The organism is Thorsellia anophelis DSM 18579, assembly GCF_900111395.1.
GTDB classification, from domain to species: domain Bacteria; phylum Pseudomonadota; class Gammaproteobacteria; order Enterobacterales; family Thorselliaceae; genus Thorsellia; species Thorsellia anophelis.
On the sequence record NZ_FOHV01000009.1, the window covers coordinates 1 to 57671 of the forward strand.

At 34.9% G+C, this 57671-nt stretch carries 51 protein-coding genes and 1 pseudogene (1 of these 52 running past the window's edge); 20 read left to right on the plus strand and 32 right to left on the minus strand.

What is annotated here, in order from left to right; all coding sequences use genetic code 11:
- From BMW37_RS06955 to BMW37_RS07045, 19 genes and pseudogenes are all read right to left on the minus strand, one after another.
- On the minus strand, positions 1-259 hold a 259-nt coding region (locus BMW37_RS06955; protein WP_143047608.1), incomplete at its 3' end, for a transposase.
- 750 nt (positions 260-1009) lie between these two features.
- On the minus strand, positions 1010-1729 hold the full coding sequence (locus tag BMW37_RS06960) for a bactofilin family protein (RefSeq protein ID WP_093318984.1): 720 nt from the start codon (positions 1727-1729) through the stop codon (positions 1010-1012).
- Between the two features lie 442 nt (positions 1730-2171).
- The gene (flhA, locus tag BMW37_RS06965) at positions 2172-4259 is read right to left on the minus strand and encodes a flagellar biosynthesis protein FlhA (protein WP_093318987.1); all 2088 of its coding nucleotides are present in this window, start codon (positions 4257-4259) and stop codon (positions 2172-2174) included.
- Positions 4240-5400: a flagellar biosynthesis protein FlhB gene (flhB, locus tag BMW37_RS06970; RefSeq protein WP_093318991.1), complete on the minus strand. Its 1161-nt coding sequence runs from the start codon at positions 5398-5400 to the stop codon at positions 4240-4242. The genes flhA and flhB overlap by 20 nt, the downstream gene beginning before the upstream one ends.
- A 45-nt stretch (positions 5401-5445) precedes the next feature.
- Positions 5446-6090 (minus strand): protein phosphatase CheZ, encoded by a 645-nt coding sequence (gene cheZ / locus BMW37_RS06975; protein WP_093318993.1) that lies wholly within the window; start codon positions 6088-6090, stop codon positions 5446-5448.
- A gap of 8 nt (positions 6091-6098) precedes the next feature.
- The gene (cheY, locus tag BMW37_RS06980) at positions 6099-6488 is read right to left on the minus strand and encodes a chemotaxis response regulator CheY (RefSeq protein WP_093318996.1); all 390 of its coding nucleotides are present in this window, start codon (positions 6486-6488) and stop codon (positions 6099-6101) included.
- A gap of 109 nt (positions 6489-6597) precedes the next feature.
- A complete protein-coding gene (locus tag BMW37_RS06985) occupies positions 6598-7635 on the minus strand; it encodes a protein-glutamate methylesterase/protein-glutamine glutaminase (protein WP_093318998.1) in 1038 nt (345 codons plus the stop codon).
- Positions 7632-8450 (minus strand): protein-glutamate O-methyltransferase CheR, encoded by an 819-nt coding sequence (cheR, locus tag BMW37_RS06990; RefSeq protein ID WP_093319001.1) that lies wholly within the window; start codon positions 8448-8450, stop codon positions 7632-7634. Before cheR ends, BMW37_RS06985 begins: the two co-directional genes overlap by 4 nt.
- A gap of 13 nt (positions 8451-8463) precedes the next feature.
- The gene (gene cheW / locus BMW37_RS06995) at positions 8464-8976 is read right to left on the minus strand and encodes a chemotaxis protein CheW (protein WP_245711038.1); all 513 of its coding nucleotides are present in this window, start codon (positions 8974-8976) and stop codon (positions 8464-8466) included.
- A 76-nt stretch (positions 8977-9052) separates the two neighbouring features.
- A complete protein-coding gene (gene cheA, locus BMW37_RS07000; RefSeq protein WP_093319003.1) occupies positions 9053-11125 on the minus strand; it encodes a chemotaxis protein CheA in 2073 nt (690 codons plus the stop codon).
- 144 nt (positions 11126-11269) lie between these two features.
- Positions 11270-12190 (minus strand): annotated as a pseudogene (motB, locus tag BMW37_RS07005) (flagellar motor protein MotB); the annotation flags it as partial.
- A 12-nt stretch (positions 12191-12202) separates the two neighbouring features.
- Entirely contained in the window at positions 12203-13078 is an 876-nt protein-coding gene (motA, locus tag BMW37_RS07010; RefSeq protein WP_093319008.1) for a flagellar motor stator protein MotA, read from the minus strand.
- Between the two features lie 378 nt (positions 13079-13456).
- Complete coding sequence (gene gmhB, locus BMW37_RS07015; protein WP_093319011.1) at positions 13457-14038, minus strand: D-glycero-beta-D-manno-heptose 1,7-bisphosphate 7-phosphatase; 582 nt, start codon at positions 14036-14038, stop codon at positions 13457-13459.
- Positions 14039-14072: 34 nt separating this feature from the next.
- Positions 14073-14834: a tRNA pseudouridine(65) synthase TruC gene (truC, locus tag BMW37_RS07020; RefSeq protein WP_093319014.1), complete on the minus strand. Its 762-nt coding sequence runs from the start codon at positions 14832-14834 to the stop codon at positions 14073-14075.
- Entirely contained in the window at positions 14821-15147 is a 327-nt protein-coding gene (locus BMW37_RS07025; RefSeq protein WP_093319017.1) for a YqcC family protein, read from the minus strand. The genes truC and BMW37_RS07025 overlap by 14 nt, the downstream gene beginning before the upstream one ends.
- Before the next feature lie 8 nt (positions 15148-15155).
- Positions 15156-15716, minus strand: coding sequence for a SecY-interacting protein (gene syd, locus BMW37_RS07030; protein ID WP_093319019.1), 561 nt, complete (start codon positions 15714-15716; stop codon positions 15156-15158).
- Positions 15717-15753: 37 nt separating this feature from the next.
- Positions 15754-17262, minus strand: a complete 1509-nt coding sequence (gene tldD / locus BMW37_RS07035) for a metalloprotease TldD (protein ID WP_093319022.1) — start codon at positions 17260-17262, stop codon at positions 15754-15756.
- Positions 17263-17383: 121 nt separating this feature from the next.
- Complete coding sequence (gene tkt, locus BMW37_RS07040) at positions 17384-19390, minus strand: transketolase (RefSeq protein WP_093319025.1); 2007 nt, start codon at positions 19388-19390, stop codon at positions 17384-17386.
- Between the two features lie 24 nt (positions 19391-19414).
- Positions 19415-20278 (minus strand): L,D-transpeptidase family protein, encoded by an 864-nt coding sequence (locus BMW37_RS07045; RefSeq protein WP_093319027.1) that lies wholly within the window; start codon positions 20276-20278, stop codon positions 19415-19417.
- 551 nt (positions 20279-20829) lie between these two features.
- Here BMW37_RS07045 and BMW37_RS07050 point away from each other — a divergent pair.
- Positions 20830-22026, plus strand: coding sequence for a patatin-like phospholipase family protein (locus tag BMW37_RS07050; protein ID WP_177168609.1), 1197 nt, complete (start codon positions 20830-20832; stop codon positions 22024-22026).
- Between the two features lie 74 nt (positions 22027-22100).
- Here the strand turns inward: BMW37_RS07050 and BMW37_RS07055 are convergent, their stop codons facing one another.
- Entirely contained in the window at positions 22101-23165 is a 1065-nt protein-coding gene (locus BMW37_RS07055) for an MBL fold metallo-hydrolase (protein WP_093319032.1), read from the minus strand.
- A 2-nt stretch (positions 23166-23167) separates the two neighbouring features.
- The gene (locus BMW37_RS07060) at positions 23168-23488 is read right to left on the minus strand and encodes a YebO family protein (RefSeq protein ID WP_093319035.1); all 321 of its coding nucleotides are present in this window, start codon (positions 23486-23488) and stop codon (positions 23168-23170) included.
- A gap of 436 nt (positions 23489-23924) precedes the next feature.
- On the opposite strand from BMW37_RS07060, the gene sthA reads away from it, so the two are divergent.
- The 9 genes from sthA (at position 23925) to secF (ending at position 33825) form a co-directional block, all read left to right on the plus strand.
- Positions 23925-25325 carry a Si-specific NAD(P)(+) transhydrogenase gene (gene sthA / locus BMW37_RS07065; RefSeq protein ID WP_093319037.1) on the plus strand — a complete coding sequence of 467 codons (1401 nt, stop codon included), beginning with the start codon at positions 23925-23927 and terminating at the stop codon, positions 25323-25325.
- Positions 25326-25380: 55 nt separating this feature from the next.
- The gene (locus BMW37_RS07070) at positions 25381-25743 is read left to right on the plus strand and encodes a LapA family protein (protein ID WP_177168610.1); all 363 of its coding nucleotides are present in this window, start codon (positions 25381-25383) and stop codon (positions 25741-25743) included.
- A 28-nt stretch (positions 25744-25771) separates the two neighbouring features.
- On the plus strand, positions 25772-27037 hold the full coding sequence (locus BMW37_RS07075) for a lipopolysaccharide assembly protein LapB (protein WP_093319042.1): 1266 nt from the start codon (positions 25772-25774) through the stop codon (positions 27035-27037).
- Between the two features lie 58 nt (positions 27038-27095).
- Positions 27096-27791, plus strand: a complete 696-nt coding sequence (pyrF, locus tag BMW37_RS07080; protein ID WP_093319044.1) for an orotidine-5'-phosphate decarboxylase — start codon at positions 27096-27098, stop codon at positions 27789-27791.
- Positions 27792-28066: 275 nt separating this feature from the next.
- Entirely contained in the window at positions 28067-29209 is a 1143-nt protein-coding gene (queA, locus tag BMW37_RS07085) for a tRNA preQ1(34) S-adenosylmethionine ribosyltransferase-isomerase QueA (RefSeq protein ID WP_093319047.1), read from the plus strand.
- Positions 29210-29293: 84 nt separating this feature from the next.
- Positions 29294-30415 carry a tRNA guanosine(34) transglycosylase Tgt gene (gene tgt, locus BMW37_RS07090; RefSeq protein ID WP_093319228.1) on the plus strand — a complete coding sequence of 374 codons (1122 nt, stop codon included), beginning with the start codon at positions 29294-29296 and terminating at the stop codon, positions 30413-30415.
- Positions 30416-30502: 87 nt separating this feature from the next.
- Positions 30503-30847 carry a preprotein translocase subunit YajC gene (yajC, locus tag BMW37_RS07095; RefSeq protein WP_093319049.1) on the plus strand — a complete coding sequence of 115 codons (345 nt, stop codon included), beginning with the start codon at positions 30503-30505 and terminating at the stop codon, positions 30845-30847.
- 114 nt (positions 30848-30961) lie between these two features.
- A complete protein-coding gene (gene secD / locus BMW37_RS07100; RefSeq protein WP_093319053.1) occupies positions 30962-32815 on the plus strand; it encodes a protein translocase subunit SecD in 1854 nt (617 codons plus the stop codon).
- 38 nt (positions 32816-32853) lie between these two features.
- Positions 32854-33825, plus strand: a complete 972-nt coding sequence (gene secF, locus BMW37_RS07105; protein ID WP_093319056.1) for a protein translocase subunit SecF — start codon at positions 32854-32856, stop codon at positions 33823-33825.
- 277 nt (positions 33826-34102) lie between these two features.
- Here the strand turns inward: secF and BMW37_RS15930 are convergent, their stop codons facing one another.
- From BMW37_RS15930 to BMW37_RS07130, 6 genes are all read right to left on the minus strand, one after another.
- Positions 34103-34201, minus strand: coding sequence for a hypothetical protein (locus BMW37_RS15930; protein WP_425441773.1), 99 nt, complete (start codon positions 34199-34201; stop codon positions 34103-34105).
- Positions 34202-34303: 102 nt separating this feature from the next.
- Positions 34304-34657, minus strand: a complete 354-nt coding sequence (locus tag BMW37_RS07110) for a hypothetical protein (protein ID WP_093319059.1) — start codon at positions 34655-34657, stop codon at positions 34304-34306.
- Between the two features lie 32 nt (positions 34658-34689).
- Positions 34690-36090, minus strand: a complete 1401-nt coding sequence (gene astB / locus BMW37_RS07115) for an N-succinylarginine dihydrolase (RefSeq protein ID WP_093319061.1) — start codon at positions 36088-36090, stop codon at positions 34690-34692.
- A gap of 10 nt (positions 36091-36100) precedes the next feature.
- Positions 36101-37630, minus strand: a complete 1530-nt coding sequence (astD, locus tag BMW37_RS07120) for a succinylglutamate-semialdehyde dehydrogenase (protein WP_093319064.1) — start codon at positions 37628-37630, stop codon at positions 36101-36103.
- A 49-nt stretch (positions 37631-37679) separates the two neighbouring features.
- Complete coding sequence (gene astA / locus BMW37_RS07125) at positions 37680-38750, minus strand: arginine N-succinyltransferase (protein WP_093319067.1); 1071 nt, start codon at positions 38748-38750, stop codon at positions 37680-37682.
- A gap of 92 nt (positions 38751-38842) precedes the next feature.
- A complete protein-coding gene (locus BMW37_RS07130) occupies positions 38843-40099 on the minus strand; it encodes a bifunctional succinylornithine transaminase/acetylornithine transaminase (RefSeq protein ID WP_093319070.1) in 1257 nt (418 codons plus the stop codon).
- 334 nt (positions 40100-40433) lie between these two features.
- On the opposite strand from BMW37_RS07130, the gene apbC reads away from it, so the two are divergent.
- From apbC to recO, 3 genes are read left to right on the plus strand one after another with little or no spacing between them, the layout of a single operon-like run.
- Positions 40434-41588, plus strand: a complete 1155-nt coding sequence (gene apbC, locus BMW37_RS07135) for an iron-sulfur cluster carrier protein ApbC (RefSeq protein WP_093319072.1) — start codon at positions 40434-40436, stop codon at positions 41586-41588.
- A 57-nt stretch (positions 41589-41645) separates the two neighbouring features.
- Positions 41646-42506: a 3-deoxy-8-phosphooctulonate synthase gene (gene kdsA, locus BMW37_RS07140; protein ID WP_093319074.1), complete on the plus strand. Its 861-nt coding sequence runs from the start codon at positions 41646-41648 to the stop codon at positions 42504-42506.
- Positions 42507-42523: 17 nt separating this feature from the next.
- Positions 42524-43246 carry a DNA repair protein RecO gene (gene recO / locus BMW37_RS07145; protein ID WP_093319076.1) on the plus strand — a complete coding sequence of 241 codons (723 nt, stop codon included), beginning with the start codon at positions 42524-42526 and terminating at the stop codon, positions 43244-43246.
- 219 nt (positions 43247-43465) lie between these two features.
- Here the strand turns inward: recO and rplY are convergent, their stop codons facing one another.
- Positions 43466-43747, minus strand: coding sequence for a 50S ribosomal protein L25 (gene rplY / locus BMW37_RS07150; protein ID WP_093319079.1), 282 nt, complete (start codon positions 43745-43747; stop codon positions 43466-43468).
- Positions 43748-44632: 885 nt separating this feature from the next.
- On the opposite strand from rplY, the gene galU reads away from it, so the two are divergent.
- The 6 genes from galU to BMW37_RS07180 all read left to right on the plus strand — a co-directional run bounded on the left by galU (position 44633) and on the right by BMW37_RS07180 (position 51454).
- On the plus strand, positions 44633-45544 hold the full coding sequence (galU, locus tag BMW37_RS07155) for a UTP--glucose-1-phosphate uridylyltransferase GalU (RefSeq protein WP_093319082.1): 912 nt from the start codon (positions 44633-44635) through the stop codon (positions 45542-45544).
- A gap of 33 nt (positions 45545-45577) precedes the next feature.
- The gene (gene prmB, locus BMW37_RS07160) at positions 45578-46516 is read left to right on the plus strand and encodes a 50S ribosomal protein L3 N(5)-glutamine methyltransferase (RefSeq protein WP_281241265.1); all 939 of its coding nucleotides are present in this window, start codon (positions 45578-45580) and stop codon (positions 46514-46516) included.
- Between the two features lie 271 nt (positions 46517-46787).
- Positions 46788-48296, plus strand: a complete 1509-nt coding sequence (gene dnaA, locus BMW37_RS07165) for a chromosomal replication initiator protein DnaA (RefSeq protein WP_093319085.1) — start codon at positions 46788-46790, stop codon at positions 48294-48296.
- 38 nt (positions 48297-48334) lie between these two features.
- A complete protein-coding gene (gene dnaN, locus BMW37_RS07170; protein WP_093319087.1) occupies positions 48335-49435 on the plus strand; it encodes a DNA polymerase III subunit beta in 1101 nt (366 codons plus the stop codon).
- 27 nt (positions 49436-49462) lie between these two features.
- Positions 49463-50407, plus strand: a complete 945-nt coding sequence (uspE, locus tag BMW37_RS07175; protein WP_093319090.1) for a universal stress protein UspE — start codon at positions 49463-49465, stop codon at positions 50405-50407.
- An 81-nt stretch (positions 50408-50488) separates the two neighbouring features.
- Positions 50489-51454, plus strand: a complete 966-nt coding sequence (locus BMW37_RS07180; RefSeq protein WP_093319092.1) for a YdgH/BhsA/McbA-like domain containing protein — start codon at positions 50489-50491, stop codon at positions 51452-51454.
- An 85-nt stretch (positions 51455-51539) separates the two neighbouring features.
- On the opposite strand, the gene kdsB is transcribed toward BMW37_RS07180, so the two are convergent.
- The 3 genes from kdsB to BMW37_RS07195 form a co-directional block, all read right to left on the minus strand.
- Positions 51540-52355, minus strand: a complete 816-nt coding sequence (kdsB, locus tag BMW37_RS07185; protein ID WP_093319095.1) for a 3-deoxy-manno-octulosonate cytidylyltransferase — start codon at positions 52353-52355, stop codon at positions 51540-51542.
- A gap of 90 nt (positions 52356-52445) precedes the next feature.
- Entirely contained in the window at positions 52446-52622 is a 177-nt protein-coding gene (locus tag BMW37_RS07190) for a Trm112 family protein (protein ID WP_093319098.1), read from the minus strand.
- A 67-nt stretch (positions 52623-52689) separates the two neighbouring features.
- Positions 52690-53232, minus strand: a complete 543-nt coding sequence (locus BMW37_RS07195; protein ID WP_093319101.1) for an NAD(P)H nitroreductase — start codon at positions 53230-53232, stop codon at positions 52690-52692.
- A gap of 512 nt (positions 53233-53744) precedes the next feature.
- Between BMW37_RS07195 and sppA the strand changes: the two genes are divergently transcribed.
- Positions 53745-55538 carry a signal peptide peptidase SppA gene (gene sppA / locus BMW37_RS07200; protein WP_281241266.1) on the plus strand — a complete coding sequence of 598 codons (1794 nt, stop codon included), beginning with the start codon at positions 53745-53747 and terminating at the stop codon, positions 55536-55538.
- A 385-nt stretch (positions 55539-55923) separates the two neighbouring features.
- On the opposite strand, the gene rep is transcribed toward sppA, so the two are convergent.
- Positions 55924-57671, minus strand: the 3' portion of a protein-coding gene (gene rep, locus BMW37_RS07205; RefSeq protein ID WP_093319106.1) for a DNA helicase Rep. The gene runs 277 nt beyond the window's last position; only the last 1748 of its 2025 coding nucleotides appear in the window; the start codon falls outside the window, past its right edge — the gene reads right to left on this strand; the stop codon is at positions 55924-55926.

Genomic DNA, 57671 nt, shown 5'->3' on the forward strand with positions numbered 1-57671 from the left:
CCTCGCGGGCTTCAGCTAACTGGCGTTTGAGCTCATAAATTTCTCTTTTGTCTTCATTCAGGGGAACTTTACCCTCAGCTAAATTACCGGCTGTCTCATTTAAATACTGACTTTTCCAGCGCGTAACAGCTGAGTGAGATGCACCAGAAATTTCCATAACGTGTTTAATTGAATGATTATCTTCAACGATGAGTTTAGCGAATTCATTCTTTTGTTTTGGGGTAAAAGATTGGCGCACTTTTCTGTTTTTATCTGTCATGTAATGTCTCCAGTTTGATTGTCATTGTAGGCTATAATTGCCTACAAGAAAACTATACCAGTACAAGCTTACGGAATATTTATGAAGCTAAAGATCTTAATATTGCTTTAATAGATTCTAAATTCAAAAAAAAGAAACATTATGGTGCACCATTTTCATCATCAAATTCTAGTATAAATTGATTATTTAGAAATGTCTTATAATCTAAAATAGGATTAAAATCTTATTTTAAGTATCTATCTATTTTAGATTAATTTCATATCCAACTTTGATTACTTGCTGGTAAGGTAACTCTAGATCTTTAGTTAAACACAAAGAAATATAGGCATAACTATAGACATATTTTGACTTAGTGACCTATTAAAAATAAGAGCATGCACAGCATCTGCTAGCAAATTATCCCCTCCCTTTTATCTGTCTAGCTAGCATAATTTTTAACTATATCTGAAAATGTAACTTTTTGAAAAACATGATTCTGATTTTGGGTATTAAAAAGAGATAGCTCATTTTCTTTAATACCCACTCCAAATGTATATATTCCCATATCCTGCCCAATTTAAGCTTATAATGTCATTCAAATGTTTACTACACATTACTATGATTATTGGATAAGTAGAAACATATAACAAAATTAAGTCGAATATAAAAATCTTAATGCGTTTTGCCAAACTGATGTTCGAAAATCATCTCATATAAAAAAAATAATTTAGTATTAACACTAGTTTTTGATCATTTGACTTAGCTAATAGATCAGCTTATCTGTTGTTTAAGCTTTGGTAAATCATCTATTTGTGGATGATTATGTTGCTTATTAGCTTGTGATGATATTTTTTCTTTTGTATTTAATATACGATTATTTCCAGATACCATTTCCGGGGTCAAATTATTTCTGACATTTATCCTTCCCTTAATAACCCCACCTTTAACAACTGAAATAGAAGAATATTCTATTACCCCATCAATAACACCATTTGAAAGTACCTCAATTGCATCAGCAACACACTCTCCTGTAATAATGCCATCAACAACTAATTTTTTGCAAATGATATTTCCAGTTACAATGCCTCCTCGCATTAAATTAACTTGTCCATTTTTTGCATCTATATTACCGGTATGTTCACCATAAATATTTGCCGTACCTTCTGTGTGTAGATTACCTTCAAATTTAACATGGCTGGCAATGACAGTTTGGCTTTTATGCTCCTGAATATCAATTATCTCCGTATCATTAATTACATTTGTTTGAGTAGTTGTTTCAAGTTCAGTTTTAATAGGTAACTTTACTGATTTATTTTTATTAAACATTGTATATACCAAAAATTTTACGACAATATAGCAGCTAACCAGCACTATAACATTACGTATTGCTTGATTTAAATTACCAGCCAAGATATATAAAATTATTGAACACCAACTAATCAAGATCAATTCAGCCCATAATTTAGATTTGGAATGTTTTTTTTCTTTCATGAGGTATTTTATCTGCCTGGAATGATTATTGTATGAAAAAGTAACTATAGCTAATGCATTATCAAGTTATTAATCAATTGAAGATATAAATCATATTTCAATTAACAATAATTACTCACACTACTAAGTTATCTTATCGGGTAATGTAATTTATAGCATACTAATAAGTCAACACAGCACAAAACATGAAATTGTAATTAAATATAAACATAATACTTTTAAAATAATTCTTATTACTCACATTGATTAAACAATTGATCAATAGGCATAAAAATGCACTTGAATATCATCACTAGTCAATTGTATTTATTTTATTTAATGTGGAGAATTGTAAGCTAATATTTCAACAAGGGGAGAGGTATAAAATATATCTTAATTAAACATGATAAATTAATAAAAAGCATAACCTATTTAGCTATGCTTTTTTTGCAATTAAGCGTATTTAATTACCAATACTGACTGTCACTCTAATTGGTCGATTATCACCTATTTCAAGATTTGATAATACAACAATATTAGAAATGCTTCTTCTGAGGAATCTTGCTAATTGAGATCTTAGTGGATGGTTAACCACTAAAACTGGTGGTAACCCAGCCTGCTCTTGAGTATTTATCGCAGCAGCAGTTTGGTGTAATAGTCTCTCAGCAAGATTGGGCTCTATACCAGTACCACCTTGCATAGCTTGTAATAATAAACGCTCAAGTCCTGTATCTAAGCCAATTACTTGCATTTCACCTGTACCAGGGAAATATTGCTGACAGATTGATCTGCCTAACGCAACTCTTACAACTGCTGTTAATTCAACAGGATCAGTAAGTATTGGAGCATGTTCAGCAAGTGTTTCAAGAATCGTTCTCATATCTCTGATTGAAACTGATTCAGAGAGTAAATTTTGCAAAACTTTATGAAAAGTTGTGAGGCTTACAATAGTAGGAATTAAATCCTCAATTAACTTTGGCATTTCCTGTGATAATCTATCAACAAGCTGTTGCGCTTCGAGTCGACCAAATAATTCACTGGAGTGCTGACTAATAAGATGATTTAAATGAGTTGCAATGACAGTGCTTGGATCTACGACAGTATACCCTTGAATTTGCGCTTGCTCTCTGAGACTACCATCAATCCAAATTGCCGGTAAACCAAACGCAGGATCTACTGTACTCTCACCATCAAGGGTACCAACTGCATTTCCTGGATTAATAGCAAGCCATCGACCAGGAATTGCCTCTCCATTGCCGACCTCAACTCCTTTTAGGGTAATTCGATAGGCTGCTGGCGCAATATCTAAATTATCCCTTACATGAACAACAGGAGGTAAAAAGCCTATTTCTTGTGCAAATTTTTTGCGTATGCTTCTAATCCTGCCTAACAATTCCCCATTTTGTTGAAAATCAACCATTGGTATTAGCTTATACCCAACTTCAAGCCCAAGTGGGTCTTCTAATTGAACGTCTGACCAACTTGCTTCAATGTTATGCATTTGAGGACTTATAGATTCTGGAATCTCTTGTTTTGTAACAGCCTTATCAGTTTTACTACTATCTCCTTTAACCCACCAAGCAGCAGCTAATAATAAGGCTGTAAATAGTAAGAAAATAAAGTTTGGCATACCTGGAACTAAACCTAATATACCAATCACTGCAGCAGTTAAAAGCATTACCTGAGGATTTTTGAATAGTTGATTGACCATTTGGTCACCAACGTTTTCATTAGTACTTACGCGAGAAACAATCACACCAGCAGCTGTAGAAATGACTAGAGCTGGAATTTGAGCGACAAGTCCATCACCAATTGTTAAAAGGGTATAGGCTTTTGCTGCATCCCCCGCAGCCATATCATGTTGAAGCATACCAATCACTAATCCGCCCACCACATTAATGACCATAATAATAAGACCAGCGATCGCATCTCCACGTACGAACTTACTCGCACCATCCATAGAACCATAAAAATCAGCTTCTTGAGTAACTTCTTGTCTACGCTTTTTAGCTTCAGCTTCACCAATTAAGCCTGCATTTAGATCAGCATCTATTGCCATTTGCTTACCTGGCATACCGTCAAGTACAAATCGAGCGCCTACTTCTGCAATACGCCCAGCACCTTTAGTTATTACCATAAAGTTAATAATAACTAAAATAATAAATACAACGATACCAATAGCAAAATTTCCACCAACTAAAAAGTGTCCAAACGCTTCAATAACTTGTCCAGCAGCAGCAGATCCTTCATGACCGTGTAGTAATACAATACGTGTAGAGGCAATATTAAGGGATAATCTCAATAAAGTCGTAAATAGTAAAATAGTCGGAAAAGCTGCAAATTCAAGTGTTTGTTTTGTGAACATTGCAACTAAAAGTACCATTATAGAAATGGCAATATTAAATGTGAATAAAAGATCCAACATAAATGGTGATAAAGGCAATACCATCATTGCTAAAATCATCATAATTAAAATTGGCCCAGCTAAAATTTGCCAATGAGTATCTTTTAATGTTGTTGGTAATCTTAATTTAGAGGCTAGATTCGCCATCGCTTCCCCTTATCGTGTCTAACATTGTTTCTGGAATTGGTAAATTTTCTGGTGATTTAGGTTTATCTCCACCATATTTTTTCCAGTATTTTAATTGATATACCCAAGCTAAAACTTCAGCAACAGCGGCATAAAGATTTGCAGGGATAAAACTACCTATTTCTGTATACCTATACAAAGTTCTTGCTAAAGGAGGTGCCTCAAGGATTGGGACTTTATTATCAATGCCTAATTCCTTAATTTTAAGTGCAATTTCTCCCATCCCTTTAGCTACAACTTTAGGTGCTTGCATTTTAGCTTCATCATATCTTAAAGCAACTGCAAAATGTGTAGGATTTGTAACAATTACATCTGCAGTAGGTACGTCAGCCATCATTCTTTGCCTTGCCATAGCTCTTTGCAATTGCCTGATTCGAGCTTTTAAATACGGATCACCCTCGTGTTGCTTATGTTCGTCCTTGATTTCTTGTTTAGTCATTTTTAACTTTTTAAAATGTGACCATAATTGATAGACAATATCAAAAGCAACCATGGGGACTAACCCTAGCATAGCATAGTAGCCACAAAAAATAATTAAAGTTAAAAAATGGCCTAAAGCATTAACTGGTGATTCATACATCAAGGCCAGAAAATCATCTAAATGAGATGAAATAAATAAATAGATTACAATGCTGACTAAGCCAGCCTTCAAGATCCCTTTAATTAATTCTGCTAGCATTTGACTTGAAAAAATACGTTTTAAACCCGAAATAGGATTCCACTTTTTCATATCAAATTTTATTGAAGAGGGGTTAAATAATACACCCCCTAAAAGCATTGGAGAGAAAATTGCAAAGATAACTAATGTTAAAAAAATGGGCAACATTGCAGTAATTGTTAATTCAACAATATAGACAACTGAATTAAGCAATTGATTTGTATCAAGGACAATTGATGCGTCAAAATTAAGAGAAGTGATAAATATCTTACTTAAATCTAGTGCAAGCTCTTTACCTAATATTAGAAATACAGAAAGACCCGCTAGCACCATCAAAACTGATGTCAATTCTCGTGAGCGGGCAATCTGACCTTTTTCACGAGCTTTGTCAATTTTATGCTGTGTGGGGGACTCTGTTTTTTCTAAATCGCTATCTTCAGCCATCTACTTTCTATGGTCGCATATTAGTTATATCTACTCAAAAGCATCCTAAAATCCAAGGCTATCTAATAAATCATCAACTTGAGATTGATCAGAAACTGCATTCACACTGCCAGGCATTTGCGGTCCATTTAATAAACTTTCTTCTTTAGGCTTCGTTACAGGCTTATCAGGAATATTTTCCATAAGAACTGAAACAAGTTCTTTTTCAATTCCTTGTACTACACCCATCATTTTTTTAATAACTTGTCCCGTTAAATCCTGAAAATCTTGCGCCATCATAATTTCAAGAAGTTGAGCGTTAGTAAAACTAGCATGATCTGGTACAACTTTTAAAAATTCACGTGTATCAGCAACAAGACCTGCAACATCATCATCTTTTAAGTCTTTTGGATTTGCAAACCATTCATCCCAACGTTGCGATAATGCTTTAGAATTTGTTTCTAGTTCTTGTTGTAAAGGCTGACTTAATTCAACACATGTTAAAGCTCTTTCTGCTGCTTGTGATGTCATCTGCACAACATAATCTAGTCTATCTCTTGCATCTGGTATTGCGTCAGCAGCTTCACTAATTGCTCTATCTAACCCTAATTCTTTTAAACTATCTCTTAACATCCTAGTTAATTGACCAATCCTAGAAACAATATCTATAGCAGATGCAGAATCATTTGTTGGCATTACCGGCTTTTCCATAGTGACCTCTACATTCCAATTTTTTCAAAGATTTTATTTAACTTCTCTTCAAGTGTTCCGGCTGTAAATGGTTTAACAACATAACCACTTGCACCTGCTTGGGCTGCTGCAATAATATTTTCTTTTTTAGCTTCAGCTGTAACCATCAGAACTGGTAATGAAGATAATGTTGCATCTGCTCTGATTGTTTTTAATAACTCTAAACCATCCATATTCGGCATATTCCAGTCAGTCACAACGAAATCAAACTCACCTGTTTTAAGTTTATTTAATGCATCTACACCATCTTCAGCATCTTCAACATTATTATAACCTAGTTCCTTAAGCAGTCCTCTTACTATACGACGCATAGTAGAAAAATCATCAACAACTAAAAAACGTAAATCTGGGTTTGCCATAAAATTAAAACTCCTAGTTTAAAAATCAATAAATTGAATTGTTTAATGAACATAACAAATTATATGTAATATATCCATAAAACGCTAAAATTAGTTATATTTAAAAATACTAAAATCTACCTGCTTTAGCAAGTATATGTTTTGTAATATCTTTTATATCAAGAACTTCGCTTGCGGCATCTAATACAATAGCCTCACGTGGCATACCAAAAACTACACAGCTCGCTTCATTCTGGGCTATAGTCCAAGCACCTTTATTTTTCATTTCAAGTAAACCTTTAGCACCATCAGCCCCCATACCAGTTAAAAGAGCACCAACTGCATTTTTTCCAACTTGCTGTGCAACTGAGTTAAATAACACATCTACAGAAGGTTTGTGTCTATTTACATTAGGCCCATCGTTTAAAACAGCCTGAAAACCTGCTCCTACACGTTTAATTTCTAAATGCTTATCCCCAGGTGCAATCAACGCTAAACCTTTTTGAAGCATATCTCCATGCTCAGCTTCTTTAACTTGAATAGTACATATTTTATTTAATCTTTCTGCAAATGAATACGTAAAACCTGCTGGCATATGCTGAGTTATGACAATTGGAGGTACAGAGTTAGGCATTCTTTCTAAGACCTCTCTAATGGCCTCTGTACCCCCTGTTGAAGCACCTATAGCAATTACTGTATTAACAGAGCCTGTTGATTGAAATTTTAAAACTGATGGTGTTGTTTGCTGTACTTTTGTTTTGCTAATTTTTGCTTTAGCCGCAATACGAATTTTGTCAGCTAATAACTCTGTATAGCTAAGCATTTTATCTCTAATCCCAATTTGTGGTTTAGTGACAAAATCTATCGCTCCTAATTCTAAAGCTTTTAATGTAATATCAGATCCTTTTTGTGTTAATGTTGAAACCATAACAACTGGCATTGGTCTTAATCTCATAATTCTTGCGAGAAAATCTAGACCATCCATTTTTGGCATTTCAACATCTAGCGTAAGTACATCAGGATCTAATTGCTTAATTAAATCTCTAGCAACCAAAGGATCTGGCGCAGTAGCAATCACCTCCATATCCGGCTGGCTATTAATCATTTCAGTCAGAATTTGACGCATCAAGGCAGAATCATCAACACATAAAACTCTAATCTTACTCATTTTTTATCCTTTAGAGTACCGTAAACTGTTTGCCCTTTCGAGTATAGATCTTTACTTAACTGAGTAAAATTTTCAGAATGTCCTGCAAAAAGAATTCCTCCTGGTTTTAAAAGAGGGATAAATCTCTTCAAGATGCGTTCTTGTGTTTCTTTATCAAAATATATCATGACATTTCGACAAAAAATAGCATCAAATGGACCTGGGACATTCCATTCGTTAGCCAAAAGATTGACTTGCTGGAATTTAATTTTACTTGCTAATTCAGGCTTAACTTTCACCATTCCAGAACGCTGTCCTGTTCCTCTTAAAAAATAGTTATGCACCATTTCTTGTGAAAGCTCACGTACTTGTTCTAATTTATAAATACCTTTTTCCGCTGTTTCTAATACATTCGTGTCTATATCACTAGCTATTATTTGATAAGCATCATGTTTCATACTAAATACATCACTTAAAGTGATAGCAATAGAGTATGGTTCTTCACCTGTTGAAGCCGCAGCTGACCAAACTTTATAATTACTACGTGATTTTTCGGCATGCTCTTTAAGCACGTCAAAATGATGAGATTCTCTAAAAAAAGAAGTCAAATTTGTAGTAAGAGCATTGGTAAAGCTCTGCCATTCATCATTACCAGGGTTAATTTCAAGAAACCTTAAGTATTCAGTAAAGCTTTCAAAAGACAAAGACTGAACTCGCCTAGCTAGCCGATTATAAACCATCTCTCTTTTGTTATCTGCTAATACAATCCCAGCTCTTTGATAAATCAATTTTGAGATATATTTAAAATCCGCGTCCGTAAGGGGAATTCGATTCATTAATTTCGTCCAATTAAATTTTTATATTTTGATCTGTTAAAGCCATCTCTTTGCTGTTCATTAACTTTTCAATATCAACTAAAATAAGCATTCTTTCCCCAATAGACCCAAGTCCATTAAGATATTCAGTTGCTAATGTAACTGCATATTCAGGCGCTGAACGTATTTCTTTTGTAGGTAAAGATAATACATCAGAAACTCCATCGACCACAATTCCAACTATTCTATGCTCAAGATTGAGAACAATTACAACAGTATTCTCGTCATAAGAAATATTTTGACGAACGAATTTAACTCGCAGATCTACTATAGGTACAATCACGCCACGTAAGTTAGTTACTCCCTTAATAAAATCTGGAGTGTTCGCTATTCTTGTTACTTGGTCGTATCCTCTTATTTCCTGGACTTTTAAAATATCAATACCATATTCATCATTACCAAGAGTGAAAACTAGAAATTCATGACCTACTTCTTCATTTTCTTTAGTCTCTTTTTCAGCTGTTTTTTCTGGCATATTTACTGACATATTTCCACCTAATCAATTAATTGAATTTAAACTTGCTATGATTCGCACTTAATATTAATTTACCATTTAGCCTTGATTAGTAATTATGCATAAAACGCTTATCTCTATGCAAGGATTGTAAGCTTGATACATCGACAATAAGTGCTACACTACCATCACCTAAAATTGTTGCTGCTGAAACACCTGGTACCTTTTTATAATTACTTTCAAGGTTTTTTACAACAACTTGATGTTGACCAATCAATTGATCAACTAATAGAGCGTAACGTCTATTACCAGCTTGAATGATTACCACAATCCCTTCTGTAGGCTCCGGTTTAGCATTTTTAACATCAAAAATTTGGTACAGTTCCACTAGTGGTAAGAATTCTCCACGGACCTGTAAAACTTTCTCGTCTCCTGCCATTGAATGAATATCTTCAGACTGTGGCTGTAATGATTCCATTACAGAGCCTAATGGAAGAATAAATACTTCTTCTCCAACTTTTACAGACATCCCATCCAAAATTGCTAATGTTAAAGGCAGCAATATTTTAAATGATGTTCCTTTACCTTCAACTGTTTGAATTTCAATTTGCCCACCCATTTCTTGAATATTACGGCGAACAACGTCTAATCCCACACCACGGCCGGAAACATCCGTGATTGTATCAGCAGTAGAAAATCCAGGGGCAAGAATCAGCATATTAACTTCTTCATCAGAAATGTTTTCTGGAATTTGCATACCTTGAGAAATCGCTTTTTTAAGAATTTTTTCACGATTTAAACCACCACCATCATCTTTCACTTCAATACAAATATTACCACCTTGGTGTTCTGCCGATAATGTTAGGATACCTAATTCAGGTTTTCCTTTTGATGCTCTAACTTCAGGTGACTCAATACCGTGATCAACGCTATTTCTAACTAAATGCGTTAAAGGATCAATAATTCTTTCAATTAAACTTTTGTCTAATTCTGTTGAGCTACCTTGTAAAACAAGTTCAATTCTTTTATTTAATCTAGCTGCTAAATCTCTAACTTGTCTTGGGAATCGACTAAACACATATTCCATAGGCATCATTCGAATAGACATGACAGATTCTTGTAAATCTCTAGCATTTCTTTGTAATTGAGTCATACTAGATAACAACTCTCCATGTTGAACAGGATCTAAAAGGTCAGATCTTTGTGCAAGCATTGATTGAGTAATAACTAATTCTCCTACAAGATTAATAATTTGGTCAACTTTTTCAACAGCTACGCGGATACTGGTTAATTCTGAATTTTTAACTGGTGAATTTTTAGCAGTATTAGCTTTTGCAGTCGCTGTTGTTTTTTCAGTTTCATCAGAAATGCTAGGTTTTACTGGTGCTTCTTTAACTTGTTTTTCTACTACAGGTGCTGCTTTATCATTAGCAAGAGTTTCTGAAACAGTTGATGCTTGATTAACTGTATTAGATTCAATAATAGTTATTTGCTTTTCATCTATAACAAAACATAAAACTGCAACTATATCGTCTTTAGGAACAACGGTCTCAAGATGTACAACAAGTTTTTTGTCTATTTTTTCTTGATTAACGATTTTCCCTAAATTCCCAAGCTCTTCAATTAAAATAGATTCATCTTCATTCGAAATATTAAGTAATTCAATACGTATTGCAGATGAACTAATATTTTCGGTTGATTCTGCTTCTGGTAATTTTGATACTTCTTGTTCTTCAATGTTAGATTCTACAGCTTTAGGAGTTTCAACATTTGAAGTTTCAGATGTTTTCAGACTACTTTCAGCAAGGGCTTTTAATCTATCACAGATTATCTTAAATGTTTCTTGATCTTGCTCTTGACTATTTTTATAAGCATCGAGTTGTTCTTGCATAATATCTTTAGTTTCCAAGAATAAATTAACAATATCAGTATTAAGGGTTAGCTGCTGTCTTCTAGCACCATCAAGAAGATTTTCAAAAATATGGGTAGTTTCTTGTAGAACTGTGAAACCAAACGTAGCAGCACCACCTTTAATAGAATGTGCAGCTCTAAAAATAGCATTGAGTTGTTCAATATCTGGATCTTCAGGATCAAGCATTAAAAGATGCTGTTCCATATCAGCAATCAATTCATCAGCTTCATCAAAGAATGTTTGATAAAAAGCACTTATATCCATACTCACTGGCTACCACCTTTTGCAAGAGTTAAATAAATTTATTCAAATTTAAAAAGCTATCTTTTTATATCTGATGTTTAAATACTTAAAAAATCTAACCATTAACTTACTAAGTTAAGCTTAACACTAATCCAACGTAATTTTATTTTGAGTACCTTGTTGGTTTTCATACTCAATATTTTCTTGAGCTTGTTTGTTCAAAATAATGATACTTATTCGTCTGTTGGCTGGATCCGAACTATTTAATGGATTTAGGTTCATTGTATCAGCCATACCAACTATTCTGAGTAATTTCCCAGTTGACAAACCACCAGCCATTAGCTCCCTACGAGATGCATTTGCTCTATCAGCAGAAAGTTCCCAGTTGCTATATCCAAGATCGCCTCTTGCAAACTGGTAATCATCTGTATGTCCAGCCAAACTAATTTTATTAGGCACTGCATTAATAATTGGTGCTAGTGCTCTTAATACATCCCGCATATAAGGTTCAACAACATCACTTCCACGTTGAAACATAGGTCTATTTTGACTATCTACAATTTGAATTCTTAATCCTTGATCGACTAATTCAATCAACAACTGTGGTTGTAGTTCTCTCAATCTTGGGTCAATTCTAATTGCTTGTTGTAAGTCTGATTGTAATTGCTCTAACCTTAATTGTTCTAACCTTGCTTCAGCTTTAGCTTTATCATTTTGATTTTTACCAGATATATTCTGTTTAAAATCTTCTTGCTTATTTTTTGTAGCATTTTCAACTTGTGTAGTCGAACTTAGAGTGCGTCTTACTACACCTTCAGTTTGGGTTGCATCTTGTCCGCCACCTGGAATAACACTGTCATCTGTACTACTTTTTTCGCCTCCAGTAACTGAAACCTTTAAAGGTGTACGAAAATACTCTGCTATTTTAGTTAATTGCTGAGGACTCGCTACAGCAATTAACCACATCACTAAAAAGAAGGCCATCATGGCTGTAAAAAAGTCAGCTAGAGCAATTTTCCAACTCCCACCATGGTGACCGCCATGGCCACCACCTTTCTTTTTCTTGATTATTATGGGTTTATGTTGTTTCATATCTTAATTATTTTATTGTGCCTTTGTGGAAGATGCTTTTACTTGCCTTATATGATCTTCTAGTTGTGTGAAGGTTGGTCTTTCAGTGCTATAAAGCGTTTTACGACCAAATTCAACTGCGATTTGTGGCGCATAACCATTCAAACTTGCCAATAAAATAACTTTTATGCATTGATATACTTTAGCATGTTCAGCATTTCGTTGTCTCAATATAGATGCTAATGGTGCTACATACCCATATGCTAATAAAATCCCTAAAAATGTACCTACCATTGCATGTGCGATAAGTAAGCCTAATTCTTCTGGAGGTAAATCTGCCGAACCAAGTGCTTTAATTACCCCTAACACTGCTGCTACGATACCAAAAGCTGGCAAACCATCCCCTACAGTCTGATATGTTGTAGCAGGAATATCTGCTTCATGCTCATGTGTTTCAATTTCTTCATCCATAAGCGCTTCTATCTCAAAGGCGCTCATATTACCACTTACCATTAATCTTAGGTAATCTGTAATAAATTCTATAATTTCATGGTTTGCTAAAAGTTTAGGGTACGCAGAAAAAATTTCACTTTCATTTGGTGAGTCAATATCAGACTCTAATGACAACATTCCTTGTTGTCTTGCTTTTGAAAGAATCAAAAACAGAACTGAAATAACATCTAAGAAAAGAGCCTTATCGTACTTTGATGATTTTAGTACAGCAGGAACAGCTTTTAAACTTGCTTTAAGCGACTTACCTGTATTAGCAATCATCATAGCACCAACTGCTGCACCACCAATTATTAATAGTTCAAGAGGCTGATTAAGTGCACCTAAATGTCCACCAGCCAATACAAATCCGCCTAATACGGAAAAAGTTACTACTAAATAGCCTATGATTATTAACACAATAGTTCCCTTTATCTTATTGATTTAACTGATAGGTATACTCACTACAATCTATATAACTTAATACCTTTACGTTTCTATGTTAAGTATAAGAGCTAACGCGTAAAAATAACAGTATGAATTCGCTATTTTTTTACAAACTAGCAAATTTGATTTTTTTAGAAACAGTTTTCAACTCTAAAAAATCTTTTTTTCAATAAATCATACCGTTAAAAAGCGTTTTACCCCTACAATTTATTACATTTCTTACTAAAAATAAACCTTTTCACGCAATTAAAAAAAATATTTTTATTAAGTAATTGATTTTTAAAAATCAAATTTTGTCATATTAGATCGCAAAATGTAAATTAACTTACATAATCAGGTTATTTCTTCAGACTACTTAATTAATTTTATCAATTCATCCAGAGATGTAATGTGAGCAGTAACAATTTTTTCATAACTTTCAAGTTTAGGTGTTTTTACCTCATGTAATCGATTATAATTTTTTTGTTCCTCCCATTGTATTAAGTATCTATCATTGATACCTGCCTCAAACGCAGCAACTAAATCATCTATCTTATCCCCTACCATTATTGATTTTGAAAGATCAATCTCAAGTTCAGCGGCTGCATCTAGCAACATACCTGGCTTAGGCTTTCTACAATCACATGACAAGCAATATTCATCTATTAATGAATCTTTATGATGCGGGCAATAATATATACCATCTAAATTCACACCTCTATCCGCTAAAGACCAATCCATCCACTCTGTCAATTGTATAAAATCTGATTCAGAAAATAACCCTCTCGCAATTCCCGATTGATTGGTAACTAATACCAGCAAATAATCCATTTCTTGCAATTTTTTTAAGCTATCTATCACACCATCAAAAAATTTAAAATCATCAATTTTATGGACGTATCCCTTATCCAAATTAAGCGTACCATCTCGGTCTAAAAAAATTGCTGGTTTCATACCACATTGCCTCTTACTTTTATTTAAAGATTACCTACAAATCCATCTTATAGTTTTGTAGCTTATTCATTACAGCTTGCCAATCAGCTTCAATTTTATATTCTGCTTCAACTGATATTTTTTCATGAGTGATTGGGTGAATAAAACTCATACTAGATGCATGTAGCATTAATCGTTTAAGCTTAAAATATTCGCTAAACGCCCTATTTTGCTTCAAATCACCATGGGCTGTATCACCTATAATTGGGTGTCTTAAGTGCCTTAAATGTCGTCTTAATTGGTGTTTACGTCCCGTTTTTGGCGATAGCTCAATCAGAGAATAGCGTGTTGTATCATACTTGGCATTTGGAATTGGAACTTCATACCTGTGAAGTGGTTTATAATGTGTAATTGCAATTTGTGGATCTTTTTCGGAATCAGAAAATTTATCGGCTATTTTATCTTTTATTACTTTTAAAGGATAATCAATTGTACCTGAATCGTGAATAAATCCCCTGATAATTGCGTGATATGTTTTTTCAATTTCTTGATTTTCAAATTGCTTCGATAAATGATTTGCAACATCTGGATTTAACCCCATGATAAGTAAACCAGATGTAGGTTTATCAAGACGGTGGATTGGGAATACGTGTTGTCCTATTTGATTTCTTAATTGTAGCATTAAAATCTTATTTTCTTTTGTATCTAGCCAACTCCTGTGTACTAGCCATCCTGTGGGCTTATTGACAACTACAATATAATCGTCTTTATATGCTATTGGAATAGTTACTGTTAACTCAACATTATGATTGTTCATTGATCATTCCATCCATTACCTGTAATGTTTTGATCAGCTCCTCTTTATCTTTTTCATCTTTATATGATTCTTCAAAATAATGAGATATTGAAAAGGGTTTAGGAATTGGTATTTGATTTGCCAGCAAGTCTTGCATTTTAGGTATAAATATCCATTGTAACCATTCTGATGGTGATAATTTATCAATACTAAACGGCTCTTTACTCATTAGATTTTCTTTAGACGGTTGAACTTCCATCCATAATCCTAACTTGCGAAGCTCATTTTCAATATCATATAATAACTTAATTAATTGGTTATTGATTTCATTCATATTTTTTATTATATATTTACATGAGGAGTTGATTGGTTTAAAAATGTAGCGATATCTGGTGCTAGCACAACTTGATTTTTTTTTGATAATCTATCAATCACAACATGACCTGTTAAATTACAACAACTTAACACATAATCATCATCAGAAGTTGTGCCAATAAAAACAGAGGGTTGCCTTTTTGCTTTTCTTTGTGAGACTAAATGACCAATTATATTTTCCTGTAATCGGATAAAATCATCTTCATTCCAAGCTTGTAATAATAAATATTCTTGTTCATTAAATACTATACTTATATTGCCTGAATACTGCGAGCCATAAAAATCATGAACTGAATTTTGGATCTTCATTTCCATTCCCCGCTCTACACCCTCGAGTTTAATGGTATTTCGGCGCTTATGGGGCAACCAGTATACTTCACTTTCATCATTGAATTTCTGTACACATGGAGAATCCATGGAATCGTAAACCGTATTATAAGGATTAGAACCTACTTGTTCTTGCCATGCTACTATAAAACGATTTGTCAATTCCAATAGCGCAGAAGTTGTTTCATTTTCTTGTTTCATTTCAATTTCTCTATAATCAAATTCAGGCTAATTGCTTTTAAGTGCTTTGAGTACCACCTATAGTAATTGAATTTACTTTGATAGTAGGTTGTCCTACACCCACTGGCACACTCTGCCCATCTTTACCGCACACACCAACTCCAGGATCAAGAGCTAAATCGCGCCCAACCATTGAAATATCTTGCATAACTTCGATTCCTGAACCAATTAAGGTAGCCCCCTTAATTGGGTAAGTTATCTTTCCATTTTCAATCATATAAGCTTCCGAGGCTGTAAAAACAAATTTTCCGGATGTAATATCTACTTGTCCTCCCGCAAAATTTGGTGCATAGATACCTTTATCTACACTTTCTATAATAGATTCAGGAGTAGACTCTCCTGGTAGCATATAAGTATTAGTCATTCTTGGCATAGGTAGATGAGCATAAGACTCCCTCCTACCGTTTCCGGTTGGTTTAGTCTTCATTAATCGCGCATTATGTTTATCTTTCATATAGCGCTTTAAAATGCCATCTTCTATCAATACATTGTATTGTGTTGGTGTGCCTTCATCATCAATCGCTAGAGAGCCTCTTCTATCTGGAAGCGTACCATCATCTACAATTGTACATAATTTCGAACAAACTTGAGTGCCTAGCTTACCTGCAAAAACAGATGTTCCTTTCCTATTAAAATCACCTTCAAGCCCATGACCAACGGCCTCATGCAATAAAACACCTGGCCAACCTGCACCAAGAACAACTGGTAATTTACCTGCAGGTGCTGCTTTAGCTTTAAGATTGGTTGCTGCTATTCTGACGGCTTCATATGCATAATGTTCAGCAAATGTCATTTTAGTTCTCTTTTGGGCACTACCTTGTAATAAACCAAATGTAAAAACAACATGGTTTGACATTGGATACTGTAAAAAATAATCAAATCCTTTTCTAGCCCCTCCACCACTTGAACCCCTTTCTCTTATTCCATTCTCTTCCATAAGAACAGATACAGATAATCTAACCAAAGGTCTTATATCAGAGCTAAACGTTCCATCTGTAGCTGCTACTAATACTAATTCATACACCCCTGTAATACTTGCTGTTACTTCCTTGACTCGGCTATCTGCATTTCTAGCAGTTTTATCAATTAGATGTAAAAGTGAAACTTTATCTTCTTGTGTAATACCGGTTAATGGGTTGATGTGCGCATAGCGGTATGGAGAATTTTGATGTTTTAATATCTTATTTTTAGGAGACGATTGAACTTGTGATATGGTTCGAGCTGCAAGAATTGATTGGCAAATTTTCCCATCAGAGATCAAGTCCGTATAAGCAAACCCTGTTTTTTCACCTACAATTGCCCTAACACCAACACCTTGATCAATATGATAAGATGCCTCTTTAATAATTTGATTTTCTAAAACCCAAGCTTCATGGTAACTTGATTGAAAAAATAAGTCACCATAATCTATATTTCTTTCACTAAGTAATGATAGGTATTGATTAAGAGATTCTGGTGTTAAATCATTCGCATATAAAAGCTCGTCAATTACTAAGGCTGTATCCATTTAATTCAATCCAAATTAATTTACACTCATTGATTTATTGAATAGAGTTAATGTCAATAAACTAAAAAACGGCACCATGATTGGCGCCGCCTATTTTAAGCTAACAAACTAAATAATTAATCTATTTCAATAGATTAATTGCTTTAGACACTACATTTTCAACGGTAAAACCAAATTCTTTAAACAATAAATCAGCAGGAGCTGATTCACCAAAAGTAGTCATGCCTACGATATCACCTTCAAGCCCAACATATTTATACCAAAAATCAGCTATTCCAGCTTCAATTGCTATACGTTTTGTTACAGAGCTAGGTAGAACAGATTCACGATACTCCGCATCTTGTTTATCAAAAACATCAGTAGACGGCATTGAAACCACATTCACTTTGTACCCTTTATCTGTAATTGCTACAGCTGAATTAACAGCAAGTTCAACTTCTGAACCCGTAGCAATAATAATCAAATCTGGTACCGATCCACAATCTACTAACACATATGCTCCTTTATAGACATTTTGAAGTTGAACTTCATTTCGTTGCATTTGTGCTAAGTTTTGTCTTGAAAATATTAGTGAAGTTGGCCCATCTTTACGTTCAATCGCATATTGCCATGAAATTGCGGATTCTACTTGATCACATGGTCTCCATGTACTCATGTTAGGTGTTAAGCGTAAGCTCGCCATTTGTTCAACTGGCTGGTGAGTAGGTCCATCTTCTCCTAACCCAATTGAATCATGCGTATAGACAAAAATAGACTGAATTTTCATTAGTGCAGCCATTCTGAGTGCATTTCTAGCATATTCCATGAACATCAAGAAGGTTGCACCATAAGGAACAAAACCACCATGTAATGCGATGCCATTCATAATTGCGCTCATGCCAAATTCACGCACACCATAATGGATATAATTACCTGCTTTATCTTCATTAATAGGCTTAGAACCTGACCACATAGTTAAATTGCTTGGCGCTAAATCTGCTGATCCTCCTAAAAATTCAGGTAACACTTTACCGAATGCTTCAAGACTATTTTGTGATGCTTTTCTACTTGCTATTTTTGCTGGATTAGCTTGTAAATTATTGATGTATTCATTTGCATATGTTTTGAAGTTAGTAGGTAGCTCACCTTTCATTCTTCGCTTAAATTCTTTAGCTAAATCAGGATAAGCTTTTTCGTAAGCACTGAAAACTTCTTGCCATTGTTGTTCGAGTTTCGAACCCTTTTCTTTGGCATTCCAAGCCGCATAAACTTCCTCTGGAATTTCAAACTTAGGATAATGCCACCCCAATTTCTCACGCGTAGCAACAATTTCAGACTCTCCTAGAGGAGCTCCATGACTATCCTCTTTACCTTGTTTATTAGGTGAACCAAATCCTATGATTGTTTTACAAATAATTAGCGTTGGCTTTTCAGTTTCAGATTGTGCTTCTTTTATAGCATGAGCAATTTCTGACGGGTTATGTCCATCAATACCACGTATAACCTGCCAGCCATATGATTCGAAACGAGTTGCAGTGTCATCAGTAAACCAGCCTTCAACTTCACCATCAATTGAAATACCATTATCGTCATAAAGTGCTATAAGTTTGCCTAGTTTAAGTGTACCAGCAAGAGAACAAACCTCATGTGAAATTCCCTCCATCATACACCCATCACCTAAAAACACATAAGTGTTATGATCTACAATTTCATGTTGAGGTTTATTAAATTGAGCAGCAAGCGTTTTTTCTGCAATAGCAAAACCTACTGCATTTGCGATACCTTGTCCAAGTGGACCTGTTGTTGTTTCAATACCTGGAATATAACCATATTCAGGATGACCAGCAGTAGGAGAATGTAATTGTCTAAAATTTTTAATTTGATCAATTGTTAAATCATATCCAGATAAATGAAGTACACTATAAAGTAGCATTGAACCATGTCCGTTAGACAGGACAAACCTATCTCTATTTTCCCATTTTGGATTATTTGGATTATGCTTTAAAAAATCACGCCATAGCACTTCAGCCATATCAGCCATTCCCATTGGTGCACCTGGGTGTCCTGAATTTGCTTGTTGAACTGCATCCATACTAAGTGCTCGAATGGCATTAGCATATAACTGACGGTTTTGGCCCTGATTTGACATAACATGCTCCTATTAAATTTAAAATTAGTGGTTATCTTTTGCAAGCTTAATACTATTTAGTAATGCGTCTTCCTGTTCTTTATTAGGTAAAGAATCAGAACGTTCACTAGTCTCTAATGAGTTTACCATAACTTCTAATGAATTTGGGGCTGACACAAATAAACTGTTAATAGATTGATTTGCCGCTAAGCGTAAATCAGAAGGTAGCATTTGTGAAATTGCATACTGACCACTCTCAACAGTTACCATGGCAGGATAGCTATGTTTCTGAAAATATTCATATCCTTTAGCTAGCTGCTGCCAAAAAGTATAATTTTCAGAAAACTTATACTTATTTAAATTTTCTTTGGTCATCTTAAATGGGTAAATATGGATAGGTATATGTGTTTGACCGGCTAAAAGTGCTGCTTCAGCATAATTGTATATCTCTTCCATTGGGGCATCTTGCATCGCATAGCACCCTACTGAAACACAATCACCATGTATCATCAAATAATTTCCTGTATAACCTTGAGATTTGTCATAAGCATTTGGAAAACCTAGATTAATAGCCCTGTGATATTGACTATCTGGTTTAAGTTGGCTATAGGTTGCAGTATAAAAACCTTCTGGACTTTTAAAATCACCTTGTTGTTTTTTAGGGCCTAAGCCACCTGAAAACTTACAAATTGGAAAAGCGCGTACTAATTTGTAAGTGTCACCATCTTCTTCATAAAGTTCTAGAATTGATTCAGTTTTAAATATTTGTATAAATATTGGCTTTCCTTTTATACCATTAGATATATCATAAGCATGAGCCATACTAAAAATTAGAAATAGTAAAAAGCCAATTAAAATTTTATTTTTCAAAAAATCTATAACAACATCAAAAAGAATAACCCGATACATACATACCCTATTGTTAATTATACCGAACATCACTACCTTACAAAAAGTTTGAGTATTTGTAAAACACATAACTTGCGACTAATAATTCAAATTATAACCTAAATTTGATGTCATTACAGATGATAGTAATCATTATTTAAGATACAATCAATATTTAAATGATTCATTTTATCTAAGTCATTTTTTTTCAAATTAAATATAGATTTTTCCACTTCAAATATGGATTAATCACACATTCGAACTTAGCTAAATTAATATTCTAATTTAAACTTAGCACGATACAAATCGTTAAAATTAAGCATCATAGCTTCATTAGTCTATGCCTAAATTACCATTGTCTTTTAACATTATCTCCGTATAATAATTTTTACGTACCGTATAAAATTCATTGACAAAGAAGATAAGTGTTGTATGTATAGAAAAAAGTCTTTATATTTTAAATTGATATGAAAATCCATAGAATTTGATTCTTAAACATATCATCCTAATTGTTTTTAAAACACCTTAACACTAGATAAAAGATGGAAGTATTTTTTATAACTGAGAGACGTATGCAAAATTTCAAAATTATCCTGTATGTATCTGTATTTCCATTTTTTTTATCTGCATGCAGCGAAATACCAAGAACTCCTCCTCCTGCAGAGAAAATTTTTGAAATTAGCCAATCGAATTATCAGCCTTTTAGGGCTACAGCAGGCAGGCTAAGTGATAATTTCATGGATGATTTAGTCTTATCTTATCAACAAGAAAGCGAAGATTCATTTATTGACCCAAATACTCCAACGCGAAAGCTCTACCCTCATTTAGTTCTTTCTGGTGGTGGACCTAACGGTGCATTTGGTGCGGGTTTATTAGCCGGATGGAGTGAACAGGAACGTCCAACTTTTAAAATTGTCACAGGCGTTTCGACTGGTGCACTTATGGCGCCTTTTGCATTTCTTGGCAGTGAATATGACGATGAACTTTTTCGGTTTTATACGACAACTAAGTCAGGTGATATTTTTTTGCTAAGCAATCCATTTTTCAGGTTATTATTTAGTGATTCATTTGCTGATACTACACCATTGCAGAGGCTTATTGAATTGGATGTCGATATGACCTTACTGTCTAAAATTGCTAAAGAACATGATAATGGTAGAAGATTATATGTCGCAACTTCAAATTTAGATGCTCAGAGCCTTATGATCTGGAATATGGGTGTCATTGCAAAAATAGGAAACAAAGAAGCCCTTGAATTATTTAGAAAAGTGATGTTAGCATCAGCCTCTATTCCAGTTGCATTCCCCCCTGTTATGTTTGATGTTGAACATAATGGTGTAACTTATGATGAACTTCACGTTGACGGCGCTGTTGGTGCTAATATGTTTTATAGTGGTGGTGTTTTTAACACCGTACAAGCTAGGGAAAAGGCAGGCATAATTAATGCTACAGAAGCTGTATATATAATTCATAATGGTCAACTAGGTGCTGTTGCAGATCCAACAAACCGTTCAATTGCTGGTATTGCAGCTAGGACATTTGATTCAGTCACTAAAGCCGCAGCGATAGGAGATATTCATAGGATATATGCAACATCCCTTCGCCAGAACTATGATTTTGCTTGGATAACTATACCGCTTGAAGTTGATTTGACCGAAGCTGAACAAATTTTCGACCCTAATTTGATGAGAAAACTCTATGATGCAGGATTTGAATTGTCGCAGCCTACAATCCCATGGCGTAGGCTTCCTCCTGGAATACAAGAATAATTTTATCGTACACAACACATAATCTGAATCGATATCAACTAGTCTTGCTTAATTCATAACAGACTAGATTCGGTTTATAATAAAGGTAAATCGATTCGTTGCCCAATCTTAAAAGGAAAGAAGTTACTTTCAGCTAAACCCGCGTCCTTTAGGGCGATCGATAACTCAATAGGTGGTTCATCTAATGATTCATCTCCTAGTTCAAATACTCCCCAATGAATAGGAATTACCTTTGGTTGTCCAAAGTATTGATAGAGTTTGACCGCACCTTGTGGATCCATATGGGCTAATTGCATAAGCCACCTTGGCATATAAGCACCTATAGGGAGACAAATCAGATCAAATGGTCCTAAATTATCGTAAATGGCATGCAAGCTCTCTGTATAAGCTGAATCTCCTGAAAAGTAAAAATTAACATTACTATTTTTAATTGTATACCCTCCCCAAAGGGATCTGTTTTTATCAAAAAGTGTTCTTACACTCCAATGTTTAGCAGGGGTAAACGTTATCTTAATTCCTTCAAAAGAATCATCATCCCACCAGTCTAATTCAATTACATTTGAAATACCTAATTGACTGAACCATGATTTAAGTCCAAGTGGAGCAAAAATCTTAACTTGAGGGTTAATTTTGAATATTGATGTAATCGTTTTTTTATCAAGATGGTCATAATGATTATGAGAAATTAATATTAAGTCAACTGAAGGAAGCTCATCAATAGATATAGGAGCAGGAGTAAGTCGTTTTGGGCCCCAAAAGCTCACAGGAGAAATCCTATCAGTTAACACAGGATCAATCAAAATAATCTGACCATCGAGCCTGAGCATCATACTCGCATGTCCTAACCACCAAACAGCATCCTGATGTCCATTTAGCTCTACGGGCTGCATCCATTCAGAAATGAAATTGTCATAACCTTTTTTGGGAGGTAATGGCAATTTATTTTTTTTCCTATTTGCTTGCCATTTTTGCACATCAGCATGACTATGATTAGAGTGTTCATCAAGTATAACAATTTCTTTTCCTGAACAAACTGCTCTTTCCAACTGCGCAGGAGTGCAACTAAGGCCTCTATTGATAAATCCAGTTTTAGTGTGATGAGGTTTATTTTCTTTAAAATAAGGATTGTTATATTTCATAGTTATCTTTCTGGAAAAATTTCACTTACTCCTAGATCTTCAAATTCCTTTTTGATGGGTTGCTCTTTTGTGTCTGGGATATTTGTTTTAACCTGCTTATCTACTGAAGGAATTGCTTGTTCTAACTCTTCATTTATAATCTCCACACCTGAAGCTTTTAGCAACTGCTTTAATAATAGGATTTGATAGTCTTGTTGTTCCACTAAAATTTCAAGAAGCTCAATTTTTTTACTTGAACGAGTTGAGAGCCTGATTACAAAGAAAAGCAACACTAAGGATGCTAAGACAATTAATGAAAACACAAGTAATTCAATTATTTCCACGATACACCTATATTATTGATAAATTGACAACTTAAATTATAAATGATGTTTTACTATATCAGTTTAAAGTCATCCTTTAATCTAAGAATACAACACTTATTTGTACAGTATATCACACCGTTAACCACATACCATACTTTGTCATGGCTAACTGATATATTGTTCCGAATCTCAAATTGTTGCAATAATTAGAACCTGAAAAAAGCAACTAGATCATAATTTAAATACAAGTTCAATCATTACTTCTATCCAAATGATTGCAAATAAATGCTATAAAAATAAGTCAATTAAACCAATAATCAACCTGATCAAATCAACAAATATTGTAATTTAAATTAATTAATCATTTCTAGTCAAATATATGGTAAAATGCATGATATTTTTCTAACCCGAAAATCTGTTAATTTCATGTAACATTCATGCTTGGAGTAAGTTTATGCCTCAACATTTTAAATATGATGCTATTGTAATCGGAACTGGACCTGGTGGCGAAGGAGCCGCTATGGGTTTAGTAAAAAAAGGAGCTAAGGTTGCAGTAATTGAGCGATACGAGCAAGTTGGTGGTGGTTGTACACATTGGGGCACTATCCCATCTAAAGCACTTAGACAAACTGTTAGCCGTGTAGTTGAGATCAATCAAAATCCTCTATTTAATGTTTCTGCAAAAAAACTGACAGTCACTTTCCCTCAGATATTAAAACATGCTGAAAAGGTCATAGGTAAACAGACTACCATGCGTCAAAATTTTTATGATAGAAATAACTGCACTATCTTTTTTGGCAAAGCAAGTTTTATAGACGAAAAAACAATCCAAGTGATTAATGCTGATGATTCTATCGATATCATAACAGCTAAAAATATCGTGATTGCAACTGGCTCTACTCCATTCAGACCAGCTTCAGTCGATTTTTCTCATCCAAGAATTTATGACAGTGATACTATTTTAAACTTAAAACACGCACCAAAGCATATTATCATCTATGGCGCTGGGGTAATTGGTTGTGAATATGCCTCAATTTTTAGAGGACTAGGCGTTAAAGTCGACCTTATCAATACCAGAGATAGATTATTGTCATTTTTAGACCAAGAAATGTCAGATGCTTTGTCATATCATTTTTGGAATAATGGTGTGGTAATTAGGCATAATGAAGAGTTTGAACGTATTGAAGGTCTTGATGATTCAGTTATTGTTCATTTAAAATCCGGAAAGAAAGTTAAAGCTGATTGTATTTTATATGCAAATGGACGTACTGGTAATACAAAAGATTTAAATTTAGAGTCAGTTGGAATTCATCCTGATTTAAGAGGCCTTTTAAATATAAATCATGTTTATCACACTGATATTGAAACTATATATGCAGTTGGGGATGTCACTGGATACCCTAGCCTTGCCTCAGCTGCGTATGATCAAGGGCGTATAGCTGCTGAAGCAATTATTAGTGGTAAAGAAAGTGCTAGACTTATTGAGAACATCCCTACTGGAATTTATACAATACCTGAAATTAGCTCTGTAGGCAAAACAGAACAGGAGTTGACAGCACAAAAGATTCCTTATGAAGTTGGGCGTTCTCAGTTTAAGCATTTAGCTAGAGCGCAAATTGCTGGAATGGATGTGGGAAGCTTAAAATTATTATTTCATAGGGATACAAAAGAGATATTAGGAATACATTGTTTTGGTGAACAAGCTGCAGAAATTGTACATATAGGGCAAGCAATTATGGAGCAAAAAAATGGTGGAAATACAATAGAATATTTCGTTAATACAACCTTTAACTATCCTACGATGGCCGAAGCTTATCGGGTTGCAGCACTAAATGGGCTTAATCGTTTATTTTAATGATTAGTGATACAAATATTCAATTAAAACAAGGATGTTTTTATTGGGGAGTCATATGAAATCAATTATAGTTATTATCATATTTTTATTGATAATTGCCTTGGGAATTGCAATTGGTAGTCAAAATAATAGTGTTGTTGAAGTAAATTACTTAATCGCAAAAAGTGAACTTTCTTTATCATTAGTTCTTGCTATCAGTTTTGGATTAGGTTTTTTTATCGCTTGGTGCTTTTGTGGATTACTTTATTTTAAAGTTTTATTCTCAAGACGATTATTAAAAAGAAAAGTCAATAAATTAGTTAAAGAAGTTGATAAAAAAGATAAAGATATTCAAAAACTATCTCGCAAGTCCCAATTAGATGCAGATTTTTTATTAACTAAGAAACAAAATACTGAGCGTTTAAACTCATCTCTGTAGATTGTATCGCTTCCTATGGACAAGAATAATGCTTGAATTACTGTTCCTACTATTACCTATTGCTGCAGCTTATGGCTGGTATATGGGAAAACGTAGTGCACGTTTTGAAAAGCACCAACAGGAAAACAGAATATCGCGTGAGTTTGTAACGGGCGTTAATTTTTTACTAAGCGATCAAAAAGAAGAAGCCTTAGAATTATTTAGCGCGATTGCTAAGGAAAAAGGGGATGATTTTGAAGCTCATCTTACTTTAGGTAATTTATTAAGATCTAGAGGTCAAATTGATAGCGCTTTGCAAATTCATGAATCAATTATTGCAAGTGAACTACTAACATTTGAACAAAGATTACTTATCAAGCAACATTTAGGCAAAACTTACCTGCAAGCTGGTTTATTAGATCGTGCAGAAGCGATATTCATCTCTTTACTAGAAGAGGATGAATATCGAGTATTTGCTCTTAAGCAACTATTAACAATATATCAATCAACCAGAGAGTGGGAGCAGGCCATTGTATATGCTCAAACTTTACTTAAATTGAGCTCCTATAATTATCGTACAATGATAGGCCATTTTTATTGTGAACTTGCCTTAAAAGCAGAGCTAGAATTAAAGATATCTGAAGCCTATGAACATTTAAAAAATGCGCTTCGTTTTGACAAAAATTGCGCTAGAGCCTCTTTAATGCTAGGGCAGTTATATGTAAAAGAAGATAAAATAGTTGATGGCATCATGATGTACCAATATATTTTGTACCAAGATCCCCTTGTTGCTATTGATGTGCTCCCTATTTTAGACCTATGTTATGATAAGCTTGAAGAAAAAGGGGAAACCAAAACAGAATTTAGCGCACATAATTTTGAAAAAAATCGAGTTAACCTATTAAGAAAATTCAATTTAAACCCAGCACATATAGATTGTTTAAGTAAGCTAGATTTTTTGAAAAAATGTATCGATAAAGATATTGGAAGTGATGCGCATGTTTATTATATTAATTACTTGATTCAACAAGGTCGAAATGAAACTGCTTATGAACATCTGAAAACAGCAATGTTCAAACGTCCTACCCTTAAACTATTTAAAGCATTCATAAATTTTCAACTTACTCATACTCAGCATTATCAAGAACAAAGTAGTTTGACTATTTTAAGGGATATGTTAAATGAACAGATTATTAATAAACCTAAATATCGGTGCATTAGCTGTGGATTTAATGCTCATTCACTATATTGGCATTGTCCATCATGTCGCAATTGGTCTACCATCAGCATCATAAAAAATATTGAGGGTCAATAAGTTATATAAGCTGACTCATTTAAAGAAAATATTTATTTATATTTAACAAGGAGAAACAATGTCTGAAATCATAATTGCTCTTGATTACAATAATAAAAATGAAGCCTTATCTTTTATTGAAACCATAGATCCTAAAATGGCTAAATTAAAAGTCGGGAAAGAAATGTTTACTCGTTATGGGCCTGAATTTATTAGATTATTACATGATAAACACTTTGACGTCTTCTTAGATTTAAAATTCCACGATATCCCTAATACCGTTGCGTCTGCTTTAAAAGCTGCCGCTGATTTGGGGGTATGGATGGTTAATGTCCATGCCAGTGGAGGTGAAAGAATGTTGAGCGCTGCTAAAACTGCACTTGAAAGTTATGGTAAAGATGCTCCCCTGCTAATTGCCGTTACAGTGTTAACTAGCATGGAACAGGAAGATTTAACCTTAGTTGGGATTACTCATAAGCTACTTGATCATACTTTAACGCTTGCAGAATTAACTAAAAATGCAGGTCTCGATGGTGTTGTATGTTCTGCTCATGAAGCTATCGATTTAAGAAATAAATTTGGGGAAAACTTTAAACTCATTACGCCTGGTATCAGGCTAGAAAACATGTCTTCTAATGATGATCAAAGACGCATAGTGACACCTCAAAAAGCAAAAGAATTTGGGGTTGATTATATTGTAATGGGAAGACCTATTACAGGTTCATCAAATCCAACAGAGACATTAAAATCCATCTTTGATTCACTTAATCAATAATGCATATAAAACAAACTCTTAGAATTTCATTGGAAGCTATTAAATACTAAGAGTGAGTGACGATCATAAAAAGCTCATTTATATTAGTGTATTTAATTCATGGTTTACTTGCTACGAAATACATGCGAAAAGTAATGATAGAAAATGCTTAACCATAAAACGTACAAAAAAGAAAATCTAGCAAAGCTTGCACAAGTACTAAATGAGCTTTAAACTGTAGTGTTTGAAGTGCTAATAAATATCAATATTAATTAATAATCAGCAAAATTAAAAACATGAACTTATCAAATTTTTCTTTCGATTTACCTACGGAGCTGATTGCTAAATACCCGAGCAAACAACGCACAGACTGCCGTCTTCTTGAACTTGATGGGAATACTGGTGAGGTGAACGATAAAACTTTTATTGATGTTCTTCAGCTCCTCTGTACGAATGATCTACTTATATTTAATAACACCAAAGTTATCCCTGCTAGGCTGTTTGGTTATAAACAAAGTGGTGGTAAAATTGAAATTCTAATTGAAAGAATTGTAGATGCTCATACAGCATTAGCGCACATACGATCTTCAAAATCTCCTAAAAATGGCACTAAACTTCTCGTTTGTGAACAAAATGACAGCACTTTAGAAGCATTATCAACAGAACAAAACACATCTATTTTTGAATTACAAATGACATCTAGACATGATACTTTATTTGAAATTCAATCTCTAAGCATACCAATAATAGATATTTTGAACAAAATAGGCCATATGCCGTTACCACCATATATTGATAGGGCTGATGATAAAGAGGATAAAGATAGATATCAAACGGTATATGCTAGGGATGAAGGAGCAGTTGCTGCGCCAACAGCGGGATTACATTTTGATGAGTCGTTAATTGAGCAAATCAGAAATAAAGGTATTGAAACTGCTTTTGTTACTTTACATGTTGGTGCAGGCACTTTCCAGCCAGTTCGTGTAACAGATATAAAAACCCATACAATGCACAGTGAGTTTGCGATTGTTCCACAAGAAACAATCGATGCAATAAAGCTCTGTAAACAACGAGGGGGACGCGTTATTGCTGTTGGAACCACTTCTATTAGATCATTAGAGAGCGCGGCAAATGCAGTTATTTTTCCAGAATTTCAATCTATGGCACTTTCAGATGCCCCAAAAGTCAATTTTGATTTTGAAAAACTGACTGCATTTATGGGAGATACTAATATTTTTATTTATCCAGGCTATCAATTTAAGATTGTTGATTCATTAATTACTAATTTTCATTTACCTGAATCAACTTTGATTATGCTCGTAAGTGCTTTTGCTGGTTATGAGAATACTATGAATGCATATAAACATGCAGTTGATGAACAATATAAATTTTTTAGTTATGGGGATGCTATGTTCATTCATAAGCGCAATGATTTTTAAGAAATCTATATAATAAATGACGATTTTTTTGAATATGAATATATAAAAAGTGAGAAGATTGATATGTCTAGCAGTAAATCAAAAATGCGCTATGAATTGATTAATACAGATGGTAAAGCTCGTCGAGGTAGATTACACTTTCATCGTGGCGTAGTCGAAACACCAGCTTTTATGCCAGTCGGGACTTATGGTACTGTAAAAGGAATGACACCAGAAGAAGTTGCTGAAACGGGAGCACATATATTATTGGGAAATACCTTCCATCTTTGGTTACGCCCAGGGCAAGAGGTCATTAAAGCTCATGGAGATCTGCATGATTTTATGCAATGGCATGGCCCAATACTTACTGATTCAGGTGGGTTTCAAGTATTTAGTTTAGGCGCTATGCGCAAAATATCTGAAGAAGGCGTTTCATTTAAACATCCAATTAATGGTTCGACCATTTTTTTAAGCCCAGAAAAATCAATGGAAATACAGTTTGATTTAGGCTCTGATGTTGTTATGATTTTTGATGAATGCACACCTTATCCAGCAGATAGAGAATATGCCGCAAAATCAATGGCTCTTTCATTGAGATGGTCACAAAGAAGCCGTGCTAAATTTGATGAATTAAACAATCCAAATGCACTTTTTGGGATCATACAAGGTGGAATTTATGAAGATTTAAGAGACGAATCTTTATCCGGTCTAATAGATATAGGCTTTGATGGTTATGCTGTAGGTGGACTTGCAGTAGGAGAACCTAAAGAAGACATGCATAGAATATTAGACTACATCTGTCCTAAAATACCTGAAGATAAACCTAGATATCTTATGGGAGTAGGTAAACCAGAAGATCTAGTTGAAGGAGTGCGAAGAGGGATTGACATGTTTGATTGTGTGATGCCAACTCGCAATGCTAGAAATGGCCATCTTTTTGTTTCGAAAGGCGTCATTAAAATTCGTAATGCAAAATACAAAAATGATACAGGAAAGCTAGATGAAGAATGCGACTGTTATACGTGTAAAAATTACACCTTAGCTTATCTGCACCATTTAGATAAATGTAATGAAATACTAGGTGCCAGATTAAATACCATACATAATTTACGATATTATCAGCGATTGATGAGTGAATTAAGAACAGCTATTGAAGAAAATAGTTTAGATACATATATTACATCATTTTATACCAAAATTGGCAAACCTATCCCAAATACAAAGTAGATAGGTCAAAGTTTTCAACCAAATGTTCAGCTATCTTGTGGTATATTACAAGTGTGTTGGCTAATTTTTTTTAACTAAGGAGTGTTTATGAGTTTTTTTATTTCGTCGGCCCATGCCGCTGCCCCTGCAGCAGGAGCAGCACCAGCCTATGGTGATTATGGCACAATCATTATCATGCTAGCCTTTGGTCTAATTTTCTATTTTATGATAATTCGCCCACAGCAAAAAAGAGCTAAGGCTCATAAAGAACTGATGAATTCAATTTCTAAGGGCAATGAAGTATTGACTAATGGTGGACTTATCGGTCGTGTAACAAAGGTCTCTGAATCTGGTTATATATCTATTGCATTAAATGAAAATAATGAAGTAATCATTAAACGTGACTTTATTGCAGCTGTATTGCCTAAAGGTACAATGAAAGAATTAGAGTAAATTAAAAAATAATTCGTACAACAATTTATTGTTGTACGAACTTAGTAAGAAGCTTATTAATAAGCTTCTTGTATAATTTGTCATTCGAACAATACTGTGTTTCAAGGAACGACCGTGCTAAATAAATATCCATTGTGGAAATATATTTTATTAATTGTGGCCATTATTATCGGTGGCATTTATGCATTACCGAATATTTATGGTGAAGATCCAGCAATTCAGATCCAAGGTACTCGAGGTGCTAATATTGACTTAGCGACGAATGACAGGATTAGGAATGTCTTAGTCGCAAATAATATTACCAATGCTGTTAGTGATTGGAACCGAGAACAAAACTCTATACTCATCAGGTTCAACAATCAAAATGAGCAACTTGCTGCTAAAGATATTTTATTAAATGAGCTAGGAAAAGATTACATAATAGCACTTAATCTTGCACCTGCGACCCCTTTTTGGTTAAGGGCAATTAATGCTGAACCCATGAAACTTGGCTTAGATCTTCGCGGCGGAGTTCATTTCCTCATGGAAATTGATACTGATACTGTGCTGTTAAAATTACAAGATCAGATAAGTGATTCAGCTAAAGATGCTATTGTTGCTAAAAAAATTGAAATTCAAAAAATTGAAAAAATTGATGGTTTTGGAATAAAGATGCAATTTGAAACAGAGACAGTTAGAAATGAAGCGCTAGCCTCTGTATCAAATTTAGCTCAACAGTTTACTGCAACGGCTGTAGGAAATAACGAAATCACATTTATTCCAAGTGCTGCAAGAATTGCAGAAGCCAAAGAAAATGCACTTGTACAAAACTTGACTATTTTAAGAAATCGCGTCAATCAGCTAGGCGTTGCAGAACCAATAGTCCAAAGACAAGGCACGGATAGAATTGTTGTTGATCTACCAGGGATTCAAGATACTGCAAGAGCAAAAGAAATTTTAGGTGCTACAGCAACCTTAGAATTTCGTTTAATCAACCAAAATGTTTCAAGTGTGAATATTGCTAAAGGTCGTATTCCAGCAGATACAGAAATTAAATACGATCGTAATGGTAATCCTGTTGCTTTATTTAAACGCGCAGCATTAACTGGTGATCATATTAATGATGCAAAAAGTTCTGTTGATGAAAAAGGACTTCCTACTGTTAGTATTACACTAGATAGTGCTGGCGGCACTATTATGCAAAAAGTCAGTCAGCAGAACCTCAATAAACCAATGGCGACATTATTTGTGGAATATAAAGAAGGAACAGAGGTAGACGAACGTGGACGCCCTATTCTAGAGAAACATGAAGAAGTCATCAATACAGCTAATATAGCAGGTGTATTTGGTAGTCAATTCCAGATTTCTGGTCTAGATAACCCTGCAGAAGCAAGACAGTTAGCAATATTGCTTCGTGCTGGTGCACTCATAGCACCTATCCAAATAATCGAAGAAAGTACTGTTGGTCCTACTCTTGGGGCACAAAATATTGCACAAGGATTTAAAGCTTCTCTTTGGGGGTTTATTTCTTCAGTGATTTTTATGCTGGTCTATTACAGAGCCTTTGGATTTATCGCTAGTATCGCATTAACAATTAATTTAGTGATGATTGTGGGTGTGATGTCAATGATACCAGGAGCCACATTAACTATGCCTGGGATTGCAGGGATTGTGCTGACAGTTGCGATTGCAGTAGATGCGAATGTACTTATTTATGAGAGAATTAAAGAAGAACTCAAAAATGGTCGTAGTGTACAACAAGCAATTCATGAAGGTTATAAAGGTGCATTTTCAACTATATTGGATGCAAACTTAACCACTATCATAACAGCTATTATCCTTTATGCTGTTGGCACAGGTTCAATAAAAGGCTTTGCTATTACCACAACAATTGGTGTTGCAACCTCTATGATAACAGCAATAGCTGGAACACGTGCAATTGTAAATTTACGTTATGGTGGCAAACGAATTGACAAGCTATCAATTTAACCCACTAATAATTTACTCATACAGTAAAGGAGTTTTTTGTGTCAAATGAATATAACCTTGAAGATCTGAACAATGGACGTAAAGTTCACGATTTTATGCGTTGGTCTAAAACGGCTTACATTATTTCTGGTCTGCTACTGATTGCATCAGTTATTATTGTTTCAATAAAAGGATTCAATTTAGGGCTAGATTTTACCGGTGGTCTAGTTGCTGAAGTTAGCTTTGAACAAGCTGCTGATACAGATCAAATTAGGCAAGTGCTAGCAGAAAATGGACTAGATAATGCAGTTGTACAACATTTTGGTAGTGTTAACAAGGTGCTACTTAGAATACCGCCTATCAAAAATGAAACTAAAAATAATACTATCAGTGAAGATTTAAGACACATTATTGAGACAAAAATTGGAGGCAAACCAGTCTTTGATAGCCTAGTACTAGCAGGTCCATCAGTTGGGGCTGAATTAGCACAAAGTGGTGCACTTGCGCTTTTATCTGCATTAATTGCGATATTAATTTATGTAGGAATCCGTTTTGAATGGCGATTAGCATTAGGAGCGGTGTTATCTTTAGCACATGATGTCATTATCACAATTGGCATTTTATCCCTTTTTCAAATTAAAATCGATCTTACCATCGTAGCATCACTCATGTCTGTGATTGGTTATTCCTTGAATGATAGTATTGTTATCTCTGATAGAATTCGTGAAAACTTTAGAAAATTACGAATTGGCTCTTCTTACGATATTATAAATTTATCCATTACACAAACATTAAGCCGGACTCTCGTTACTTCTGGTACGACATTGATGGTTGTCCTTATGATGTTTATCTTTGGTGGTGAGATTTTAAAAGGATTTTCTTCAGTGATGTTAATCGGGGTTACACTAGGGACTGTTTCTTCAATATATGTTGCTTGCGCACTTACATTAAGCATGGGTGTTAAAAGAGAACATATGCTTCAGACTAAAGTTGAGAAAGAAGGCGCTGATCAGGAAGCCTTATTACCCTAGATACTATATCTATATGTATGCATACAAATCAATTAAGAGTATGCATACATACACCAATCAAAATAAAGAAAGTTTACTAATTATTCCCTTGTATTTATCCACTTAGCCATAAAACCTAGTCCTTCAAGGCGAGTATACAAAACGTAACTACCTAGTCGTTATTATTGTGGTGTTGCTTGTTGTTCTAAATATTGCTGGATAATAGATATTCAGACTCCATCACAATTTATTGCAAAATAAGAAAGCAACCACAAACGATCTCTCCAAAGTTTTTTCTTTAGTTCGGCATAACATTTTTTCTAATCATTCGACTAGATACAACACCTTTTAAACTATTAACTAAGCTTGATATTGACACTTTAGGAGAAAAAATAATTAAAAAATGCTAGTCATGCTGTTAATTAAATTAGATTAATTTTTCATCAAAATATTCATTAGCACTAAAGAATATAGACTTCATCTTCAGCCATGAATTACTTTAATAGTTTGATTTATGCATATCTTTATACAAATTTAATCTCTCATTTGCATAAAGAGAAAAAGCATGAGCTTCATCTAATAAATCAGAAACATTTTGTCTAAGAGATTTAACTTTTTGAGCCCATTCATGTTCTTCAGGTAAAACAGTGATATCTTTTAACGACTCAACGAGCATTTGATAATCTAAATGAAAAGTTTCGATTTGCCGGTCTTTTTCCACGATAGTTTCAGAGAGCGAATTTATTTCATTTTCAGTAGTGCGCTTATATTCTTCAAACAAATTGATTAATCTAGTGAATGAAGCCTCTAACATTAATTTTTCAGCACTTAACGACTTGTCTGCAATATACATAATTTTTACCTCTTTAGAGTATTCGAGTCTACTTAATAATCATTTTTTTGAAAATCATATATCGAATTAAGATTTAAAATAACGGTCAATTCATCTAAAGCTCGATAATTTTCTTGTAAAAGCATTGGATCACCTAAATCTTCAATAACTAATTTATCTCTATAATGCGCATCAATCCATTTGTCTAATTTTTCATAAAGCTCATCAGTTAAAATAATCCCTTGGTTGATTGAAGTAAACTCTGCTTGCGACATCGCAACCCGTAACCGTAAGCAAGCAGGACCGCCTCCATTTTTCATGCTTTCTCTGAGATCAAAAACCATAACTTCATCGATAGGTGTGTTACTTTGCAAAAGATTTTCTATATACCGCCAAACACGGGTATTATTCTGAGCCTCTTTAGGTAAAACAAGCATCATTCTACCATCCGGTTTAGTCAATAATTGGCTATTAAATAAATAACTATCAACACACTCTTCTAAGGTAACTGATTCATTAGGTACCATGATGGGCCGAAATTCTACGCCAATTTGATCAAGCTTAGCGCTTAATTCAGCAATCACATTATCATGATGCTCAAACGCAAATTCATGGTAAAAAAGCACATTTTGATTGGTCACAGAAATAACATCATTGTGAAAAACGCCACTATCAATTGCTATCGGATTTTGTTTTGCAAATACAACTTTATTACTATCGAGTTGATGCAATCTAGAAATCGCTTGACTTGCTTGCAACGTTTGCCTTGCTGGAAAACGATTTGGACCATTTGATAAATGATGACAATCCACACCATAGACAAATAGTTCAATCCCTTCTTCGGCATAATTAGAACCTAAACGTCCATGATTAGCTGCACCTTCATCACCGAAAAGAGGATTATGAGGTAAAACTGGATGATGGGCGAAGCGTTTAGGGTTATTAAAAATTGCTTGCAATACAGCAGCTGTAGTTACGTGTTCGAATGAACGGTGAAATTTATTTTGCAAATTAGCAGGTGTAATATGCATACGACCATCAAATGTATCAGATGAGGGAGATATTGTTGCTGCATTTGCAACCCACATATTAGAAGCTGAACTTAGCATTGAGAGTAATTCAGGCGCCTCTTTTGCTGCTTTTTGAAGTACTTGTGCTTCTGTACCACTAAATCCAAGTTGTCTTAAGCCAGGGATGTAAGGCCTTTGATGAGGGGGTAATACTGCTTGTTTAAATCCCCTATCCATCAATGCTTTCATTTTCAATAAGCCTTGCTTTGCTGCAAGCTTTGGATTCGATACCTGAAATTGATTATTAATAGAAGCTTTATTGCCATAAGCAAGGCCAGCATAATGGTGTGTTAATCCGACTAAACCGTCAAAATTAACTTCAAAACCAGCTAAGTGAGTTTTGGGAATTTGGTTGCTGTTATCAATTATTTGATTATCTGACATAATATCCTACTTATTGATTTTTATTATATTGTGTAAAAGGTAGTCCAGGTGCAAAAGACTCAGGTAATGAAAGGTGTCTAGTTGCCATAGAAGCCATTGGCCAAGCACAATAATCAGCAGCATAATATGCGCTAGGTCTATGATTACCTGAAAGCCCCACCCCACCAAATGGTGCATGACTTGACGCTCCAGTTAACGGTTTGTTAAAATTTACTACCCCAGCTAAGATGTTCATTTTAAAATAATCAAAATTAGTAGAATTAATTGAGATTAACCCAGCAGACAATCCAAAGCGTGTCTTGTTAGCAAGAATGACCGCCTCTTGCAAATCACTATATCGATAAACGGTTAAAAGAGGACCAAAATACTCCTCATCAGGAAGAGTCATACCTGTTGCTTCCACTATTCCCGGGCTGATTAATGCACTCACTCCATTTATTCTTGTCATTTTAAGCAAAAGATTTGCACCTGAAGCTACCATTGCATCTTGAGCTTCAAGTAATTTCTCAGCTGCTGCGTCACTAATCACTGTCCCCATAAAAGGCTCTGGAATACTATCCCATGCACCAATTGTGAGTTGTTTAGTTAATTCAATTAAACGGGCTAAAAAGCGATCCCCTTGTATGCCTTTTTTTATTAACAACCGTCTTGCACAAGTGCATCGTTGTCCTGCTGATAAAAATGCTGATTGCAAAGCAACATGTACAGCAGCATCTAAATCTTCAAAATCTTCTACGACTAAAGCATTATTTCCACCCATTTCTAATGCCAACATCTTATCGACCTGCCCTGCCAATTGCTTATGCAAAGCAATTCCTGTTTGAGCGCTACCAGTAAATAAAATTCCATTAACTTTTGAATGGGCACTCAGTGATATACCTGTTGATTTAGCTCCTTGAACTAAATTAATTACGCCTTTATCCATACCTGCAGCTTCAAAAAGCTTAACTAAACATTCGGCTGTCCATGGCGTTTGTTCACTTGGTTTAAATACAATAGTATTACCCGCTATGAGTGCAGGAATAATGTGTCCATTAGGTAGATGGCCTGGAAAATTGTAAGGCCCAAAAACAGCCATGACACCGTGTGGTTTATGGGTTAAATACGTGCCTTCTACACCTGTTTCAGTTTCTTTAGTTGGTGTTCTGTTATGATAAGCATCAATAGAAATCGATATTTTACCAATCATGGCTTGAACTTCTGTTAATGTTTCCCAATAAGGTTTTCCAGTCTCTTTAGAGATGACTTTGGACAATTCATTTTTATGTTCTGAAAGCACTAAAGCATATTCTTTGATCTTATTAATTCTATATTCCAGTCCCTTTGAAAACCAGATAGAACTTGCTTTTGCAGCACTTTCAACTGCAAAGTTAACGTCAGATTCATCTGCAGTCGTACCTTCCCATATTAATTTTTGATAGTAAGGATCTGCTTTAGAAAGCCTTTCCCCTTTCCCCACCTGCCATTGTCCATCAATATATAAAGACATCCCTGTATTTAATATATCAGCTCTTTCTGAATTAAAAATAAGTTTGCTCATTTGTCATTACCTTCTCTAATTGAATTTTTTTAAATGTTTAGTTTAGAGTTCATTTTAACAAAACGGCTCTAACAGGCTCACCTACTTTTAAATTTAATGCATCAATGACTCGTACCGGTAAGTTAAGTTTATTTGAATCATCGATATAAGCAAAACTTACTGTTACTTTATAGCACTCAACAGACAATTGTTCATTTGATACCAAATATAGTCTATATTTCGTTTCATTTGTCGGAAATGTATTTGCGGGGGTATTATAATCATATAAAGGAATATCGTCATCTGATTGCCAATCAAATAATCGACTATTTTTAATACTATATACTTTGTCAATTTTAGATTGTAATGTCGGACCGCCATCAAAAATATCGATATAATTTTTAAACTTGAGCCCTTCTCCTTCAAGCATTTTTCTTGCTGGTGCGGTTTCAGGATGTACTTGCCCAATAATACTTTTAGCTTCTGCCGGCAGAAAATCGACATAAAGCGGGTGTTTTGGCATCAGCTCAGCTATAAATGCCTTTTGCCCCGTTCCACTTAAAAAATCGACCTTCTCAAAATCCATTGCAAAAAAATGCTTACCAACATGCTCCCAAAAAGGAGAATGTCCATACTTATTTGAATAACCTCTTAACTCAGCGATAATGTCTTTAGGAAACCGCTTTCTATTAGACGCAATGAATAAGAATCTAGATTTTGATAATAATCGACCCAATACCCCTTTTCGATACTCAGGCGATAAAAATAACGTACATAACTCAGAAAACCCAGTATGGTCATTGCTCAAAACTAAAGTTGAAAGAGAACGATACACATCTAGTGCTTTAGATGCATGAACTTCTTGAGTAATTCGATAACTATACCAAGGCTCTCTTAATCCTACCGCAACTTCAATAGCACAGATACCAACCACTTTACTTATTGATAAATCTTCCATAACAAAAACATAACCCTGACTATCGGGCTCAAGCAATTCTAGCCAAGTATCCTTAGAGCGAATGATACGTTTTTCAAGAGTCTCTCTATCATGAGGTAAGGATGTTAGACCACCTCCTGTATGGGTTGATAACGATAAAATATCATCAATATCCATTTTCCTAACAGGTCGTATAATTATCATCATATCCTCCTTGTGATTTCACTCCAGCTCTTTACCCGCTATTACAAAAATTGTTTGTTTTTATTAAAGAATCTCAACTTCATCGTTTTATTCTAAACTAATATACCAATTGTTTTTTCTAATCTTTTGAGCCCCTCAATGATTAATTCGTCTGGGATAATAAGAGAGGGAGCAAATCTAAGAACATTAGGTCCAGCCATTAAAACAAGCACGCCTTCACGATTAGCATGTGTGATAATATCTTTTGCATTATCAGTAAACTTACCTTTTAACTCTGCACCTATGAGTAAACCTTGCCCCCTTATCGCGTTAAAAATATTATATTTTTGATTAATGCTCTCAAGTCCCTTTCTAAATAATTCATGTTTTGCAATGACGCCTTGAAGCAGTTCAGGCTGATTGATGAGGCTAATAACTTTCCCTGCCACAGCAGTTGCTAAAGGGTTACCACCATAAGTAGTGCCATGTGAACCCACTCCAAATGATTTGCCAATTTTATCAGTAGTTAGCATTGCACCTATAGGAAAACCCCCACCTAATCCTTTTGCTGTCGTCAAAATATCAGGTATGACGTCTCCATGCATATAAGCATAAAGCTTACCAGCTCTGCCCACACCAGTTTGGACTTCATCATAAATCAATATTGCATCATACTTATCACACAATTGTCTTAGACCTGCTAAAAAACCAGGATCAGCAGGTATAACTCCGCCTTCACCTTGAATTGGTTCAACGATTACGGCACAAGTCTTTTCACCTATTAATGCCTCTGCTGAGGCTAAATCATTATAAGGTGAATGATGAATACCAGTAGGTAATGGAGCAAAATCATGAGAATATTTAGGTTGACCACCTGCTGTTACCGTAAATAATGTTCTGCCATGAAAGGCATTTTTAAAGGCTACAATTTCAGATTTATTCGCAGATTCACCAAACTTATCTAACGCATATTTACGCGCGAGTTTTAATGCTGCTTCATTGGCTTCAGCGCCAGAATTACAGAAAAAAACTTTTTCAGCAAAAGTATTATCTATCAATTGCTTTGCTAGTCTAAGTACTGGTTCATTTGTATAACCATTTGCTAAATGCCATACATTTTGAGCCTGCTCTGTTAATGTTTTTACAAGCTCAGGATGAGCATGCCCTAGTGCATTCACGGCAATCCCACCCGCAAAATCAATATAATGCTTTCCTTCTTGATCAAATAACTCAGAACCCTGTCCTTTGACTAAAACAAAATCAGCAGGGGCATAGGTTGGCACAATCCACTCGTCAAAACACGAACGATTAACAGATAGCTTTGAATAATCATGATTTTCAGTTAATTGGTTATTTTGTTGTATTGTCATCTTAAGCCCCTTTTAGATATTTTATCATTCTATTAGCTGAATTATTTTACTTAAATATAGCTTAACAATATCATTAAGGTGAGCGGTAGTAAATTATTTCAGCTGTGAGTTTAGTAAAATTTTATAATTAGACATATAATCACATTAACTATTTGGATAAATTGTCATAAATAAACTAGGCTGTTCTCAATTATTGCTCGTATTTAGTGTAGAATATCGGATAATTATTTAGCGCCCTTTAACTTTATTTAAACTTGGCGTTAACCATATGTTTATAAAACATTTTTAGTAATATTCAGGCTAATATTCAACCATTTAATAGGTAAGATTCTTTATGATTGATAAGTCAATCCAGAACAACGCTAACTTTCTAAGTCACTTTATCGAGTTACCCGCTTTCACTCAACTTCAACTATCTGATATTTTTTCAAATTATCACACATTCTCCCAAAACACGGGCATTTTATCGCACTGCCTTTTAACAGAACGTTGGTTAATAAATTGCATACTTGATACAGATAACAATCTATTATTAGAGTGGAAATTCCCATTTGCTTGGCAATATGGCTTTAAAAAGATGCAAGAGGATCTTAATGAAACACTCATCAACAGATTAGGCTTAAATAGCATATCTTGGCGTTATTCACACGCTATTGAGGCTTTTAACATAAACAAATCAATTAAAAGCATTAAGCATATTTTAGCTGTCAGCTCAGGTAAAGGCGGGGTAGGTAAATCAAGTGTGACTGTTAATTTAGCAGCGGCACTTACTAAACAAGGAGCAAAAGTAGGCGTACTTGATGCTGACATATACGGTCCCTCTATTCCAACTATGTTTGGCACAGAAGGCAGCAAGCTTACTTCGCCTGATGGCCAGCATATGCAACCTATAATGGCTTATAATATTGCTACTAATTCTATCGGATATCTTTCATCCGAACAAAACGCAATGATTTGGCGTGGCCCTATGGCAAGCAAAGCATTAATTCAGTTATTAGAAGAAACATTATGGCCTGATTTAGATTATTTGATTATCGACATGCCACCAGGAACAGGTGATATTCAGATTACATTAGGGCAAAAAATACCTTTAAGTAGTTCGCTCATTGTCACAACTCCACAAGATATTGCCCTAATTGATGCTCGCAAAGGAATTAAGATGTTCAATGATGTAAATGTCCCCATCTTAGGTATAATTGAAAATATGAGTTGGCATATTTGCTCTAATTGTGGCCATGCTGAGTCAATATTTGGCGTAGACGGTGCTCATAAATTATCTTCTGAATTTGCAGTGGAGCTATTAGGCCAAATCCCTCTTCATATTTCAGTCAGAGAAGATTTAGATGCAGGATGTCCAACTGTTATTGCAAGAGAAGAAACCGATGTATCAGTTGCATTTTTATCTCTGAGTGAAAAAATTAGTGCTTTAAACTATTTAAAATGTAAATCTATGACTGAAAAACATATTGCGATTACTCAAATTGACTAATCACTTTTGATGCTTAACTTCAGTTAAACTTTTTTATCATTATTAAGGAATATCACAATGCAACATACACCACAAAAATCTGTAATGATCGACAACATTAACGTCTCTAACGATAAGCCTTTTGTTTTATTTGGCGGAATGAATGTGCTGGAATCTTATGATATGGCAATGCGTGTCTGTGAACATTATGTGACAGTGACAGATAAACTAGCTATTCCTTTAGTCTTTAAGGCATCATTCGATAAGGCTAATCGCTCATCAATTCATTCCTATCGCGGTCCTGGTCTAGATGAAGGTATGCGTATTTTCACTGCCTTAAAAGAAAAGTTTGGTGTTAAATTAATCACAGATATTCATGAAACTCATCAAGCACAACCTGTAAGTGAAGTTGTCGATGTTATACAATTACCTGCTTTTTTAGCAAGACAAACTGATTTAGTTGAAGCAATGGCGAAAACTAATGCTGTGATTAATGTTAAAAAACCACAATTTTTGAGTCCAGGCCAAATGGGTAATATTGTCGAAAAATTTGCTGAATGTGGCAATGATAAGATCATTTTGTGTGATAGAGGCTCAAATTTCGGTTATGATAATTTAGTTGTTGATATGCTTGGTTTTGGCGTCATGAAAAATGCAACCCAAGGCTCACCTGTAATTTTTGATGTGACTCATGCATTACAATGCAGAGATCCTTTTGGTGCAGCTTCAGGCGGCAGAAGAGCACAAGTTGCAGAGCTCGCTAGAGCTGGTATGGCAGTTAAAATAGCTGGACTATTTTTAGAATCGCATCCAGATCCAGCCAATGCAAAATGTGATGGGCCATCAGCATTGCCATTAGACCAATTGGAAAGCTTTTTATACCAGATGAAAGCTATTGATGATTTAGTAAAAAGCTTTCCTGAATTAATCATCAACTAGAATTAAAACTAACAGACATGACAGAAATTCAAAACGCTGCACTAAGTTGGCAGCGTGCCTTTGTCCTACATAGCAAGCCTTTTAGCGAAAGTAGTTTGCTTGTTTCTTTATTTTGCGAAAAGCAAGGATCTGTTACTGTTCTAGCAAAGGGGGCTAGGAGTCGCCGTTCTCCTCAAAAAGGCAACTTACAACCTTTTACTCCTCTTCTTGTGAGATATACTGGCAAAGGTGAAGTAAAAACATTAACAGGTATTGAGGCTATCTCATTATCACTTCCATTATCCACAACTTATTTATATAGTGGATTTTATCTCAATGAACTAATTTTACGAGTACTTGAGCATAATACAGACTGTTCCGAGTTATTCTTGGCATATTTAAATTCACTTCAACAGCTTGCATTACAAGCTGATCATATTGAATCAATTCTGAGACGATTTGAACTTACACTATTAAAGCATCTTGGATATGGCGTTGATTTTTTACATTGTGCAGGTAGTGGCCAGCCTGTCAGTGAATCGATGAGTTATATTTATTATCCTGAAAAAGGATTTATTGCTAGTTTGATGAAAAAAAGAGAGAGTTTTACAGGTTATGAGTTATTAGCCTTAGCAAACCAATCTTTTCCAGATGAATTAACTCGCCTTGCAGCAAAACGCTTTACCCGTATGGCACTTAGACCTTATATTGGCAGTAAACCGCTTAAAAGTAGAGAGCTTTTTACGCAGCAGTTTCAATAGCACTAATTGCATTAGCCACCTTGGTTTTAGCCATTTATGTTTATAGACATGAAAATAAGTATAAATAGAATAAAACAGAAAAGTGTTTATTATTGCTAATAATTTTTGAGGGATTTTAAATCAATTTAATGTTGAATAATGGATTTGAATGATAACTAAAGCAAACCCCCTATCTAAACATTCACCTATAAAATGATTTTAGATAGGGTTAAATCACGACTACTGACGTACGAAGTCAATATGAGTAATTTTTGGCTTAAATGGATGGCGCTGAACAGCTTGTACTTTAACTTTGCTTTCTTTACCATCAATCACTAAAGTCAATACTTCATAGAACGCAGGATTTGGTTCCATGTTGATAACTTGGTTGTGATCTAATTCAATAGAAACCGGTGCTTCAGTCCCACCATAAACAATTGCTGGGAATCTTTCAGCTTTACGCAGGCGGCGGCTCGCACCCTTGCCCTGCTCTTTACGAACATCTGCATTAATTTTTAACATTGTATATCTCTTTAAAGTAATCATAACATGAGCATTTTTATCGCAGGCGACCCAGCAATAAAAAAGCACTTTTCAGACAGTTGAAAAGCGGGCGCATTTTAGCTGATGCTATATGGGATAGCAATCTATTTTGCAGGATAATTTTGTAGTGTAACAATTTTATTGTGGCCATTAATAGACTATAATGGCGTTTAAATTATATAAATTACGATGACCGGTCAAAAGTAAACCAATCAAAAGAAAATAATTCACTTAGTTTTACAGCTTAGCGAAAAATAAATTTGTTAACCTTATCGTGGAAGATGTTCATTGTACAAGGTCATTGATGTGTTAAACCCAAAAACAATCCATAGCAAAGCGATCTATTTCGCACGCTTGCTGAACATTCGGTCTTAACTGAAATTTGAAGACTTATAATTATTTCATGTGTGGTATTATACTTGTACTGATGCATGTTCACTTGACCTGTATTACACTTATTATATTTCAATCATAGTGCAGGCAACAAACATTCGACCAAGATGTTATTATGACGCTAAGTGGTCACTTGATCAGTGCATTTATCGATTTTGACGTTATGCTAGTCAAAATGAATGGTGAGAGCGGTAATGTTATTGGCAAGTAAACTCCTCACCAAAATTAGGAGGATCCAATCGATTAGTCAGATGTGATTGTCCACATATCGCTGCACCCTATCACTAAAGAGCATTGTGTACACTTCAAACAACTTTGCCAGTAGTTGTGGTGGTACGCTAAGATTGATCTTCTGGCAGTATATAGAGCAAAAACATGCACCCAGTAAGCTAAAAAGCGTGCCTTATGTCCCCATCCTGAAAAACGAGGTTTCACGTACGCAGGGTAAATCTATTTATTTGAGGCTTAATTATGAAAGCAAAAAAATCTCGTATAACTAAAGCGGTTATTCCAGTTGCAGGCTTAGGAACACGCATGCTACCAGCAACTAAAGCTATCCCTAAAGAAATGTTGCCTATTGTAGATAAACCACTAATACAATATGTTGTCAATGAATGTATCAGTGCAGGCTTAACTGAAATCATTCTTGTTACGCACTCTTCTAAAAACTCTATCGAAAACCACTTTGACACTAGTTTTGAACTAGAAGCCATTCTTGAAAAACGTGTTAAACGTCAGTTGCTTGAAGAAGTGCAATCTATTTGCCCTAAAAATGTTACCATCATGCAAGTAAGACAAGGTATAGCTAAGGGTTTAGGTCATGCCGTATTGTGCGCAAAACCGTTGGTTGGCAATGAACCTTTCGCTGTAATTTTACCAGATGTTATCATGGATGAATATGAGTCTAACCTCAAGCAAGATAACCTTGCGGAAATGATAAACCGTTTTGAATCAAATGGCACAAGCCAGATATTAGTCGAACCAGTAGATCCTTCTGAAGTCCATAATTATGGTATTGTTGATTGTCATGGAGAGTCACTCTTGCCAGGCGAAAGCAAACCCATTTTTAGTTTAATCGAAAAGCCGACGCCTGAGGATGCGCCTTCAAATTTATCGATAGTAGGTCGGTACGTTTTATCATCAAAGGTTTGGGACATGCTAGAAAAAACACCTCTTGGCGCTGGTGATGAAATTCAATTGACAGATGCATTAAGGCTATTATTACAAAACGAAAAATTAGAGGCCTATCATATCAAAGGCCGTAGTCATGATTGTGGCAATAAACTTGGCTATATAACCACTTTCATAGAATATGCCACTCGTGATGCAAAACTTGGAAAAGCCGTGACAAACTGGCTTAAAAATTATCAATCAAGTTTATAAATTTTAAACTTTTTATTATTGAAGGATTAATGTGTGCTTGAACATTTAAAAGAAGAGGCGTTAACTGATTTAAGAACTATAAGAGATATGATTCGCTGGGTTGCATCACAGCTAAATAATTCAGATATTTTCTTAGGTCATGGTTCCGATGATGTAATTACTGAAGCTAGGCATCTAGTCTTAATTTCAATTAGTATGCCAATTACGTTATCAGATGGAGATCTAGAAGCTAGATTGACTAAATCGGAACGAATCTCTATCGTGGAATTATTACATCAAAGAATTGTAGATAGAATACCAACAGCTTATTTAACTCAAAGAGCTTTTTTTGCAGGCTTAATGTTTTACGTAGATGAAAGAGTTCTAGTGCCAAGATCACCTATAGCGCAAATGATAGAAACACATTTTTCACCCTATTTTGATGACGCTATATCAGATGCTAATAAAAGTAATAGAGCGTTACGTGTTTTAGATTTATGTACAGGAAGTGGTTGTATTGCAATTGCAGTGGCTTATGCATTAGAAAACGCAATAATTGATGCTGTTGACATTTCTTTTGATGCTTTAGCTGTCAGTGAAATTAATATCGATTCACATCAACTTAGTGATAGAGTCTTTCCAATACAATCGGACCTATTTGATGCCTTAGGATCGGAACGCTATGATTTAATTGTCACCAACCCTCCTTACGTAGATGCAGAGGATATGTCAGATTTGCCAGTTGAATTTAAACATGAACCGGAATTAGGCTTAAGTTCAGGCACAGATGGATTAGATATCACAAGAAGAATTTTAAAAGAGGCAAAACACTACCTTACAGATAAAGGTATATTAGTGTGTGAAGTGGGTAATAGCATGGTCCATCTCATAGAAGCATTTCCTGATATTGAATTTGACTGGGTGGATTTTACAAGAGGCGGGCAAGGTGTTTTTGTTTTAACAAAAGCACAGCTTGATAAAATTCCCGATTAATGATTTTAAAATGGCTAGTTGTTTAAGCTCAATTGAGCAAATAATGCTAAAATAGAATTTAATTTTCTTTTTTAGACTGGCTTGAGTATAATCCACAGTCTTTTAAAAAGTTGGTTCGCATAAACAATTTTCCTATATGAATATAAGTACTAGTTGAATGATGAAAATGACATATCCAATGATACACGTTATATTCACTTAGTCAGTCTTGGTATAACGTAGATATACCCATCTACACACCTTTTTAAGCACATTTACGGAGTTTTTAAGTATGTCTGCCACACTTTGGTCATCTTGCTGCACGCACTTACAAGAAGTGCTGACCACTACAGAATTTAATATGTGGATTAGGCCACTGCAAGCTTCTGTGAGTGCGGATAATATAACGCTTTATGCACCTAATCGTTTTGTCCTTGAATGGGTTCGTGATAAATATTTATCAGTTATTACTGCCTATTTAAAAAACACCTTACATGATAAAATACCGAGTATTGATTTCGCTATTGGTAGTAAACCTATTATCAATGAAAACATTGAAGTTAACAGCGCATCAAAACAAAGGAAACAATCAGGAACCTCAACGACAACGAAGCTAACTGACACGAATGAAACAAACGAGCGTTCACAAGAACAATCTAAACAACAAAACACCTCTTCAGAATCCTTAAATACAGCAAAATCTAGTGCGAAAGATGATAACTCTCATAACACAGCTAAAAATAGTTGGCAGCAAGAGATAAAAACAACAGGTCTAAACTACCGCTCAAACCTAAACCCTAAACACAAATTTACTAATTTTGTTGAAGGTAAATCAAACCAATTAGCGAGAGCTGCTGCTCAACAAGTAGCTGATAATCCTGGGGGTGCTTACAACCCTCTATTTATCTATGGCGGTACAGGACTTGGGAAAACTCATCTACTACAAGCAGTAGGTAATGCGATTTGTGCTAATAAAAAGGATGCAAAAGTCATTTATATGCACTCTGAAAGATTTGTGCAAGATATGGTCAAAGCATTACAAAAAAATGAAATTGAAAGTTTTAAACGATTTTATCGCTCAGTCGATGCATTATTAATTGATGACATTCAATTCTTTGCGAAAAAAGAACGTTCTCAAGAAGAATTTTTTCATACTTTCAATGCATTACTTGAAGGCAATCAGCAAATCATTCTGACTTCAGATAGATACCCTAAAGAGATTGATGGTGTAGAAGATAGATTAAAATCACGCTTTGGTTGGGGATTGACCATTGCAATAGAGCCGCCAGAATTAGAAACTCGCGTCGCTATTCTAATGAAAAAAGCTGATGAAACAGGTATTAAACTTCCAAATGAAGTTGCTTTTTTTATTGCAAAGCGCTTACGCTCAAATGTACGAGAATTAGAAGGTGCATTAAATAGAGTCATAGCCAATGCGAACTTTACAGGCAGACCAATAACGATTGATTTTGTGAGAGAAGCATTAAAAGACCTATTAGCTTTACAAGAAAAACTAGTCACAATAGAAAACATTCAAAAAACTGTTGCTGAATACTATAAAATAAAGGTAGCAGATTTACACTCTAAGAGACGATCTCGTTCTGTTGCTAGACCTAGGCAGGTTGCTATGGCACTTGCAAAAGAATTAACAAACCATAGTCTGCCAGAAATCGGAAACGGTTTCGGGGGTAGAGATCATACAACAGTTCTTCATGCTTGTCGTAAAATTGATGAATTAAAAAAAGAGAGCAATGATATCAAAGAAGATTATGCAAATTTAATTCGTATACTCTCCTCATAATATATAGATGTTTGGCTAAAAATTTATTGGAAAGAGACATGAGAATATCAATTAACCGTGAACAAATTATCAAACCACTTCAGTTAGTCAATAACTGTATCCCCCCTAAACATCAAATGCCAATCTTGGCGAATGTTCTATTAAGGGTAAAAGATAATTATTTAACGCTTATCGGTACAGATCTTGAAATTGAGATGTTATGTAATATCCCATTAAGTGAACCCTGTGAAGAGGGCGAAATTACAGTTCCCTCAAAAAAGCTTATGGATATTATCCGTGGCTTTCCAGTAGGAGTCGAGGTAAAAATAGTCAGAGATGAAGATAGAGTCACTATTTCCTCAGGCAGAAGCCGTTATAGTTTAAATGCACTTGCTGCAGACGACTATCCGAATTTAAATGAATTTGAATCTAATTCAAGCTTTTACATTCCACAACACACTCTAAAACAGCTAATAGAAAGCACTCAATTTTCGATGGCTCAGCAAGATATTCGATTTTATCTTAATGGCTTATTACTGGAAATTAATGATCATACAATCAGAACAGTCGCGACTGATGGTCATCGATTAGCGCTTTGTGAAAAAATTCTAGAAGAGCCTATAGCTGATAACTCTGTTATTATTCCAAGAAAAAGCATCTTAGAGTTAGTAAAATTACTTGATAATGCAGAGCAACCGTTACATCTAAAAGTAAACCAAGGTAACTTACAAGCAGATTTTGGCGAGACAATCTTTACCACTAAATTAATTGATGGCAAATACCCGGACTATCGTAGAACCTTGCCTAAAGCTCCAGATAAAATTATAACGGTAGAAACAGAAGAATTAAGACAAGCATTAATTAGGGCAAACGTTTTATCCAATGACCGATTTAAAGGCGTTCGGTTATCATTAATTAATGAACAATTAATCATTCAAACGAATAATCCAGAGCATGAAGAAGCAGAAGAAGTGTTAGATGTTCAATACAATGGACCTGAGATTGAAATTGGGCTTAATATTGTTTATTTATTAGATGTACTTAACACGATTAAAACAGGTGAAACACAAATCCATCTGACTGATACTGTTTCTAGCGTACTTGTGACTGATAAAATGAATGACAGTACTAAATATGTCATCATGCCAATGCGTTTATAGCTTATCCCAAACATAAAGGAGTGCAAGATGTCAATTTATCAAAACTTGCTTGTAGCAATCGATCCTAATCAGGATGAACAACCTGCTCTTAGGCGAGCGGTCTATTTAGTTAAAAAAAATGGCGGCAAAATAAAAGCGTTCTTGCCTATATATGACTTTTCATATGAAATGACGACATTGTTATCCCCTGGCGATAGGCAAGCTATGCGACAAAGTGTTATCGACCAAAGGGCTGAATGGATTAAATATCAAGCAAGATATTATATTGAAGCTGGCATCCCTATCGAAATTAAGGTTATTTGGCATAACCGACCTTTTGAAGCGATTATTCAAGAAGCGATTCGTGAAAAACATGACTTAGTCCTTAAAATGGCCAAGCAACATGATAAGCTTGAATCACTTATATTCACACCAACAGATTGGCATATTTTGCGTAAATGCCCTTGTCCTGTATGGATGGTTAAAGATAAACCCTGGCCTGAAGGCGGGAAAGCACTTGTTGCAGTTAATCTTTCCTCCGAAGAATCTTATCATGCAGCTCTAAATGAGAAGCTTATTACTGAATCAATAGAACTTGCATCACATGTTGATCAAACAGAAGTTCATTTAGTGAGCGCCTACCCTATTACACCTATTAATATTGCGATTGAGCTACCAGATTTTGATCCAAGTGCCTATAATGATGCAATCCGTGGGCAACACTTACTCGCAATGAAGTCATTACGTCAAAAATTTGATATTGATGAAAATAAAACACATCTATCTAAAGGTCTTGCTGAAGATGTCATCCCTGAAATATCCACAAAATTACAAGCTGGTATAGTCGTGATTGGCACAATGGGGAGAACAGGCTTGTCAGCTGCTTTCATAGGCAATACAGCTGAGGAAGTCATTAATCATATCACATGTGATTTATTGGTCATTAAGCCTGATGGTTATAATACACCTATAACTCTTAATGAAGAGATATGATTAACTCTTTGAATATAAAGTTACACTAAATCAACAAGTCATATAATTTTAAACATGAATGGATAATAAGGCATACATCTAATGAAAAATAAAAATTTGAATCAAGGAAAACTAATTAATAAAACTTTAAAAGGTACAGTTCTATCGGTATTGTGCGCAATATCTTTTTCTAGCCTTGCAGCGGTTGAGTTAACTCAAGAAGAGTCATCAAAACTGACACCTTATGAATCTGTGACAATAAAAGGCCGATTTGCCTCAATTGCAGATCAAGCGAATGCGGCCAATAAAAGGGCTGATAAAGAAGGTGCGTACGGTTTTTACATTACAGATGCATTTGAAGAAAAAAATGGCCGATATAACCTTACAGTTGCACTCTATAATCGTGATGCAAAAGAAAATACTGAGGATACACGTATTAGCTACAATGGTATCAAAGAAATTTCTCGTACGGACTACGAAGTATTAGAACCATTTGATTATATTGAACTTGAGGGTACATTTACCAATCATGTACAATTGAATGAAAAAATCGCTGAACTAGCTAAAGCTAAAGGGGCAGCTTCCTTTTTCATCATTGAATCAAGAGAAATGAATAAGAGTGGCACACGTAAAGCAGTCAAAGCATTAGTATATAAAGCAGATGCCCCTCGTAATCCAAGAAAAGCTTATGATTTGATACCAGCTGGGTCTGAGGCAGCCGAGAAAGCAATAGCAGAAGGAAAGCCAGAATTAGTTGAAATGCCTAGAGAAGTAGGAGCTGGATCAACCGGTATAAAATTCTGGGAAGGTGATTCTAGTGCACCAGAAAAACGTTATACCGTAACGTTAGATGATGGTTCAAAAATACAAGAAGTCAATCGTGCAACCGCTGCTAAAATGACAGCATTCGATTCAATTGAAGTAAAAGGTCGTTTTAGAACTTCAGTTGATATTTCTGAAGCCGTTGCAAAAAAAGCGGCTGAAAAAGGTGCTAAATTTTATCGTATTACACTTGAAAAAGACGGTAACGGTACAAATAAAACTATCTATGTAGACTTATTTAAGTAACTTTAATAAGCAACTTACCTCTTGAAATACAACAGAATAATATTTCAAGAGGTTTTTAAAATGAAGAATTAATGCCCCGAATCTTCTAATCATCCTTCCAACTAGATTTTGCTAAAAATTCCCTTACTCTTATTAAGTCTTCAGGTGTATCTACCCCAGCCTCTGGAATGACTTCAGCAATATCGACATGTATTTTTTCACCATGCCAGAGTACCCTTAATTGTTCCAGTAATTCAATATGTTCTAATGGGCTAGGTTCAAAAGTAACATAGCGTTTTATGAATCCAGCTCGATAAGCATAAATACCAAGATGACGTAATAGTCCGAGTTTTTCTAATTCAGCGCTAGTTCTTGCTAAAACAGGCTGTTGCTGATTAGAGGGATTAAAACTCTCTCTATGCCAAGGGATAGTCGCTCTTGAAAAATAGATAGCCGCCCCATGTTTATCTCTAACAACCTTCACAACATTGGTATTAAAAATTTCTGAGGATAAACAAATAGGAGTTGCTAGTGTCGCCATTTCGAAAGGTAGAGAATTCAGATTTTTAGCGAGTTGTTGAATAATTTCAGAAGGTGCTAAAGGTTCATCACCTTGAACGTTTAAAATAATTTCATCATCAGGCAATCTTAATTTGTCTATCACCTCTGCGAGCCGTTCTGTTCCAGATTGATGCTGTACGCTTGTCATACAAGGCTCAGCATCAAATTTTTTAACCGCATCAAAAACACCTTGGTGATCTGTGGCAACAATAATTCTTTTCGCGCCAGCTAATTTAGCTTTCGCAATAACATGTGCTACCATAGGTTTTCCATGTATATCAGCTAAAGGTTTTCCTGGCAGTCTTGTAGATGCATATCTTGCTGGAATGATAGCTGTAAAATCAGGTATAGGGGTGCTCATATAAATCACTCTTTAATTAATCATAGCGCAATTGATACTTTATCGCTTGTAAAAACGCATAGTATATTTCGCACAGTATTATTTTTGTTTTCATAACTCAGTTAAATGAGTTGCTTCTTCTTTAATTAGTACCGCTATTCCATCACGAATAGGATAAATTAATTTGTCGGCATGACAAATAAAACTAGATGTTTCAGTATGATAATCTAGTTTGTGATGACAAATTGGACATGCGGCAAGCTCTACAAGTTTTGGATCTACATTCATTGCTATTCCTATATTCAGTTTAAATCATTAACTGATCTCGCTAATGATATTTAATTAAAAGCAAAATTTATAAGTATTCAGTATAATCTTCAGTATTGATTTCAGGCAATTTTGCCAAAGCACCTTCAGGAGTACCTAAATAAAGATAACCAACGATTTTATCTAGTGGCATACAGTTAAATGCTGTTCGAATGATTTCATTGTCACACCAGTCCCCACTCCTCCAAATCCCACCAAAACCAAGTGCAAAAGCAGCCATTTGCATAGCTTGAACAGCACATCCTGCGGAAACAATTTGTTCCCAATAAGGTACTTTTGGATGATCAACTACCTTTGCAATAACAGCTATAATCATAGGTGCTCGGTAAGGTAATGACGCTGCTCTTTGCTTTTTATCACTGTCTTGACTACAAACAGTTTGAACAAATAAATCACTTAATCTATCTAATCCTTCATTTTGAATAATCACAAAACGCCATGGGGTCAAATGACCATGATCAGGCGCTCTAAGACCCGCTTGTAAAATAAGTTCTAATGATTGACCAGATGGTGCTGGCGTTATAAGTTTAGATTGAGATTGACGTTTTAACAATAAATCTATCGCTTGCATCTTTGACTCCTTTTGATGTTAAAGGTGAGTTTTATGACACTATGATTTAATTTTACTACAATATCCAAAGTTTTATCGAATTATTATCGCACCTAATATTTGAACCATAGTAAATATTGCAATCAACTTAATTATTATGGCCTGTTTAAATAATTGATGTCTATGACTCAGTAAAAAGATGAGTTGAGTTTTCAATCAACAATAGCCATTCACAACCAACTTCAGACAAGTTTTAAAAAAAATAATGATTTCACAGATAAGTACAATTAAAACAGACATAATCAGGTTAATATGTACCTAAAATAGCGACTTATTTTTAAGATTAGCGTCAAATATAATGCATTTTAGCGCAAGTTTAGCTATGATCAACTTCGATTGTGAAATACTCCGTATCTGATTCTATATTATGTTTCAAGAGGCACGAACCATCCCTTAGCAAATTAGGAAATTTAATCACTATGTGGAAGTTTATAAAAAACATACCTAAATACATTTGGCTGACATTACGTTATATGCGAGAAACCTTTTGGAATCTCCTTATGATATTTTTTATCGTTTCAATGATAGGTTCAATAAGCAGTTCAAATCAAATTGAACCCAAACAAAGTGCCTTATTACTTAATATAACAGGTACCATAGTAGATAAGCCTGTACCAGAAAACCCATTAGAAATTTGGTTTGCTGAGATGATGGGAGAAGACACCTCGATTCGACGTGAAAATAGTATTTTTGAACTTGTTGAAAAAATTAAACAAGCGAAATCTGACACCCGAATTACAGGACTCATAATTTCACTCAGCAAATTTTATGGCAGTAATAGTGCCAACTTACAAACTTTAGGCGCTGCTATTGAAGATTTTAAAGAGTCGAAAAAACCAGTCATTGCATTTGCTGATAGCTTAACTCAACAGGATTATTATCTAGCTAGTTTCGCCGATGAGATCCATATCGCACCATATGGTTCGGTAGATATTCATGGTTTTGCCACTAGTAATCTGTATTTTAAATCTCTCTTAGATACTTTGGGAGTCAATACTCATGTCTTTAGAGTTGGTACCTATAAATCAGCAGTAGAGCCATATCTAAGAGACGATATGTCGCCTGAAGCAAGAGAGATGACAAATCGATTTTTAACCGGGCTTTGGGATAACTATTTAGAAACTGTTTCAAATAACAGGCATTTTCTAAAAAAAGAGGAGTTTTTTACGGACTCGAACTCACTTATAACGGAGCTTAAAGCTAATAATGGAAATATGGCTAAATTAGCATATGAAAAAAAATGGGTCGATTCACTTTCAGATCGTTCCCAAATAGAAAATACATTAGACTTTAAGTTTGGCATTACTGATAAAGAAAATTCTTCTAACTATATTAGTATTTACGATTATACGCTCAATAATACGTTAGAGACATTAGCAAGCAAACCAAATATCGCAGTTATTACAATCGACGGACCGATAGTTGATGGATTTAATGGTCCTGGTTATGCTGGTGCAGACACGATTAGCGAACAGATAAGCGAAGCAAGACGAGACCCTGATATTAAAGGACTCATTTTACGAGTCAACAGCCCTGGTGGTTCTGTTACAGCAGCAGAAGTGATTCATGCTGAACTAGAAGCATTTAAATTAGCTGGTAAACCGATCGTCGCATCATTTGGTGGTTTGGCTGCTTCTGGTGGATACTGGGTTGCAACGCCTGCTAACTATATCGTAGCCAATGAAAACACGTTAACAGGCTCAATTGGTATTTTTGGTGTAATACCAACAATTGAAAACAGTTTGGCTAAAGTAGGTGTATTTTCAAATAGTGTTGCGACAACTGAGTTTGGATCAGGTACCGTAACAGAAGCGTTACCTGACGCGCTAAAGCAAATGATTCAACTGAATATAGAATATGGATATCAGAGATTTATTGGGCTCGTTTCAGCATCACGTCATATGTCATTTGAAAGGGTTGATGCAATTGCACAGGGCCAGGTTTGGATTGCTAAAGATGCACTTAAACATAAATTAATTGATGAAATTGGTAATTTTGATATTGCATTAGAAAAAATGAAATCTCTAACTGAAATTAATCAGCTAACATTAAAGTGGTATAAAAAAGAGCCAACTTTCTTTGAATCAATTATGTTGCAAATGAATGCGGCCGTTGATAGCAAATTAAGCTCATACATTCCTGAAAGTTTAATGCCCTATGTAAAATCACTTTCACAGTATGAAGCATTACTTTCTCAGACGACACCATCAGTCGGTGGCGCTAAAGTATTTGTTTTATGCGAAACTTGTAGTGATAACGCTTTTTAAATTATCGCGCCTAAATAGGTATCGCTTCTTGAAGACACAGCCATTATAGATGATTAACATTCTTAGTCTTCTATCGGTTCTTAAAAGCGTTTAACTTGGCGGTAGTTCCTCTACCGCCACCCATTCTATTATGCAGCAAGAGGCAATCGGTAAGCAGGGAGGTTATAGCAGCATTAAAATCATACCCATGGCATTCACCACAATACAAGCAACGAAAAGTGCCTCTATTTTTAGAGCTAGAAAACCATTATTAGATTTTGCTAATAGTACGGTCATACCAGTATATTGTGTATTCTAACTTTCGAACCACTTCACCTAAATTAACATTACTCAAAGTTTCTTTTTAAAAATTTAGGCATCGCGTGCACATCAGTTTGTAAATTATTTAGCCTTTTTTAGGAAACTTAGCTTTTAGCATAGCTAAATGTGCTTGGCCTTTTTCCATTCTTTGTTGAGGGGTATCCTTTGCTTTTTTTGATTCCCAGTCTAAATCATCTTGGGGCAGCTCTGCTAAAAATCGGCTTGGTTCAGGTTTAATTACCTCTCCCATTGACCGCCTTTCAAGGCAATGGGATAAGGTTAACGTTTTTTTAGCCCTGGTAATCCCAACATATGCAAGGCGCCTTTCTTCTTCAATAAGTTCTGGTTGGTTATCATCGATGCTATTTTGATGAGGCATTATGCCCTCTTCCATTCCCAGGATATAAACAAAATCAAACTCAAGTCCCTTTGATGCATGAATCGTCATTAATTGCACTTGATCTGCATCTTGTTCATCCTCGCCTCGCTCTAACATATCTCTTAAAGTAAAACGATTTACTGCTTGAGTTAATGTCATTGGTTCTTCGAGCTCATCTCCTTTAAGCATTTCACCTAACCATTCATAGAGCTGATTAACATTTCTTACACGCATTTCTGCCGCTTTTTGACTTGGCGACGTTTCAAATAACCAGCTATCATAATTAATACTCGTCAATAAAGTTTTAACAGATTCTAACGGTTCATTTTTTGCGTGTTCAGAAAGTTTATCAAGCCAAATAGTAAACTGTTGAAGTGCGCCTAATTGACGGGAAGTTAATAAACCTGTAGGACCAATATCAAAGCTTGCGCTGAACAAGCTTTTTTGCTGACTTTTAGCAAACTCACCTAATTTTTGCAAAGTAGTTGGGCCAATTTCACGTCTCGGAGTATTCACTATCCTTAAAAAAGCAGTATCATCTTCGCTATTAGTCAAAACACGCAAATAAGCCATGATATCTTTGATTTCAGCTCTGGCAAAAAATGAAGTACCTCCCGAAATTTTATAAGGGATCCTATTTTGCATTAATACTTTTTCAATCAGTCTAGATTGATGGTTACTTCTATATAATATTGCATACTGTTTATAATCAGTATTTTGTAAAAACCGATGAGAGATAAGTTCAGCAACGACTCTTTCTGCTTCATTTTCCTCATTTTTAGAGGCTAATACCTTAATTTGCTCCCCCTGCTCTATATCGCAAAATAGCTTTTTATCAAAAAGATGGGGGTTATTAGCAATTAATATATTTGCTGCTTTAAGAATTCTAGCTGTGGAACGATAGTTTTGCTCAAGTTTAATTACATTCAAGTTAGGAAAATCACGCTTAAGTAATGCCATATTTTGTGGCTGCGCACCACGCCAAGAGTAAATAGATTGATCATCATCGCCCACAACAGTAAATCTAGCTCTTGTTCCTACAATCATTTTAATCAGTTGGTATTGACTTGTATTCGTATCTTGATACTCATCTACTAATAAGTATTTAATTTTTTGTTGCCACCGCTCCCTGACCTCTTGATTTTCAATGAGCAATTTTGTAGGTAATAAAATCAAATCGTCAAAATCAAGTACATTTAACGACCTTGTTTGGGTTTCATATAACTGATAACAGTGAGCAAAAATTTTATCTTCCTGACTTAATGCGCTTTCTAAAGCCAGTTTTGGGGAAATAATATCATTCTTCCAACGGCTAATACGATTAGTCAGTTGCATAAGAAGCGTTTTATCTTCTTTAAGAAAAGGTTCAGTAAGCTCTTTTAATAAGGCAAGTTGATCTTGGTCATCAAATAATGAGAAGTTAGATTTTAGTTCTAACACTTTGTGTTCACGTT

What these genes read in the sequence shown, in the direction of transcription:
- BMW37_RS06960 (WP_093318984.1), bottom strand. Translation starts at nt 1,729, where the DNA reads ATGAAAGAAAAAAAACATTCCAAATCTAAATTATGGGCTGAATTGATC.
- flhA (WP_093318987.1), bottom strand. Translation starts at nt 4,259, where the DNA reads ATGGCGAATCTAGCCTCTAAATTAAGATTACCAACAACATTAAAAGAT.
- flhB (WP_093318991.1), bottom strand. Translation starts at nt 5,400, where the DNA reads ATGGCTGAAGATAGCGATTTAGAAAAAACAGAGTCCCCCACACAGCAT.
- cheZ (WP_093318993.1), bottom strand. Translation starts at nt 6,090, where the DNA reads ATGGAAAAGCCGGTAATGCCAACAAATGATTCTGCATCTGCTATAGAT.
- cheY (WP_093318996.1), bottom strand. Translation starts at nt 6,488, where the DNA reads ATGGCAAACCCAGATTTACGTTTTTTAGTTGTTGATGATTTTTCTACT.
- BMW37_RS06985 (WP_093318998.1), bottom strand. Translation starts at nt 7,635, where the DNA reads ATGAGTAAGATTAGAGTTTTATGTGTTGATGATTCTGCCTTGATGCGT.
- cheR (WP_093319001.1), bottom strand. Translation starts at nt 8,450, where the DNA reads ATGAATCGAATTCCCCTTACGGACGCGGATTTTAAATATATCTCAAAA.
- cheW (WP_245711038.1), bottom strand. Translation starts at nt 8,976, where the DNA reads ATGTCAGTAAATATGCCAGAAAAAACAGCTGAAAAAGAGACTAAAGAA.
- gmhB (WP_093319011.1), bottom strand. Translation starts at nt 14,038, where the DNA reads ATGAAACCAGCAATTTTTTTAGACCGAGATGGTACGCTTAATTTGGAT.
- truC (WP_093319014.1), bottom strand. Translation starts at nt 14,834, where the DNA reads ATGAACAATCATAATGTTGAGTTAACAGTAACTATTCCAATAGCATAT.
- BMW37_RS07025 (WP_093319017.1), bottom strand. Translation starts at nt 15,147, where the DNA reads ATGAATGAAATCAATAACCAATTAATTAAGTTATTATATGATATTGAA.
- syd (WP_093319019.1), bottom strand. Translation starts at nt 15,716, where the DNA reads ATGAAACAAGAAAATGAAACAACTTCTGCGCTATTGGAATTGACAAAT.
- tldD (WP_093319022.1), bottom strand. Translation starts at nt 17,262, where the DNA reads ATGGATACAGCCTTAGTAATTGACGAGCTTTTATATGCGAATGATTTA.
- tkt (WP_093319025.1), bottom strand. Translation starts at nt 19,390, where the DNA reads ATGTCAAATCAGGGCCAAAACCGTCAGTTATATGCTAATGCCATTCGA.
- BMW37_RS07045 (WP_093319027.1), bottom strand. Translation starts at nt 20,278, where the DNA reads ATGTATCGGGTTATTCTTTTTGATGTTGTTATAGATTTTTTGAAAAAT.
- BMW37_RS07050 (WP_177168609.1), top strand. Translation starts at nt 20,830, where the DNA reads ATGCAAAATTTCAAAATTATCCTGTATGTATCTGTATTTCCATTTTTT.
- BMW37_RS07055 (WP_093319032.1), bottom strand. Translation starts at nt 23,165, where the DNA reads ATGAAATATAACAATCCTTATTTTAAAGAAAATAAACCTCATCACACT.
- sthA (WP_093319037.1), top strand. Translation starts at nt 23,925, where the DNA reads ATGCCTCAACATTTTAAATATGATGCTATTGTAATCGGAACTGGACCT.
- BMW37_RS07070 (WP_177168610.1), top strand. Translation starts at nt 25,381, where the DNA reads ATGAAATCAATTATAGTTATTATCATATTTTTATTGATAATTGCCTTG.
- BMW37_RS07075 (WP_093319042.1), top strand. Translation starts at nt 25,772, where the DNA reads ATGCTTGAATTACTGTTCCTACTATTACCTATTGCTGCAGCTTATGGC.
- pyrF (WP_093319044.1), top strand. Translation starts at nt 27,096, where the DNA reads ATGTCTGAAATCATAATTGCTCTTGATTACAATAATAAAAATGAAGCC.
- queA (WP_093319047.1), top strand. Translation starts at nt 28,067, where the DNA reads ATGAACTTATCAAATTTTTCTTTCGATTTACCTACGGAGCTGATTGCT.
- tgt (WP_093319228.1), top strand. Translation starts at nt 29,294, where the DNA reads ATGCGCTATGAATTGATTAATACAGATGGTAAAGCTCGTCGAGGTAGA.
- yajC (WP_093319049.1), top strand. Translation starts at nt 30,503, where the DNA reads ATGAGTTTTTTTATTTCGTCGGCCCATGCCGCTGCCCCTGCAGCAGGA.
- BMW37_RS07110 (WP_093319059.1), bottom strand. Translation starts at nt 34,657, where the DNA reads ATGTATATTGCAGACAAGTCGTTAAGTGCTGAAAAATTAATGTTAGAG.
- astB (WP_093319061.1), bottom strand. Translation starts at nt 36,090, where the DNA reads ATGTCAGATAATCAAATAATTGATAACAGCAACCAAATTCCCAAAACT.
- astD (WP_093319064.1), bottom strand. Translation starts at nt 37,630, where the DNA reads ATGAGCAAACTTATTTTTAATTCAGAAAGAGCTGATATATTAAATACA.
- astA (WP_093319067.1), bottom strand. Translation starts at nt 38,750, where the DNA reads ATGATAATTATACGACCTGTTAGGAAAATGGATATTGATGATATTTTA.
- BMW37_RS07130 (WP_093319070.1), bottom strand. Translation starts at nt 40,099, where the DNA reads ATGACAATACAACAAAATAACCAATTAACTGAAAATCATGATTATTCA.
- apbC (WP_093319072.1), top strand. Translation starts at nt 40,434, where the DNA reads ATGATTGATAAGTCAATCCAGAACAACGCTAACTTTCTAAGTCACTTT.
- kdsA (WP_093319074.1), top strand. Translation starts at nt 41,646, where the DNA reads ATGCAACATACACCACAAAAATCTGTAATGATCGACAACATTAACGTC.
- recO (WP_093319076.1), top strand. Translation starts at nt 42,524, where the DNA reads ATGACAGAAATTCAAAACGCTGCACTAAGTTGGCAGCGTGCCTTTGTC.
- rplY (WP_093319079.1), bottom strand. Translation starts at nt 43,747, where the DNA reads ATGTTAAAAATTAATGCAGATGTTCGTAAAGAGCAGGGCAAGGGTGCG.
- galU (WP_093319082.1), top strand. Translation starts at nt 44,633, where the DNA reads ATGAAAGCAAAAAAATCTCGTATAACTAAAGCGGTTATTCCAGTTGCA.
- dnaA (WP_093319085.1), top strand. Translation starts at nt 46,788, where the DNA reads ATGTCTGCCACACTTTGGTCATCTTGCTGCACGCACTTACAAGAAGTG.
- dnaN (WP_093319087.1), top strand. Translation starts at nt 48,335, where the DNA reads ATGAGAATATCAATTAACCGTGAACAAATTATCAAACCACTTCAGTTA.
- uspE (WP_093319090.1), top strand. Translation starts at nt 49,463, where the DNA reads ATGTCAATTTATCAAAACTTGCTTGTAGCAATCGATCCTAATCAGGAT.
- BMW37_RS07180 (WP_093319092.1), top strand. Translation starts at nt 50,489, where the DNA reads ATGAAAAATAAAAATTTGAATCAAGGAAAACTAATTAATAAAACTTTA.
- kdsB (WP_093319095.1), bottom strand. Translation starts at nt 52,355, where the DNA reads ATGAGCACCCCTATACCTGATTTTACAGCTATCATTCCAGCAAGATAT.
- BMW37_RS07190 (WP_093319098.1), bottom strand. Translation starts at nt 52,622, where the DNA reads ATGAATGTAGATCCAAAACTTGTAGAGCTTGCCGCATGTCCAATTTGT.
- BMW37_RS07195 (WP_093319101.1), bottom strand. Translation starts at nt 53,232, where the DNA reads ATGCAAGCGATAGATTTATTGTTAAAACGTCAATCTCAATCTAAACTT.
- sppA (WP_281241266.1), top strand. Translation starts at nt 53,745, where the DNA reads ATGCGAGAAACCTTTTGGAATCTCCTTATGATATTTTTTATCGTTTCA.